Raw genomic sequence first — 56,130 nt, forward strand, 5'->3', positions numbered from 1 at the left:
CCAGGTTGAATGGATTCAGCAACCTCAGTCTGGCCTCAGACCCGGTCGCTATCCACTCCCCATGGAATCTTCGCTGCGCTCGCAATGACGAAGTGCGAGCAATAGCACCCGCTATCGCAAGTCCAGAACGCGTTGCTATGCACTTCGCGCTGCAGCGAGAGCCGGCGATCTACCGGCAGGACAATCCGGCATCGATCGTGGTCCAGAAGCCGCAATGTTCCGGTGCAGCCATCGGCGCGCCGGCGTGGGCCTCAAAGAGCAGGATCGCGATGGTGAAGACGACCAGTGCGGAGGAAAACAGGAAGAAGCGGTTCATCATGATGAATGGCGTTTAGCTGACATCATGGTCGAACTATGACCGGCGACGCTGAATGAAACCTGAAACCGGCGCGTTACACGATTCGTAGCTCTACGCTGTCGGCCATGACGACCTGTGCAGGGCGGTGCTCGATGCGGGGCTGTCCGCTACGACGTTGTTCCTCGGGCGGCCCCGCTTGGGGAACTGCCGGCCCGCCCTCCCCTCACCGCGCCAGCCATTCCGCGACCTGCTTCTGCGAATCCGCGCGGGCCTCGGTGTCGGTTCCGACATGGCCGCGATCGGGCGTTGCCACGTCGGGGCTGGTGGCAGGCGCGTGCAGCGGGAGGTTGGCGCGGTCGAAATCGTGATAGGCGCCGGGATAGACCACGATGCGTGCGAGCGCGCTGCGGCCGTAGGCGCCGTCCACCATCTGGCGGCAGGCCGGCGGCGAGGAGATGTCATCCTTGCCGCCGATCAGGAGCAGAGTCGGCACGCGCGTGCTCCAGCCGAGCCCCGCCGAAATGCGGCAGTCCGGATAGAACGCGATCGCGGCGCGAAAATCCGGCGCACCATCGCGGCCGGCGTTTTGCGGGCGCACGGCCCAGAGCAGCGCGCTCGCACCATTGGCCCAACCGATCAGGCTGACGCGATCGCGCGCGACCCAGGGCTGCTTCATCAGCCAGCCGCGTGCCGCCGCGATGTCGGCAACGCGCTCGCGCCGCGCCTTGACGTGCACGTCCTTGACGCGGCATTGCGGCCCGACTTCGCGCGAGCCGTAGCTGTCGGGCCAGAGCACCGCGTTGCCGGCCTTGAGCAGTTGCTCGGTCCAGTCGCGGTAGCGCGGCAGCACGGGATCGGAATGACCGCCAAGGCCGCCGCAGCCGTGCAGCGCGATCACGGTCGGAAACGGGCCATCGCCATCGGGCTTGTAGAGCTGCGCGTGCAGTGCTCCCGAGCCAAGCGGAATCTCGATCGCCTGCGGCGCGGGCGCGGCGCGCGCGACCGACATCAGGAGCATTGCGAAGAGAATGGTGAACGGAAGGCGCATCGGAGACTGCCGGGTCATGAGCGGACCGGGACCAACGATCCTTCGCCGCAAAATTATCACGCGGAAATGCCTGCAAAACATCACAAATCGGTGGGTTTAACGGGCGGACAAGCGACCCCATCTATGCTAGATTGAAATCAACCAAATCACGCCCCTCACGCGGGCTTCCACGGAGACGATCGACCGTGCTGAACAAGTTCGGCCCCTCGGGCCATGGCGAGGCGCAGGTGCAATATCTGGACGGCGATTTTCGCGTGATCTCGCCGGGGACTTATGTGCGCTGCGCCGTGACCGACACGCGGATCCCTCTCGACGAGCTGAAATACTGGAGCGTCGACCTGCAAGAGGCCTACGCCCAACCGACCGCCGTGCTGCAACGGCATTTTCCGCGCGCGCTGACGTCGCAGGAGTGATGGCCGCGCTGGCGGCGACGGCGATGGACGACAGTTCACGCGAATTCTCCCGTTCGAGCCTGCATCGATAGGCAGCATTCGATGAATGGCGGCTGAATGGGGATTGCGCAGGGTGGGCAAAGGCGCGCAGCGCCGTGCCCACCATCTTTCCCTAACCGAGACAGAAAGTGGTGGGCACGCTTCGCTTTGCCCACCCTACAAACTGCAATTCAGCGCCCGCTACAAACTGCAATTCAGCGCGCCGCGAACCTGCTCTCTCTTGCCCTGAACAGGCGGTCGCTGACGAAACGGCGCAGGCCCGGCATATCGTCGAATTCGAGCGTGACGGCGAACGACACGATGTCGGGGCTGAGGCCCGCCATGCCGCGCAGGCGCGCGAGGTCCTTCTCGGTGGTGACGAGCGTGAGCTGCTCGCGTCTTGCCTCATCCACCATCGCATCGATCTCGGCCTTCGAGAACATGTGATGATCGGCGAAAGGATGCGCGCGCGCGACGTCGATGCCACTGGCACGCAGCGTCCGGAAGAAGCGCTCGGGATCGCCGATTCCGGCAAAGGCGAGCACCGGCTTGCCGAACAGCCGCGCGACCGATACAGCCTCCGGCTTCAGACGCGCGCGCAGCACCGGTTTTCCGCGCGCGGCGATTTCGGCGGCGATGCCGTCCACGGCCTGTCCGTCGCCGATCAGAACAAGCGCGTCGGTGCGCGACATCTGCATCTTCAGCGGCGCGCGCAGGGGCCCTGCGGGAAACACCTCGCCGTTGCCGATCCCGCGCACGCCGTCGATCACGATGAGCGAGGCATCCTTCTGGATGCGCGGATTCTGAAAGCCGTCGTCCATCAGGATCACGGTCGCGCCCTGCGACCTCGCAAGCGCAACACCACTGATGCGGTCGCGCGCCACCGCGACCGGCACCTCGCGCACCATCATCAGCGGCTCGTCGCCGACATCGGCCGCGCTGTGCCTGGCAGCATCGACTATCACCGGGCCCTGCAAGCGCCCGCCATAGCCGCGGCTGAGCACGACCGGAGCTTCGCCGAGCGCGCGCAAGAGTTTGGTCAGGGCCAGCACCGTCGGCGTCTTGCCGGCGCCCCCGACATGATAGTTACCGACGCAGAGCACGGGAATGCCGGCATCAAAGCCCTTGCGCATCATGCGGCGCTCCGCGACCGCGCCATAGAGCGCACCGAGCGGCCGTAAAAGATGCGACTTGAACGAACGTGGCCGGTACCAGAAGGCCGGCTCACGCATTGGCGGCTCCCATCTCGAGCCGGAGCTGAAGCAGATAGGGTTCGAGGGCCACGAGCGTGCGATCCAGCGCGCCGCCGAGCTGCTCCACCACGCCATGGCCGGCGCGCTGCATCTTGTCGCGCACGGCGGGATCCGCGAGCAACTGGCCGAGCTGCTTCACCAGCGCCTCCTGGCTGTCGGCGACGCGCGCGCCGCCGCTTTGGTCGAGCGCCTCATAGAGCTCGCTGAAGTTGGAGACGTTCGGCCCGTGGACGATGGCGGCGCCGAGCTTGATCGCCTCGATCGGATTCTGGCCGCCATGCCCGATCAGCGATTTGCCCATGAACACGATCGGAGACAGGCGGTAGAACAGGCCGAGCTCGCCCATGGTGTCGGCGACATAGATGTCGGTCGCAGCCGTCGGCAGCTCCTCGCGCGAGCGCTGGCCCGGCTTCAGGCCCGCGGCCGTGATCAACCCCGATATCGACGAGCCGCGATCCGGATGACGCGGCACGATCACGGTCAGCAGCGAAGGAAAGAAACCAGTGAGCGTGCGATGCGCCGAGATCAGCATCTCGTCCTCGCCCGGATGGGTCGAGGCCGCGACGATGATGGGACGTCCCCGCGTCACCGCCATCAGCCGCTCGAGCTTTGCGGGATCTGCGGGCGGGGCCGGCACGTCGAGCTTGAGGTTGCCCGTGATCGCGACGTTCTGGCTGCCGAGCGCGGCAAAGCGCTCCGCATCGGTCTTCGACTGCGCGAGGCAGATGTCGAACTTGGAGAGCAGCGCCGAGATCGTGCCCTGCACCCGCCGCCAGCGCGGGAAGGAACGCGGCGACATCCGCCCGTTGATCAGGACCATCGGCACGCGCCGCGCGGCGCCCGCCAGAATCAGGTTCGGCCACAGATCGGATTCGATGAACAAAGCGAGCGACGGCTGCCAGTGATCGAGGAAGCGCGCGACATAGCGCGGCGAGTCATACGGCACGTATTGATGGATGACGTCGGGCGGAAAGCGCTTGGCCACCATCGCGGCCGAGGTCACCGTGCCCGATGTCAGCAGGATCCGCAAATTGAGGTCGCGTAGCCGCTCGACGAGCGCCGCTGCGGCCAGCACCTCGCCGACGCTGGCGCCGTGGATCCAGACCAGCGGGCCATGCGGCCGCACGTCCTCGCTGAGGCCGCGCCGTTCGCCGACGCGGGCCGGGTCTTCCTTGCCCTGCTTGAGCCGGCGCTTGATCAGCGCAGGCGCGAGCGGCACCAGGCCGGACGACAGCCGCTGGTACATCCGCAGCGTCATCGGCAGCGAATTAGGCATGGTCCGGTTCCGGGCGGCCGAGTTGGGCATAGGCGAGGCGGGTCGCTTCGTTCAACGTCTCCTCCAGCTCCTGCCGCAGCGCCTCCATGGTGGCGGCGTCGGCGTCCGGAGGGACGTTGATTTCCTTGATGCCCACCAATGCGCCTCGCCCAAATGGCAAATTGATGGTGGTGCGATCCCAGTTCTTGAGCCGGATGAAGCGGCTGGTCGCCATCGCGAAAGGCATGATCGGCCGCCCCGATTCCCGTGCCAGCATGATGATGCCGAGCCCGGCGACGCGCGCGCGCTTCGGGACATCGGCCGTCAATGCCACATTATAGTTGTCCTGGAGCGCCTGCACCATTTCCCTGAAAGCGCCGACGCCACCTTTACGGTGGAAGGCGCCGCCATGGTCGCCGGAGCCGCGGATGGTGCCGATGCCGAGCCGCTCCACCGCGATGGCGTTGAACTCGCCGTCGCGATGCCGCGAGATCAGCACCTTGGCCCGGTAGGACTCCTTGTTCTTGATGAACGGCGTCAGGAAATGCTGACCGTGCCAGAAGGCGAAGATCGCCGGGATCCGTGGCTCGACCTGGCCGTAGACGTCTGGCGGATCGAACGTAAACTTGTTGGTCCGCCAGACCAGACGCAGATATTCGGCCGCCAGGAAACCGGCGGCACGCTGAACGAAGCTGCTTCGCAGCGTATTGCGAAGCAGTCTCTTCAACGCGCCGGCTTCGGTTCTTGACCCGGGTCGAGCAGCCGGTGGAGATGGACGATGAAATAACGCATCTGCGCATTGTCGACCGTGCTCTGCGCCTTGGCCCGCCAGGCGGCGTGAGCGGTCGCATAGTTCGGGTAGAGGCCGACGATCTCGACGTCGTCCAGATTCTTGAACGTGTTGTGTTCGAGGTCGACGAGCTCGCCGCCGATGACGAGATGGAGCAGTTGTTGCGGGGCGCTATCTGACATGGGTTCTCTTCCTAACGGGCTGCCCGGCAAGCAGTGATCGATAAGCACGACGGACGCGCTCAGGGCAAGGGGCGCTTTCGAAAATGTGCGACAATGTTTGCATGACGGTCGCGGCCCGCGGCCACCAGCACCCCGTGCGCCACTTCCCGGCGATTATAGAGGAGGGGATCTCCGGAGAGGTCGCTCATCCTACCATCCGCTTCCTGCACGATCAAATCGGCCGCCGCAAGGTCCCAGTCATGGCTGTTGCCCCCCGCAAAAGCCGCATCGAGCGCGCCATGGGCAACCCGGCAGAGGCGGAGCGCCAGCGAACCGATTCGCGGATGCAGCTTGATCTCGCCCAGTGACGGCTTGAGGCGCTCGACCAGCGGCTTCGGTCCGGCAACCCGGGAGAAATCGAGCTCTGAGCCTTCCGTCGCCCGCACCGGCACATCGTTCAAGGTCGTGCCGCGTCCGCGCGCGGCGAAGAAGAACTCGCCGCTCGTCGGCGCAAAGACAGCGGCGAGAATGGGCGATGCATCCTCGACCAGGGCCACGCTGACGCACCAGTCGTCATGACCATTGAGATAGTTGCGCGTGCCGTCGATGGGATCGACGACCCAGACCAGCCGCCGCTTCAGCCGCGTCTCGTCGTCGGCGCTCTCCTCCGAGAGCCAGCCATAGTCAGGTGTCGCACCGCGCAGGCGCGCCTCGAGGAGATCGTTGACGGCGATGTCGGCTTCGGAGACCGGCGAGGAGGCGCCCTTGATCCACTTCTTCAGCTCGGTGCGGAACATCGCATGAGCGAGGCTCCCTGCTTCCCGCACCGTCTCCTTCAGCAGCGCCGCGTCGCGTGTCAGGATGGTCTCGCCGATCGTGCTCGCGTCAACGTCCGCCAAGCGTCAGACCCTCGATGCGCACCGTGGGCGCATTGATACCGTAGCGGAACTCGAGATCGTTGGCCGGCTGCATTGATTTGAAAATCTCGAACAGATGGCCCGCGATCGTGACCTCGCTGACGGGATAGGTGGTCTTGCCGTTCTCGATCCAGAAGCCCGAGGCGCCGCGGCTGTAGTCGCCGGTGACGCCGTTGACGCCGGAGCCGATCAGGTCGGTGACGTAGAAGCCCTGCTTGATGTCGGAGATCAGCTCGGCCGGCGTCGGCGTTCCCGCTTCGAGATGCAGATTGTACGGCCCCGGCGAGGGCGAGGAGGAGACGCCGCGATGGGCGTGGCCGGTGGTCTGAAGCCCGAGCTCGCGCGCGGTCGCGCAGTCGAGCAGCCAGGTCGTCAGCACGCCCTCGTCGACCAGCGCCTGGCTCTTCACCGCGACGCCCTCGGCGTCGAAGGTCTGCGAGCGCAGGCCGCGCTTGCGCAGCGGATCGTCGATGATGCGGATGTTCCTGGCAAAGAGCTGCTGGCCGAGCTTGTTCTTCAAGAAGCTGGTCTTGCGCGCGATCGAGGCGCCATTGATGGCGCCGACGAGATGGCCGACCAGCGAGCCCGCGACGCGCGGATCGAACACGACGGGTACCTTGCAGGTCTCGACCTTGCGCGGATTGAAGCGCGCCACGGTGCGCTCGCCCGCGGAGCGGCCGACCGTTTCGGGCGACAGCAGATCGGCGGCATGCGGCGCCGAAGTGAAATCGTAGTCGCGCTCCATGCTCGTGCCTTCGCCGGTAATCGCGGTCGCCGAGATGCCCTGGCTGGAGCGGAGGTAAGAGCCTTGGAAGCCGGTGCTCGTCACCAGCACCATGCCGCCGATGCCGGCGGAGGCCGACGCGCCGCCGGATTTCGTCACGCCTGTCACGGCGAGCGCGGCGGCTTCGGCTTCCAGCGCGCGCCGCTCGAGCTCGGCGGTGGCGGGCACGTTGGGATCGAGCAGGTCGAGATCGGGGAAGTCGCGCGCCAGCAGCGCGGGATCGGCGAGGCCGACATATTTGTCGAGCGGGGCGACCTTCGCCATCGCAACCGCGCGTTCCGCGAGCTTGGTCACGGCGTCGCCGCTGACGTCATTGGTCGAGACCACCGCCTGGCGCTGGCCGACCAGCACGCGCAGGCCGACATCATCGCCCTCGGAACGCTCGGATTCCTCGACGCGGCCGTCGCGGACCTCGACGCCCTGCGAGATGCCGCGCACGGCGACGGCATCGGCCGCGTCCGCGCCGGCACGCTTGGCTGCCTCAACCAGCCGCTGCGCGAGATCTGACAGCGCGGATTGATCGAAAAGGTCGCGGTTGGCCTTGGACGAAAGCGTCGAGCTTGCGGATGGTGAAGCGTTCACGAACGAAATCCTGTCGGGATTGGCGGTTTCGAAGCCAGTTGCGGCCAAACCAACCAGATGTGCCCAATTGGAGCGGACTTCAAGCATTTTCAGGTCACGAAAAGCTCAGATTCTCGCCTTTCGCGCAACGTCCCGTCAATCATGCGCGCCAAGGTCTTGTCAATCATGCTGGGCGGTGACGCCTCCTTAACCAGCCTTTTTAAGCCGTTTCAGCAACCTGTCGCGCTAAGGTCCTCGCATCGACCGGGAACATAATCCCGGCGGGGAGACTTACGAGCCGTGAGGCGTCAAACAGCAACAAGCGGGGCCAATCCCGCCGGGTCGAGCCGCTCCTTGCGGCTCGACCCTCTTTCTCTGCCGGTCCGTTTCGATGCGCATGATCCGCGCGCCGACGGCCACGTCAGGCACATCGAGCTTCATCGCGAACGCGTCGTGCTGCGCCGTGCCGTGCGCGGCATGCAGATGGCCGTCAATGTCCGCGTCAGCGATTTCATCGGCATTGCGCTACGCGGCATCGACGACGCGCAAATGCTCGTCCTCGTGCATCGCGATCCTTCGCTTGCCGTTCCGCTTCTCGTCAGCGCCGACGCCGACGAGATCGCGAAGGCATGGACGATGTGGAGCGAGATCTTCGCCCTGCCCCAGCTGGACGAAGCCAAACGCGATCCCGCAGCCCGGCGCCGCCGCCGCAACGCGATCCGCGATCGCCGTCCGAAATTTCTGGTACGCCGGCGCGCCGGCGTCGCGCGCGAGCTGCCGGTCCATCGCGACGAGCGCGAGATCATCGCGAGGAATTGACGGTGCCATAGGGTGGGCAAAGCGAAAGCGTGCGCACCTCTTCTGTCGCAATCGTGGAAAGATGGTGGGCACGGCGCAAGCGCGCCTTTGCCCGCCCTACGATGCCCGCATCACCGCGTCGGCAAGCAGCCCCGCAAACAGCAGCAACCCCGCATGCTTGTTCGACTTGAACAGGCGAAGGCAGAGCGCCCCGTCGCTGATGTTCAACCGCTTGACCTGCCAGGCCAGATGCGCGGCAAAGGCGGCGAGCCCGAGCCAGGCCGGCCAGCGTACGTCCGCGGAGGCAAAGGCGACGCCGATCAGCATCACCGCGAGCCCGTAGAACATGATCAGCGCCTGATGCGTGTGCGCGCCGAACAGGCGTGCGGTGGACTTGACGCCGATCAGCGCATCGTCTTCGGCGTCCTGATGCGCATAGATCGTGTCATAGCCGATCACCCAGGCGATCGAACCGGCGTAAAGCACGAGCGCCGTCGGATCGACGCGCGCGAAGGTGACGGCAAAGCCCATCAGCGCGCCCCAGGAGAAAGCGAGGCCGAGGAAGACCTGCGGCCACCAGGTGACGCGCTTCATGAAGGGATAGATGGCGACGATCACGAGAGAGGCGATGCCGGTCATGACCGCAAAGCGGTTGAACTGGAGCAGCACGATGAGGCCGACCAGCGCCTGCGCGACCAGGAAGGCCAGCGCCTGCTTCACGGTGATTTGTCCCGCGGGCAGCGGCCGCGAGCGCGTGCGCTCGACCCTGGCATCGAGGTCGCGGTCGGTGATGTCGTTCCAGGCGCAGCCGGCGCCGCGCATGACGAAGGCACCGATGAAGAACAGGACGATCGTAAGCGGCAGATGACGAACATCGCGTGCGATGCCGGCGGCCAACGCCGCCGACCACCAGCACGGCATCAACAGCAGCCAGGAGCCGATCGGGCGATCGTAGCGGGACAGCCGCAAATAAGGCTGCGCCCATTGCGGCGCGATTGTATCGACCCAGTTGCCGGTGGAATCGGCAACGCGGGCGGATGCGCTAGTGCCCGGTTTTCGAAGTTCGTATTCCATCGCAATGCATTCCGGTACGAACTTCGAAAACTATAAGATCACTCGCTAGAAATCATAGTTCACGTGCCGCCGATTTGAAGTTCCGATGAGGTCTCGCGGCAAGCACCGTAGGAACTTCAAATCCGCGGCACACGCCTCATCGGGTCAGGACGTTGCCGTTGAGCGTGTCGAAGGTGTTGCCGCCCTTCTTGGCGGCGTTGGCTTCGGGCGCCGACCCGGAGCCCACCACTTCGCTCAGGGATGGGCCGGCCGGCCCGCGCTGCTTGATCTGCTGCGCCACCTGGCAGACCTTGTTCTGCATGCCCTCGCTGTTCTTGTGCCCGGCCTTCAACTGCTCGCTGATCTGCTGAGGAATTCCGCATTTGGCGGCGTTGGCCTCGACATATCTCATCATCTTCACTTCGGCCTGGACGAAACTGCCAATCAGCTTGCAGGCCTCATCCGGCGGCGCATGGCGATCGCTTGCGGCTTTGATCAGCTTGCCGCGCTTCTCCGTCTCGTCCCGCAGCGCCATGAAGGCCTTCATGCACTGCTCGGCGCCGGCGCTGGGCGCGCTCGGCGACGCGGCGCTGAAGCCGCCCCCGCCGACCGGCGGGGCGCCATTGGTCGGGAACGAAGCCTGCGGTGGGGCCCCGATGCTGGCGACCGGCGCGCGGCCGTTGACCGGCGGAAAAGCGGAATCGTTCGCGGGGGCCGCAGCCTGGCCGGGCAGCGGCGCGGGGAACGCGCTCTGCGCCTGGACGCTGGCCGCGCCCATCGCCACCATGGCGGCAGTGATCGGAACCATCAAACGACGGATCATCAAGGCTGTATCTCCGGCAGGATCCACAGGGGGGGGGTGGCGCCTTCCCAATTGAAGCGCAACCGGCGTTTTCGCGCTTTTACGATTCCTGCCGGACCTTAACAACCCGTCGAATAGGGCAAGAGCGCGGCGCGGGGACGCACGCTGAAGGCAATATTTACCCCCAAATCCCTGCTTTCGGTTAAGAACGCCGCAAACCGGACCCTGAACGCATGCCTTCCCACGACTTCCGTGCCCCCCGCCTGTTCGTCGAGGCCGACCTCATCCAGGACGCCCGGGTCGCGCTCGACCGTGACCAGAGCAATTACCTCGGCAACGTGCTGCGGCTTGGCGCCGGCGATCCCATCCTGGCGTTCAACGGCCGCGACGGCGAATGGCAGGCCGCGATCGAGGGCCGCAAACGCCCCGATGCCCTGGTGATCCTCCAGCAGACCCGCACGCAGGATAACCTGCCTGACCTCGCCTACGTCTTCGCTCCGCTCAAGCATGCGCGGCTGGATTACGTCGTCCAGAAAGCGGTGGAGATGGGCGCCTCGACCCTCCAACCGGTGGTGACCCGCTTTACCCAGGCCTCGCGCGTCAATGGCGAGCGCATGCGCGCCAACGTCATCGAAGCGGCCGAGCAGTGCGGCATCCTGAGCCTTGCGACCGTGGCCGATCTGGTTCCGCTCGAGCGCTTCCTCAGCCAGCGCGCCGCACAGCGGCTCCTGGTGTTTTGCGACGAGGCGGCGGAGACAGAAAACCCGATCGAGGCCCTGAAAACGGCGCGCGATGCGGCTCAGGGCATCGACGTGCTGATCGGCCCCGAGGGCGGATTTGCCGAGGAGGAGCGCGTCCTGGTGCTGCGCCAGCCCCATACCCTGCGCCTGGCCCTGGGTCCGCGGATCCTGCGGGCCGATACCGCGGCGGTAGCGGCCCTTGCACTCGTCCAGTCCGTGCCTGTCTCTTATACACATCACGGACCTCATCATGACCGCGACTGCCACCTCAAATGCTGCCGGCTCCGCCGCCTGGGCGGATACGCTGCTGTTGTCGTTCGCGCAGGCCGGTTACGTCCACGCCGAGCCCCCGATTCTCCAGCCGGCCGAGCCGTTCCTGGATCTCTCCGGCGAGGACATCCGCAAGAGCCTGTACCTCACCACCGACCCGACCGGCGAGGAACTCTGCCTGCGCCCGGACCTGACGATTCCCGTGGCCCGCGATTACCTCGCCTCGGGAAGCGCCGGCGAGCCCGCGGGCTTCAGCTATCTCGGCCCGGTGTTTCGCTACCGGAGCGGCCGTCCGAGCGAGTTCCTGCAAGCCGGCATCGAATCCTTCGGCCGCCAGGACCGCGCCGCGGCCGACGCCGAGATGCTCGCACTGGCGCTGGAGGCGACCGCAGCCTTCGGCGTTCGCGACGTCGAGATCCGCACCGGCGACGTGGCTCTGTTCAATGCCGTGATCGACGCGCTCGACCTATTTCCGGTCTGGCGGCGCCGGCTGATCAAGGATTTCAATCGCAAGATCAGCCTCGAGCAGGATCTGGGACGCCTCTCGATTGCAACCGCCACCACCCGCAACGAATATGAGGGAGTGCTGGCGGCCCTAGCCGGCTCCGACCGCAAGGCGGCGCTTGCGCTGGTCACCGACCTGATGTCGATCGCCGGTACCACCAATGTCGGGGGCCGCACGACGGCCGAAATCGCCGACCGCTTCCTGGAGCAATCCACCCTGAAGAGCGGCGCCCTGCCGCCCGAGGCGCTGACCGTGCTCAAGCGCTTCCTGTCGATCTCAGGCAATCCGGATCAGGCGGTCGCCGAGCTGCGCGCGCTCGCCCTGGACACCAGGCTGGATATCTCGGCGGCGATCGACCTGTTCGAGAACCGCGTCGGCTTCATGGCCGCGCGCGGCATCGACGTGAAGGAGACGCGTTTCTCGACCTCGTTCGGACGCGGTCTCGACTACTACACCGGCTTCGAGTTCGAAGTGCATCACAGGGGCAATGGCGTTGAGCCGCTGGTCGCTGGCGGCCGCTACGACGGCCTGATGACCCAGCTCGGATCGCAGACGCCGATCCCCGCGGTCGGCTTCTCGGTCTGGGTCGATGCGCTCGCCACGATCGGCCGCAAGGGAGCTTAAGTCATGAGCGCGCCGTTCGTTCTGGCCGTTCCGTCCAAGGGCCGCCTCCAGGAAAACGCCGAAGCCTTTTTCGCCCGCGCAGGGCTGACGCTGTCGAAGGCGGGCGGTGCGCGCGATTATCGCGGCACCATCGCCGGCCTCGACAATGTCGAGATCGCCTATCTCTCGGCCAGCGAGATCGCCTCGCAGCTGGCCCGCGGCATGGCGCATCTCGGCGTCACCGGCGAGGATCTGGTGCACGAGAACATTGCGGATGCCGACAAGCGCGTCGCGCTGATCGAGCGGCTCGGCTTCGGCTATGCCGACGTCGTGGTCGCCGTGCCGCAGGCCTGGATCGATGTCCGCACCATGGCCGATCTCGACGACGTCACCACCGGCTTCCGCGAGCAGCACCACCGGCGGATGCGGGTCGCGACCAAGTTCATCAACCTCACGCGGGCGTTCTTTTCGAGCCACGGCATCGTCGACTACCGGATCGTCGAAAGCACCGGCGCGACCGAAGGCGCGCCTGCGGCCGGTACCGCCGAGCTGATCGTCGACATCACCACGACCGGCGCCACGCTTGCCGCCAATGGCCTGAAGATCCTCGACGACGGTGTCATGCTGCGCAGCCAGGCCAATCTGGTCGCCTCCAGGGACGCCGACTGGTCGCCGGAGGCGCGGGAGACGGCGCGCGTGATCCTCGATCACATCGCGGCCCGGGCGCGGGCAAACCAATACCGCGAGGTCCGCACCCGCTTCCGGCAGTGCGATGCACCATTGCTGAGCGAGGCCCACCGGAATTTCGGCGTGGAAGCGCCGTTCGGCGGGCCGACCTCGTCGGGGATGTTGACGCTGCACTGTCCACCCGCAAAACTCTATGCGCTGGCGAGTTTCCTGCGCGACCATGGCGCCGAGACCGTCTCGGTGGTCTCGCTCGACTACGTCTTCGACCGCGAGAACCCGCTGTTCGCCAAGCTCGAGGCGTTCCTGCGGCAGTGAGGCGCGGGGATCCCTTGGGGCGCGTTCAGCGTAGCGACAGCAAACGACAGCTACCATATGCCGTTCGAACGAGTTTTGAGTGCTCTGGAACCTTGATCGATGACGCTGGGCTCTGACGTTTCCGCCCTGACCACCACCGCAACGAGCGCCGCGGCCAAAGGGCTGTCGATTGTCGTGCCGGTTTATAACGAGGCGGCGGGCCTTGCCTCGCTGCACCAGCGGCTCTGCGATCTCGCCAGGACGCTGCGGGACCGCTATCGCCTCGCTTGCGAGGTCGTCTATGTCGACGACGGCAGCGCCGATTCGACGCTTGCGATCGCCCGCGCGCTGCCGGCCGACGCGATCGATGTGCAGGTGGTGTCGCTGTCGCGCAATTTCGGCAAGGAGGCGGCGCTGATGGCCGGCCTCGACCATGCCCGCCGCGGCGCCGTGATGTTCATGGACGGCGACGGCCAGCATCCGCCGGCGCTGGTGGAACAGCTCGTCGGGCACTGGATCGATGACGGCTACGACGTTGTCTATACCGCCAAGGCGCATCGCGACAACGAGCCGTTCCTGCGCCGGCTCGCCGTGCACGGCTTCTACGCGCTGATCAATTGGGGCGCCCGGCAGAAGATCCCTGAAGACGCCGGCGACTTCCGCCTGCTGTCGCCGCGCGCAGTCGCAGCGCTGCGGCAACTGCCCGAGCGCAACCGCTTCTTCAAGGGGCTCGCAAGCTGGATCGGCTTCCGCCAGATCCGCGTCGACTACGAACCCGCGGCACGCGCCCATGGCGTGACCACCTTCAATGCGGCGCGGCTGCTCGGACTCTCGATCGAGGGCCTGACCTCGTTCTCGGTGGCCCCGTTGCGCTTTGCCAGCCTGCTCGGCGTCGTGCTCGCCGGCGTTGCCTTCCTGTTCGGCCTCTCCATCCTCTGGGAGGTCTTCACCACCGGCAAGCAGGTGCCCGGCTATCCCTCGCTCGTGGTCGGCCTGATGACGATCGGCGGCGTGCAGCTCATCATGATCGGCATCGTCGGCGAGTATATCGGCAAGATCCTGTCCGAGCTGAAGGCGCGCCCGATCTACTTCGTCGCCGAGCACAGCGAGAAGCGTGTCGAGACCGGCAACGCCGACGACGCCTCGAGCCGGACGGCGGCCGAATGAACGAAGCGGCGAAGCCGCGGCGTATCTGGCTCTGCGCCGACGATTACGGGATCAGCGCGGGCGTCAACCGCGCCATTCGCGACCTCATCGAACGCAGCCGTCTCAATGCGACATCGGTGATGATGCCGGGACCTGCAATCGGTCGCAGCGAGATCGACGCGCTGGAAGCGTCTCGGACGAAAAGCTCGCGCTGCGCGATCGGATTGCATGTCACGCTGTCGGCACCGTTCCGCCCGCTGACCATGCATTTCCGCCCGCTCGAAGGCGACATGTTCTTGGCCTTCCCAAAGCTGCTGCGTGCGGGACTGATGCGGCGGCTCGACCGTGAGATCATTTACGCGGAGGTGAAGGCTCAGCTCGCGGCCTTCACGCAGGCGTTCGGACGCGCGCCTGATTTCGTCGACGGCCATCAGCATGTGCAGCTCTTTCCGCAGGTGCGCGATGGCTTCGTCGCCGCAATCCGCGACGCCGCGCCAGAAGCCTGGGTGCGCCAGGGCGGCCGCGAGTTGCCGCTTGCACAGCGGCTCGGCTCGCCGAAAGCGCTGGTGCTGGATGTCCTGAGCGCGCAATTCCGCCGCCGCGCGCGGCAGGCCGGTCTCGCGTTCAACCCTGGCTTCGCTGGCGCCTATGATTTCACGCGCGACGAGACTGATTTCGGCAAGCTGATGGGCGAGTTCATCGCGGACCTGCCGGACGGCGGTCTCGTGATGTGTCATCCCGGCTTCGTCGACGAGACGTTGCGGAGCCTCGATCCAATGACTGATGTCCGCGAGCGCGAACACAGATACCTCGCAAGCGAGGCATTCCCTCAGCTCCTGGCAGCGAACAACGTGACATTGGCATGAAACCGCGGGCCGCAAGGGATCGGGCAGCTTGTCGCATACCGAAATTTAATCCGCGACCTACTGTTGGCGCCACAATGGAACCCTACATCTTCGGCGCGCTTGGTTCGCGCAAGGGAGATCGATCATGACGCCGCAAGAACGCCAGCTCGTCGACGAGCTTTTCGACCGGCTTTCCAAGCTTGAAAATGCACCGCGCGATCCGAATGCGATCGCCGCGATCAATGACGGCCTGAACAAGGCGCCCAACGCCATGTATGCGCTGGTGCAGACCGTTCTGCTCCAGGACGAGGCGCTGAAGCGCGCCAACGCCCGCATCCAGGAGCTGGAGGCCGCACATGCGCCTGAGCAGGCGCAGTCCGGCGGCTTCCTGGATTCCATGCGCGACACCCTGTTCGGCGGTGGCCAATCGCGCGGCTCGGTTCCGAACGTGCCGCAACGCGAGCAGCGACCGGTCTGGAACTCCGGCCAGGCGATGCAACAGGCCCAGCCGCCCGGCTACGGCCAGCCGCCTTACGGGCAGCAGCAGGGTTACGGCGCGCCGCCCTTCGGTGGTGGCGGTGGCGGCGGTTCCTTCCTTGGCACCGCGGCAGCTGCCGCGGCCGGCGTCGTCGGCGGCTCGATGCTGCTCTCCGGCATCCGCAACATGATGGGCGGGATGGGCGGATCGCATCAGGCTTTTGGCGACACCACGATCATCGAGGAGCGCGGTGGCGGCGGCAGCCCGTGGGGCGGCAGCAGCGACCAGTCCGGCGGCTCGCTCGCGCGCGATGCCGGCGTCAACGACATCGGCTCCAACCGCGGCCGCGATGATTCCCACCAGGGCCTCTTCGACCAGGCGTCGAACGATCAGAACGACGATCAGCAGGACTACGACGACGACAACACCGACATGGCCGACGACAGCGATTTGGGCGGCGATGACGACGGCGGTAGCGATTACGCCTAAGCAACGTCACCATCAAATGCAAAACGGCCGCCTTTCGGCGGCCGTTTTCGTTTCGCGGCTCTCGCGGCGATCACATCACCACGACCCTGGTGCCGACATTGACGCGGCCATAGAGGTCGATGACATCCTCGTTGCGCATGCGGATGCAGCCGGAGGAAACGTTGGTGCCGATGGTCCAGGGCTCGTTGGAGCCGTGGATGCGGTAGAGCGACGAACCCAGATACATCGCGCGCGCGCCGAGCGGATTTTCTGGACCGCCCTCCATGTGCCGCGGCAGGTCGGGACGGCGTGCGATCATTTCCGCTGGCGGCGTCCAGGCCGGCCATTCGCGCTTGGCCGTGATCGCCTTTACGCCCGACCAGGTGAAGCCTGGGCGGCCGACGCCGATGCCGTAGCGCAGCGCCTTGCCGTTGCCTTCGACCAGATAGAGGAACTTGTTGGGCGTATCGACGACGATGGTGCCGGCGCCTTCCCTGCCCTCGTAGGCGACAAGCTGTTTTTCGAACTTCGGATCGAACTGACGCGAGCGCGGATCGACGGCTTCCGCCTGCGGCACTGCGCCCTGCATCTGCGGCTCGCCCATCGGCGGCAACTGGCGCTGGTCGTAATAGGCCGGCTGCTGCTGATACGTCGGCTGCTGCTGCGGATAGTAGCGCTGGCCCCGCTCCTCGCCGCCGAACAGGAATTCGATGAAGCCGCCGCCCATGTTGGCATTGGAGGCGACGCGCACCGGCTGCGGCGGAACCTGCGGCGCATAGAGCACGGCGGGCGGATCGGATGGCACGGTGTTGTCGAAGGCGGCGGCGCGGTCGATCCCGGCAACAAAGGTGCATGCGCTGCCGAGCAGCGCGACAGACATTTTCTTGAACATCGACGTACTCTGTACTGTTTCGTCTGGTGCGTTCATCGCGGCAGGCTCAGACTGGCCCTTCGCGATGCGGCCCACTTAAAATCAAAAGCCGTTTGGTTTGGTAAACGGAAACCGTGTTTTGATTCACCACGTCGCGAACATCAGCCCCTTTTGCCCGCTAGCGTTTATTTTCGGTGAACGGCTGATACGCATGGTTAATCGCTGGTGTGCGCGCGAATTGCGAGCAATCGCAAAGCAGTTCCCGCCGTGAACGTCGTGTTAAATCCCTTCTGTCTACAAAGACCGCGTGAGTGAGGTGGGGGGAGTTCCAATATGGCTGTTCACCGCAAACGTTTTCGCGTCGAGGAAGCAATCGTCGGCGAGATGCCCAGTCCAGAGATGATCGACGAGGCTGCTCCGATGCACAGCGAGATCATGGCCGAGCTGCGCGCGATCCGCGCGCAGATGGCGCGCAACAGCCACGCCGGGCACGCCTCGCTCCCGCCGAGCGAAACCGTCATGGCCCAGGAAGTCGCCGACGCACGCGCGATGCTGGAGACCTACCGCGCCCAGATCGAACAGTGCGAGAAGCTGAAGGTCGAGCTCGACCTCATCCACGATGCCATCAGCCGAACCAAGCGCGAGATCGCTGTGCTGCACGGCAAGAGCTTCAACGGCGAGGAGATGGCCAAGGTCAATGGCGAGCTCGGCGCGGTGGTCGGCGGCACCGAGCAGGCGACCCAGCAGATCCTCGAAGCGGCCGAGTCGATCGACCAGGCCGCGAGCGCGCTCTCCAAGGTGGACTCGGTCGACCAGCAGAAGCGGCTTGCCGACGACATCCAGGAACGCGTCATCTCGATCTTCGAGGCCTGCAACTTCCAGGACCTGACCGGTCAGCGCATCAGCAAGGTGATGGGCACGATGAAGTTCATCGAGCAGCACATCAATGCGATGATGGAGATCTGGGGCGGCGTCGACGCGATCAAGGCCCACGCGCCGCCGATCATCGACACCCGCGATGAAGACGCCAAGCTCCTCAATGGCCCGAAGCTCGCCGGCGACGTCGGCCACGCCTCGCAGGACGACATCGACGCCCTGTTCGACTGACCGGACGGGACATAGAGAGAAGCAAAACGCCGGCGCCAAGCCGGCGTTTTTGTTTTCGAACCTCACCGCAAATCCAGACACCGGCACCCTCGCCCGCAAGGGGACAGGGGAGGAAGCGTGCCCGTGGTTAATCTCGCTTCAACGGCCTTCGCAGGCGCCGCATGGCGCATCCACGGCCCGTTTACGCATCGCGCCCTATCGTTTCTCTCAAGGACCAATCCATAGGGGGAAACCATGGGACATCGTACCCGGCCGACGGCCGCGGAAGACTTCGCGCCCGCCGATCTCTTGCAAGGACTTCTGGTGATCTCGTCGTTCGGCTTCTGGGCCGTGATGCTCGGCCTGATGCCGGTGCTGCTGTTTCGCGTCTGGCTCGCGGGCTGACGCGAAATAGTTAATCCGCGGTAGCGTCCGTGTTCCAATTGTGCGGGAGCCAGCGAGGCGGATGTTAAAACGTTTCTAGTATCACTCGCGCCCGCAAGCGAAGAACTCGCGGGGGGCGTTTAGTGAATACTCGAAATGATATGGCGCCTGGTTATCCGGCCGCCGAGCAGCAGGGCTTTACCACCGAGGACATCCTCTGGGCCGCCGGCATCTGGTCGGTGATCCTCACGCTGTCACCGGTGATCGTGTTCTACATGCTGATGGTGGCGTAGTGCTTGATCTCGAGATTCCGGGTTCGCCCTTCGGGCGCCCCGGAATGACAACGGAAGACCGAAAACGCAAAACGCGCGGGCCAACCGCGCGTTTTTCGTTGCCCAGGAAAAATGAACAATAAAAACTACGCGGCCTGCTTGTGCATTGCGCCGGATGCCGACGCCGTGCCACGGATTGCCTTGACTGAACGCTCGATCGCGGCCCACAGCCTTGCGATCTCCTGCGCGGCGCGGCTCTCCGCCTGATATTCCCGCGCGCCCTCGCCGTGGCTCAGCGCCATCAACAGATCCGAGCGGTTGGTGATCTGGCCGCCCCAGACCGGGGCGCGGAATTTTGCGAGCGCCTCGCGGGCGATGGTGACGATCGGGCTTTCGGCTTCGTCGCGGCGGGCGGGTGCGCCGTTGAGCACGACTGCGTAGGGCTTGCGCGCGGCGCGGCACATCTGGATGGTTTCCTGCACCGCGTTGACGTCGAACACGCCAGGCCGTGCCGGAATGACCACCATGGTTGCGTTCTTGATCGCGTCGTCGACCACGGCCGAAAGGTTCGGCGGCGTGTCGATCAACACCCATTCATAGCCGTCGCGCTTGGCAGCGGAGACGATGCCGCTGACCGAGTTGACGGCGGCCTTGATCGGCGGCTCGTTGGTGCCACGCAGCTTGTGCCACAGCGTGAGCGAGCCCTGCGGATCCGCGTCTACCAGCAGAACCTGTTTGCTCGCCTTGATCTGCGCGGCGAGATGTGCAGCAAGGGTACTCTTGCCCGAGCCGCCTTTACGCGATGCAAAAACAATAACGTTCATACCCTTGGCCTCCAGATTGACCCCAGGTCGCGAAAATGAATCAGCGCGCTGATTCGTGAAAGAAAAATTTACCGGGAGTTGCGTCACCGCCACGAAATAAAGGGCGTGTTGGCTTTTGAGTCACACTGCACGCGACGTCGTGGACATGAATTGCCATGAATGGCCGTTCGCCACGGCAAATCCTGCGTTTTTCAAGCAATCGTTCGGGAAGCGGCGGCACGCAACCTGCCCGAGCAAATCGATTCCCGACTCTTTTCGGCCGGGCGAAGGCGGAATTGCTGCATGGAGCTCGCCGAGTGACGCGTGAACAAAAGGAGTCCTTCGGCCAACATCACACATCATCACTGAGTCATTTTTACTCAGCCCGCCGCGAACTCCTTCCCCTCCTCCCATAGGGAGAAGTCGATTTGCGTCTGGCGATGCCCAGCATCGTCCGGCGCAAATCGGGTGAGGGATTGAGGTCCCACGAGAGAGTGAAACCCCTCACCCGCGCCTTCGGCGCGACCTCTCCCCATGGGAGAGGTGGAAAACGCGGCTCGCGGTTGGCGCCTCAGGTATCGTCGGCCTTGGGCTTCTTCTTGCCGGACTTGCTGCTCGCCGTCGTCTTCTTCGCGGCCGGCTTGCTCGAGATCTTCTTCCTTGCCACCGGCTTGATGTTGACGGGCTGGCCGGCTGCTGCCGCGTCGGGTTCCGGTCCCTGGCGGAAGAATACCGCGCACTGCGGCGAGAGCTGCGACTTTTTCTGGATCATGCAGGCGGTGATGGCATCGACGTTGGGCACGAACTCGCCGCACAACCGCATCGCATCGGGTGTGCAGGCCTGCTGCTGCTCCGGCGTATAGGCCTGGCTGGTGGCGGGCTGGACGGTGAAAGCCAGCGCGATCGCAGAGATCGCGGCAGCCAGGAACTTCTCGAAATGAAACGCCGGCATGATCCCCCCAATCTTTCCGAGTCGAAGGGAATAGTGGGTGAACGCTTCCGCGTTGGCAACCGAGCCGCGAGGCGAAAACCGCGAGCTGTGCGCTCCCTGCAACAGAAGACGCCAAGGCGATGCCTTGGCTATGGCGGAGCGCCCGGTGGGGCTCTTTCCAAGTGTCCCGTTGCGGAGACACGCTCTCCCCGGCCCTCTCCCGCAAGCGGGAGAGGGAGCGCCGCCCGCCTCCAACAAAAATCTCGAAAACAACCCCATGCAAAGTAGCCGGCGCGATCCGCGCGGACTCTTACGGATTTTACGAAATTCATTTGACACGTCGGGCAAATCACCGGCATTATGCCATCATCGACGGGTGTGGGGTGGTCAGCGGATATCCCCTCGAGGCGAGGACCGCATGGCTATCGTGTTGATCGTCGCGCCGGTGTTTGCCCTGATCGCGGCCGGCTATGTGGCGGTGCTGTTTCGCTTCGTCTCCGAGAGCGCACACAAAGGCATCTCCGAATTCGCCTTCAGCATCGCCATCCCCGCGCTGCTCTTCCGCACCATCGTCGTCTCGGAATTCCCGCATCTGAGCGCCTTCAGGATGTGGGGCGCCTATTACGGGGCGCTGGCAATCACCTGGCTCGCGGCGCTGGCGCTATCGGCCCTGCTGCGCGAGCGGCGCGAGGACCGCGAGGACGGCGTCGTGCTCGCGATCGGCTCGGTCTATGGCAACATCGTCATGCTCGGCATTCCGCTCACACTCTCGGCGCTGGGCAACGAGGCCGCGGGGCCGATGGCGCTCATCCTGTCGGTGAACACGCCGCTGCTCTGGCTCTGCGGCACGCTTCAGATGGAGCTGGTCGACCGCAAGCAGAAGGGCTCGGCGCTATCGATCATCCTGCCGGTGATTCTGGATCTTGCGCGCAACCCGATCATGCTGGCGATCGGTTTTGGCCTTATCTGGCGCCTCACCGGCTTCGGCCTGCATCCGGTCGTCGACAAGACGATCGAGCTGCTCGCGCAGGCGGGATCCCCGGCGGCGCTGATCGCGCTCGGCATCAACCTGTTCCGCTTCGAGATCAAGGGCGAGAAGCTCGGCATCGTCGTGATGTGCGCGCTCAAGCTGCTGGCGATGCCGGCGGCCGCCTTCCTGCTGGCAAAACTGTTGGGCCTGCCGCCGCTGGCGGCCGGCGTGGTCGTGCTGTTCGCGGCGATGCCGACCGGCGCGAATGCCTACATCTTTGCGGTTCAGTATCAGCGGCTGGTGAACCCGGTGTCGGGCGCCGTTGCTCTGGGAACGCTGCTGGCGGCGGTGACGTTGCCGGTGGTCGTGCTACTCGTCGCGCATCTGCAATAGCGGACCGAGCAAAAAATCAAAAGGCGCACACTCAGTGTGAGATATGTCACGGCCGTCAAGGTCGCCGGATCATATGCTGCGCCGAACCTCACAGCAGGATGCGGACCATGCAAATGCTCTTACACGATCATTTCATACAGAACTGGCCCATGCTGGCCGAGCTATCCCCGACGCAGGGGCAGCAGTTGATGGCTCTCCTTATGTGGATGTTCTCTTGGCTATGGGCATTGGGCGCCGCGGCCTCCATAACGTCATACCTGACTGTGTTCCAGCACCTGGATCAGCACCTGGCTCAGATGATGTTTGTGGGCTTTTTTCTTGTTGCGTTCTCCGTTGGATTGATGGTTATCGAAAGCCGGAGTGCTGGTCTCCATGCGGCGAGTGCAAAAGTTTCGAAGCAGCTCTCCTTGAGATTCAGCAGTCTGGCTTCAGCATGCATGATTGCCGGGCTGCTGCTATTGCTGATGACGTTCTCGGTGTGGGGGTACTTCCTGATGCATCCGCCTCACTAGAGCATGATCCGCGTGGAGGGTTTTCCGCCGCATTGAACTCGCGCCAGAGATCCATCCTCAAGTCAGCGCCAGATCAGCCAGAGCAGCGGCGCCAGGATGCAGAGGCTCAAGGCCACACCGAGCGACAGCCGGCCGAACCTGTGCAGCATCGACAACTGCGAGGGATCAATATTGGGCTGCAAATCCAGCCAGCGCCGAAAGCGCTCCAGCAGCCAGCCGAAGAGGTGAAAGAGAGCTTCGGCCAGCCGGATTACGAGTTCAAAGAGAATTTCGAAGATGAAGCCGGCCAGATCATCGAGGATGAGGTCGAACAGGATCTCCATGCACATTCACCGAGCTGTCGGCCCATCCACCGGGTCGCTGCTCGTACCTGACGTGGGGATCGAATGCGCATGGCGACAGAAGCTGGCGCTTCACCTTCCCGGGATCGTCCCGTGATGTCGGGCCAAGCTGGCATCAATCAAATGAGCGCGAAATCCTGAGCGAGTTGATTGACGGGCAAAGTGCTGCAGTGCACTTCCGCCTCGTCGTCCGATATCGCCCACCGGGCGTTCCTGCTGGCAAGGCTGTCCGGGCGCGCCAAACAGGTTAGGCGACTGCCGTCAACCTGCTGTCCGTTTCGCTGCTTGTGAAGAGTAGCCGTCTGCGAATGGCTTCCTCGACCAGCGCCAGTGTCTGCTTTGCTTCGCGGGCATCAGCCTCGGCCGCCTGTGCGCGAAACTCGATTGCCGTCAACTGATCTTGCTGAGCTTCGATACGCTTCTGGGCTTCCTCAAGAGCCATGGAGGCGTCTCTCAGCTTGCGCTCTGTGGTGGCTATGAGTTCGCGTTGCGCCCGCTCGGCGGCCTCAGCGCGAGCCTCCGTCTCGCGAACACTCTCCTCCATGCTGCGGAATAAATCCGCTGCCTGATAGACAAGCCCGAGAGCCCGAGCACCCGTGTTAGGCGAGGAGGACCTTGCAAACCCAAGGACAGTCTCTCCATCCGGTATTGATCTGCTGAAACCGCGCTGCGCCATCCAAATCAGCCCCACCGCGAATAATGTAAGGGGAGCAGGATGATGCACTTATGGTAAACGCGCGGTTAAGGGAGCCGCTGTCTGGCGCGGCTGCCGCGGAAGTTTAGACGGCCGCGTGTTTGCCACTGAGAACGAGGTGGTGTACCGGGTTCAATTCGGGCAACCGCGCTTTCCGAAGGCCGTCCCAATTGCGGTCAATTACGGCAATTGCGGTGACAGTGCACTTAATCGAACGCTGGTTCTTTCGCGCTTGCCGCAGCTCGGCTATCGCCTGCTCGGCCGAAGCGGGCGCATGGGCAGTCGTACCAGCCGCGCGATGAACGGTCGCCCAAGCGGCTTTCTGCCATTGGGCAATTTGTGCACTGTCACCGTAATTCCGCACCGTAATTCCGGGACACCGGGCTCATTCGGGCAACCCCGCTTTCCGAAGGCCCTCGGTCATCAACTTCGCGTTTGATCGCCCGCCGCGAGCGATCCACGAAGATATTGTAAAGGCGGGATTGAGCTCAAGCAGACGCGCCACCGCTTCACGCGCCTCACCGTCACGTCCAAGATGGGCGAAGGCGGACGCGAGAACGCAGTAAGCTCCCGAATGAGAGCGGTTCAGACGCAGGGCTTTTTTCGCTGCGGCGATGGCCTCGTCAAAATGGCGAAGCTCAATAGAGGCATACCCCATCCCAGCAAACGAATATTGTAGCCACGGGTCTACCGGGCTTACGCGCACGGCGCGCTCAAAGCTCGGGACCGCCTCCTCCAGCAGCCCCGCAACTCTATAGACATGGCCTCTGCAGTTCCATGCGTGAAATGAATTGGGGTTGAGCGCGACCGCCCGGTCGGCCATCTCGATCTCACTCTCACTATCGCCGACTGTGAACGCCGAGACTATGGCAGCCCATGCCAAGATGTCCGGATCACTATCGTCGACGCTCAATGCTAGGCGAAAAAGCCGAACTGCTTCCTTACGCTCGAATTGAGGATCGACGGCATAGCCGAGTTGGATGTTGAGATGGTGACAACCCGCTGCCAGCGCCGCGACCAACCCGAACCGAGGGTCCAGCTCCAAGGCGCGATGAGCAAGCCTTAGCGCCTCGGTCAAAGCTTCGGGTGTAGATAAGGAGAACTGCTGCAGAGCCCGCAGATAATAGTCATAGGCGGTGAGGTTCTCCGGTCGCCGCCGCGCCGCCATTGCCATTTCCGTTTGAAGCAATTTTGGCTGAATGGCCGAGACAACGGCGAGAGTAACTTCGTCCTGCAGAGCGAAAACGTCTGTAACGTCACGCTCGAACCTGTCCGCCCAGAGGTGCGCGCCTGTAATCGCATCAATCAACTGACCCGTGATGCGAACTCGCGCCGACGCCTTACGCACAGAGCCCTCAAGGACGTAGCGCACGCCAAGCCTGCGTCCGACCTCCTTTATATCGGCGGCTTTGCCTTTAAACGTAAAGCTTGAATTGCGAGCGATCACGAACAGCCACTTGAACCGCGAAAGCGCCGTAATGATTTCCTCAACCATCCCATCCGCGAAGTATTCCTGTTCGGGGTCGCCGCTCATGTTCTCGAACGGCAGGACCGCGATGGAAGGCTTGTCGGGCAACGGAGGCGGGCTCTCGCTCTCAGCAACTCGCGCAGGAGCAGCCTCTCGCGTTTCACTTGGTGCCCCCACCTGATAGGCCCTGATTGGCTCTTGGATGTTTTTGACCTGCTGAACACCAACGTCCACGAAGGTCATCGGCAAGACCTTGCGCACCTGATCGTATGTTACGCTGGAGATACACACGCCTCCCGGTTTCGCAATCGACTGTAGCCGCGCGGCAATGTTCACACCGTCACCGAAGAGGTCCCCAGCGCGTATCATTACGTCACCGATGTGGATACCGATGCGGAAACGTATGCAGCGATCAGGTGCGAGACCGGCGTTCGCTTCGGCCAAAGCGGTTTGCACCTCTACCGCGCAGTGCACGGCGTCCACAGCGCTTCCGAACTCCGCAAGGACACTGTCGCCTGCCGTGTTCGCTATGCGGCCCCCCTGGCTCCCAATGAACCGGTCTAGGATTGCCCGCCGTTCGGTCAGCCCTTTGAGCGTGCCGACCTCGTCAACGCCCATGAGGCGGCTGTAGCCCTCCACATCTGCTGCGAAGACTGCGACGAGGCGTCGGCTGACTGCCATAGGGTCTGACATGCGTGCCCCAATGCCCAACCTGTCGTGAGCAGTCTGGGCTCGGTGGCCCATCCCGTCAACTAAGGATGCCCTTGGTCACCGAACCGACTAAGGTCAGCTCGGGCACCCCGGCCAACCGCATGCCCTTAATGATGCGTCCGCACCCGGCACGGAACGTCGAATTATCGCTCCGTGCAGTGGTGGCATCACGAAAGCGGCGAATGGCGAAGCTCGGATCGAGCGCAAGTCCCGCTCGCACTGCGGCCCGCGCTTCCTCCAGCTCCCCGAGCAGCGCGAGCGTGGCCGCGAGACAGAAATGCACAACAGGATTATTCCGGTTTCCGTCGAGGCTCCGACGCAGCCAGACTACTGCTTCGGCATCGGCATTGAGGTGTATCTTGGCAACGCCAGCAATACCAAACCACTGGTTGACCAAGATGTCCCGAGGTGAGAGGCGGATTGCCTCGTTGATGTGAGCTTCGGTTTCTGCGCCTCGACCGAGAAGGAACTTGGCTATGCCGATTGAGGCATGAGCGGCGGCCAAATTGCGATCCAGCGCCAACGCCTGCTCGCACTCAGCGATGCCCCGTGACGCGCGCTTCGTATACATTTGCACGACGCCCCGAATTGCGTGGGCGGAAGCGTGGTTCGGCGCGAGGGATAGCGCTTTGGATACTGTCGTCTCTGCCACCGCAAGCCGCGCTGACCAATCGTCGGTCATAAAGTTAACTGCAATCAACACGTCGACCGCCGCTAAACCGACCATTGCCTCGATATTTCCGGGATCGAGCGCGATGGCCTTCTCGAAAAAACTGCGCGCTTGTGCCAAGTGATCAGGAGCCAGCCCCTTGTTGAACCAATTTCTACCCTGGAACACCAGGTCCATCGCGTCGGGATGCAATGAACGTTCGGCTCGGCGCGCCTCGGCGGTAATGAGTTCGGCATTTAGTGAGTTGGCTAGCCTCGAAACGATTTCGTCCTGCATGTCAAAAAGGTCGGCAACGGGCTTGTCAAAGCGCTCGGCCCAGAGGTGGTTGCCGGTTTCGGCGTCGACCAATTGCACATTCACCCGCAGGCGGCTGCCGCCACGTTGCACCGAGCCTTCGAGCACATAGCGGACGTTTAACTCACGTCCCAGCTTCTTTACGTCAACGGGTTTGCCCTTGAACGTGAAAGCGGTGTTGCGCGCAATCACGAACGCTCCATTGATGCGCGACAAGTCCGTGGTGAGGCTCTCCGTCACACCATCAACGAAGTAGTCCTGTGTCGGATCACCGCTAAGATTGGCAAAGGGCAGCACAACGATGGAAAGACGAGGAGCTGAGAGCGGGCTTAGCCTCGGTGTGGCCGCGCTGGAGCTACCCCGAACCACTGCATAAGCCCGCACGGGAAGGGCGATGTTTTTGAGGTTCTGCTCACCCAGGTCGGCGAACTCAACGCCGACCTTGCCACGGACATAGTCGTAGGCAGAAGACGAAATGCAGATGCTGCCGGGTTCCGCAATGCCTTCAAGCCGCGCCGCGATGTTGACACCGTCTCCAAAAATATCATGAGGCTCGACAATTATGTCGCCGATATTGATGCCCACGCGGAAAGCAATGCGCTCGTCTTCCGCATCGCCGATTGTAAGGTCGTTGATGCGGGTCTGAAACTGCATAGCAGCCCGAACGGCTTCGACTGCGCTCGGAAACTCCGCCAAGAACCCGTCCCCGGTGTTCTTGACAATCCGGCCACCGTGCTCGGCGATTGCCGGGGCGACAGCGCCCGCGAGGAGCGCCGTCAGCTTGGCATGCGTAGCCTCTTCATCTTTGTGCATTAGCCGCGAGTAGCCCGCCACGTCAGCCGCGACTATGGCTGCGAGCCTGCGTCCGACCCTGCCTGGATGCGCTTCGTCCATAGAACGCGATCCCGTTCGAGACAGGCATTATGTACGACGGAAGCGTCTATGAAACCACCGCGCGAACCTCTGACCTACCGGCCCGCCGAGGTTTGGGTTTAGCAAGATGCCCCGGTGTTCCCGTCCGGGTTGCGCACACGTTCCTCAACGAGAACAGAGAGCTACCTAGTTCGCTGCCCAGTGGGGCGCACAAAACGCGCTCAACGCTAATAAGACTGAGGCGCTGGTACAGTTGGGTGGGCTCGAACCACCGACCTCCTGTTCCACAGACAGGCGCTCTAACCAACTGAGCTACAACTGCATTTTTGCGCGAGCCGCCCTTGAGGCTGCCTGAAAGGCTCAAAGCGCCGAGGGGGCTGGACGGGCCGGAAACTAGGTGCAACCGCCCTGTTTGGCAAGGCCGCAGCTAGGCTAAAATCCGGCCTGAATCACCTTATTCCAAAACAAAACCCGGGCCGTGGGGCCCGGGTCTCTTATTCTTTGGGCATGATCTTGTCGGAAAACCGCTACACACTTTTCCGGATCATGCCTAACGGGGCCGATCGGCTTCAGGCGGCGGGCTTGTAGAACTTCGAGGCGCTGGCCTTGATGGGCTCGACGGTCTCGCTGGCGACGCGCTGGCCGAGCTCGGCGAGCTCCTTGGCCTGGGCCTGGAAGGTCTCGAGCTGCTTCCTGGTGTGGCCGTTCCAGAGCTCCATCGCTTCCGACGGCGACTTGAGGCCGAGCAGCTCCTGGGCGAAGTCCAGATGTGCGCTGGTGTTGGCCTTCGTGAATTCCATCAGCTTGGCGGTGTACTCGCCAAAACCCTTGTTGGCGGAGGCGAACACTGCCTCGATGGTGCCGTTCTGGCTCTCGGCAGCATCCTTGAACTTGGCGTAGCTTTCGCGGGCCTGTGACACGCCCTTTTCAGCGAACGCACGCATCTGCTCCGGGACCTCGAACGGAATGATCGAGGCGGAGAATGGATCAGTCGCACCTGTCATGGTTATCCCTCACAATGGTCGAAGAAATTGAGTGAGCCGTCTGGCGCCCGCCGGCCATGATGGCGGGACGGGTACGGTTAGGTGGAAACGCTTAAAACGAGATGGCTCGCCCAGCGCCTCCGGTTATCTACGGATATCATGTCAACATTGTGCGTCGCAATGCGACATCAGGTGCGACGCCGCAATTTAATCCCGGCCAGTGGTAGTTCCTGGCCGGGGAACCTCTGGTTGCAGGTAATTAGACCCCGCCACGAAAAAAAGTGCGCTCCCTCTCCCGCTTGCGGGGGGTGGGGTGAGGGTGTTTCCGCGTCGGGATTGTCGGAGAGCTGCGGAGAAATCCCTGGGCGGAGAGAGCCCCCACCCGCCGCGCTTCGCGCGCCGACCTCCCCCGCAAGCGGGCGAGGTGCACCGAGCCCGCGGCCCGCGGGAAGCGGAATCCATCGGGCCGCAGGGTACGCATGGATTCCGGGCTCGATGCTTCGCATCGCCCCGGACACCGCCCAAACGGCTTCAGTGCTTCGGCTTGGTCGCGTCGATGGCGGCGCGGCTGACGGCCTGGCCCATCTCGCTGGCCTGCTCGGCCAGCACCTTCATCTGCGCCTGCACATATTCGCCGTGCAGACGCATGATCTCGGACAGGTCCTTGGCGTGGATCAGCGACTGGGCGTAGTCGAGCGAGGCCTGCACGTTCCTCTCGGCAAAACCCAGCGCGCGGGCGTTGAGGTCCTTGGCGCCGGCGCGCATGGTTTCGCCGCGCTCCTCGATCGAGCCGGCCGCAGCCTGGGCGCCGCTCAGGAATTTCTCGAACGCATCACGCGCCTGCTTGAAGCTGGTCTCCGCCATGGATCGCATCTCCTGCGGAATCTCGAAACGTTCACGGGCTGGTTCGCTCATGCTGCCACTCCTGTTGTTTTGGTTTCGCCCTTTTGGGCTGCCGTTTTTTCGGAAGCGCCGCCAGCATGACCGGCGCGATGGCGGCCCGCTTCCGTCAGGCCCCACAGCCCCTTACTCACATGCAACGCGCGGGCGGGCTTGCGGGTTCAGCAAGATTAAGGTTATCGCGGCTATGGTCGCTCTTCGGGGCCGGCGGCCGTGGACCTGCCGGCGGCCGCAGGCAATACTAACCCTTTCTTAAGGCTGCCATTCCCGCAAGCCGCCCGACGGATGACGATCAAGAGCCCGCGTGACCCACCAGAACAAGCCGGTTGGATGAATAGCTCGGATTTCCAGTTGCGAGGCGTGGACGATCCGCGGCTGGCCGTGCACGCGACCTCTCCCCTGCCCGCTTGGCTGTGGTCGATCGACGGCACGCGGGTGGTCTGGGCCAACCCGGTCGGCGCAAAACTCTTTGGCGCGACGAACGCCGCCGATCTCGCCAAAAAGGTCTTCGGGCCGGCCGACCCGCACCGCCGCCAGGTCGCGCAGCTCGGCCAGCGCCTGGCGCCCGGCGGCGCGGTGCGGCTCGAGCGCCTGCGCGGCTTTGGCAGCACGCTCGGCACGCTGATGACCTGCGCCTGCGCGCGGCTCGAATTTCCCGACGGCAGCCACGCCGTGCTGGTCGCCGCGATGTCGTCGAGCGGCCGCGTCATGCCGCTGGTCGAACGTCTCCAGCACCTCGTCGAAGGCGCCGAGGTGCCGATGGCGGCATTCGCGGCGGACGGCCTGTTCATCGGCGCGAGCGAGACCGCGCGCACCCTGCTCGGCTTTCCCGATCTCGCCGCGGCGGGCCTCGACGAGGTGCGCGGTGCTGCGCTGGTGCAAGGCCGGGCCGAGACCCCGCTCGGCATCGGCCATTTGGTGCTGCAACGGGTTGGGATGGGAGCCGATATCGGTCTCGTCGCGCTGTACGAGCGGGGCGCATTCGAGGCTGCCCAAGTGCCGCGCCAAGTCATGCCGGATGCGGCGCCCGAGGCGCCGCCGGTCGGGCCCGTTCCATCTGCAGCGCCCAGGGCACCGGCGGTACCGGACTACGAGCAACCGGCGCTGGCCAACGAGGCCCCTGCCGAGTTTGCGCTGTTCGATGCCTTCGCCGAGCCGCTCGAAGCCGTGGCGGTGGAAGCGCCCGCATCGGTTGAAGATGCGGTTGATAACCCGGCCGAAGACATTGTGTCGCCCAAAGCCGAGCCGATCAGTGCGGCGATGGACCAGCCGCTCCCAGTTGCGGATGCGCCTGCCACGCCGCGCAATCAGCCCTTGCGCTTCCTGTGGCAGATGGATGCGGTCGGGCGGTTCGCGCTCGGGTCGGACGATTTCATCCGCCTGATGGGCACGCACACCGCCGCCGGCTTCAGCCGCCTGTGGTCGGAGATCTCAGAGGAATTTGCGCTCGATCCCGAGGGGCGCATCGCCAGGGCGCTCGCCAGGCGCGACACCTGGGCCGGCATCACCGTGAACTGGCCGGTCGATGGCGGCGAGCGCCTGCCGGTCGAGCTCGCCGGCCTTCCGATCTATGACCGGATGCGCAATTTCGCGGGCTTCAAGGGCTTTGGCGTCTGCCGCGATCTCGACGGGCTCAACCGGCTCGATGCGCTCAGGCGCTTCGAGCTGCTCACCGATCCGCCCGCAACGCAAAGCCTTTCGGCCGACACCACCCCGCCGGTCACCGAGCCCGTCACGGAGCCGGAGCCCGAGCCGCCGGCCGTATCAGAGATTCCCGAGCCGATTGCCGAACTGCCTGACCCCTTCATCGACGCGAATTCACAACAAGCCGATTTGGATAAGCAAGTGGAAACGCCCCCCAACGTCGTGCCATTCCGCCCGCTCGGCGACAACAAATCGCCGACGCTCACGCCCGTCGAGAACTCCGCCTTCAACGAGCTCGCCCGGCAATTGTCCGAGCGGCTCGAGCGCGAGAGGGACGCGGCCGCCGCCTCCGTCGAGCCGCAGGAGACGACGCAGGCAGTCGTCGAGGAGCCGCCTGCTCCGCCCGCAGAGGAGAGGCCGCGCGAACTGGCCGAGTGGCTGCTGACCGAGCCCGAGCCGCCGCCGCGCGGCGAGACCATGCGCGACCGCACGCTGCTGGATCTCGTGCCGACCGGCATTTTGATTTACCGGCTCGACCGCCTGCTCTACGCCAACCCCGCTTTCCTTGCGCGCGTCGGCCATGACAATCTGGGCGCGCTGGAGGAAGCCGGCGGACTTGATGCGCTCTACGTCGCGCCGGGTGTGTCATCGACGAGCAGCACCTCGGAGGCCGGCACGCCGGTGACGATCAGTGCGACCGACGGCTCCGACGCGACCGAGGCCCGCCTGCACACGATCGTCTGGGATGGCGACACCGCGCATGCGCTGATCTGCGCGCTGCCAGCGCCAGCGCCCGTCATCGCCGAAGCCGTCGTCGCCGCGGAAGAGCCTGGGCCCGCGTTCGAGGACGAGCCGGAGCTCGAAGCCGGTCAAGCCAATGCGGAAGATCTCGCCGCGATCCTCGACACCACGGCCGAGGGCATCATCATGTTCGATGCCGAAGGCAACATCCACGCCTGCAACCGCAGCGCCGAGGCGCTGTTCGGCTATGACGGCGAAACGCTGCTCCAGCAGAACCTCACCACGCTGTTCGCGCCGGAAAGCCAGCGCCTCGTCATCGACTATCTCGACAGCATCAGGAGCGGCAACATCGCGAGCCTGCTCGACCACGGCCGCGAGGTGCTTGGCCGCGAGCGCAAGGGCGGCGTCCTTCCGCTCGCCATGATCATGGGCCGCACCCAGCCCGATGGCCCGAACTTCTTCGCCGTGTTCCGCGATCTCTCCCAGAGCAAGAAGGGCGAGAGCGAATTGAAGCAGGCGCAGCGTCTCGCCGACGGCGCGGCGAACGCCAAGGCCGACATGCTGGCACGCATCAGCCACGAGATCCGCACCCCGCTCAACGCCATCATCGGCTTTGCCGAGGTGATGATCTCCGAACGCTTCGGCGCGCTCGGCAACGAGCGCTACGGCGACTACATGAAGGACATCCGCGCCTCCGGCGAGCGCGTGATCGCGATCATCGACGATCTCTCGGAGCTTTCGCGGATCGAGACCGGCAAGCTCGACCTCACCTTCGGCAATCTCAACCTCAACGATCTCGTCGAGGCCTGCGTCGTGGTGATGCAGCCGCAGGCCAACCGCGAGCGCATCATCATCCGCACCTCGCTCGCGCATGCGCTGCCCCAGGTCTCGGCCGATGCCCGCGCGCTGCGGCAGGTCGCGATGAACCTGATCGGCAATTCGATCCGGCTCGCGAGCGCCGGCGGCCAGGTCATCGTCTCGACCGCGCTCACCGACCGCGGCGAGGTCGCGCTTCGCATCCGCGACACCGGCCACGGCCTTTCCGAGCAGGAAGTCGCCGCCGCCATGGAGCCGTTCCGTACCCCGCCGCCGCTGGATGCCTCGGAAAGCGCCGAACTCAGCCTGTCCCTGATCAGGGCGCTGGTCGAAGCCAACCGCGCGCGCTTCAACATCAAGAGCGCGGCGAATACCGGCACGCTGATCGAGGTGGTGTTCTCCCCGTCGCTGACAAGGGCCTAGCGCGCGGGCACCGCCGCGCGCGGGATGGCCAGCGCGCGCCAACGGCTGCCGAGGAGCAGCGGGCCAAACGCGATCGCAAAACCTGCGAATGCCGCGACCCAGCCGAATGCTGCGACATGCAGCAACACCTCGCCATGCGCAGGCGAGACCACGGCACAGATGCGCGCCAGCGCCGCCACGACGATCGCCACATAGATCGCTTGCGTCGCGACGGAGGCCGTCAGCGCCTGCCCGGTGTGGCCGAGGGTTGCACGCGTCATCACCGCGAGCGTCATGGTGCCGGCCGCTCCCGCCATCCAGGCGTGGATGCCCGCGCTTGCCGGCAGCGCGCCGAAGCTAGCTGCCGCATGCAGCACGAAGCCGAGCGGCACGAAGGCGTAGCCGATATGCAGGATCAGCAGCAGCCGCTCGTGCGTGGTGCGATCGCCGGCCCAGCGCGCGAGGCGCAAAATGTGGAGCACGCCGACAAGCGCCATTGCAAGGCCGGTGAGCACACTCAGCGGGCTCGCGATCCAGCACACGAGCGCCAGCGCGCTCAGCGCGATCACGCCGCCGTCGAAGCGGCCGAACGGCACCGGCAGGCGGCCGGGATTCATCTTGACCAGCCAGTTGCGTGTGAAGCTCGGGATGATGCGGCCGCCGATCAGCGAGATGAGCAGCACGACCACGGCGATGCCGACGCGGATGCTGTAATCCGCGGCGCCCTCGATATGGGCCTCCAGGTGGAACGCGACGTTGCCGGCGAGCAGCAACAGCACGAGCATCACCACCGGCAGGTTGCGCCAGTTCTTGCCGGCGGCGATCTCGCGCAAGGCGGCGGCGACGACCAGCGCCAGGAATGCAGCATCGACCGCGAGCGCAACGGCCCAGCCGAGCCCCGCCGAACACGTCACTGCGATGCGGCCGGCAGACCACACGATGACCAGAACCGCCAGCGGCGCGCCCTGGATCGGCAGCCGCCCGGTCCAGTTCGGGATCGCCGTGAACAGGAACCCGGTGATCACAGCCGGCAGGAAACCGTAGAGCATCTCATGCACATGCCAGTCGCGTGGGGCGAACGCGGAGCTCAGCGACAGCTCTCCGTAGAACAGCGGCAACCAGACCAGGATCGACGCGGCGGCCTGGATCGCGGCCAGCAGGAAGAACGGGCGAAAGCTGTGGGCCAGTAGCGGCCAGCCTTGGTGGGTGCGGGTACGGGCGCCAGCCATATCGGTAAACTCCGGCTCAATCGGGCTTTGCACACAAAAATACCGGCGCTGGGGCGGCCAGTTTTGCGCTAACGCAAATTGCCGGCCGAATGGCGTGCAATCACAAAGTCCTGAAAGTCCGCGCCATGGAGGCAGAATGGCCAAGGTCGACCCGTCACTGGTTGCGCATTTGCCGCTGTTTGCCGGCTTCACGACCGAGGAGCTCGAGGAGATCCTGCGCGAGGCGCGCTCGTCACGTCATCCGAAGAACAGTGCGGTCTTCGCGCAAGGGGAGGACGCGCATTCCTTCTTCCTGCTGCTGCACGGCCATGTCCGCGCCGCCAAGACCACGCCGACCGGCGAGCAGATCGTGGTGCGCTACGTCGCGCCCGGCGAGACGTTTGGGCTGGCGATGGCGATCGGGCTCACGCAATATCCGGCGACCGCGACCGCGGTCGACGACAGCGTCGTGCTGGCCTGGCCGACCGGCGCCTGGCCGCGGCTGGTCGAGAGGTATCCCGCGCTCGCGACCAACACGCTGCAAACCGTCGGCACGCGCTTGCAGGAGAGCCACACCCGCGTGCTGGAAATGTCGACCCAGCAGGTCGAGCAGCGCGTCGCGCATGCGCTGCTGCGGCTTGCCAAGCAATCCGGCAAGAAGCTCGATCACGGCATCGAGATCGATTTTCCGATCAGCCGCCAGGACATCGCGCAGATGACCGGTACCACGCTGCACACCGTGAGCCGCATCCTGAGCGGCTGGGAGAGCCAGGGCCTCGTCGAAAGCGGCCGCCAGCGCATCATCCTGCGCGAGCCGCACAGGATCTTCGTGCTCGCCGAGCAGAGCGCACAGGGCGGGTCGGCGGGTTGATCACGCCGGCACGCTCTCGCACAGCGCGGCCAGGAATTTTGCGCGATCGATGCCATGCTCGCGGCAGGCATCGTCGACGGTGTGGAAGCAGGCGATCGGACAGCCGACGCACGCCATCCGGAATTCCAGGAACACGCGGATCGTGTGCGGCGCCGAGCGCATGATGTCGTCGACGAGATCGTCAGATCGGAAGGACATGGGCAACTCCGTTCCGATGAGACGATAGCGGCGCCGCCAGCAACCTCTTTGTCGAAGCGCAAGCTCGCGCCGGTTCCGTTGGCTCGTCACACCGCCCGGCTGTGAAGCTGCCTGGCGGCGTCCAGATGCGCGTCGAAGGCGGCAGCGACGCTGCGGACGAAGAAGCGGGAGTCCCTGGCGACCGCGAGCTGGTCGCCCTCGAGCCTGACCACGCCGTCGGAGATCAGCGTCTTCAGCCGCGGCGCGGATTGCAGCATGCTATCGGCCCGCGCGCCGTGCCGAGCGCAGATCGCGCCGAGATCGGCGCCGTAGTCGCACATGATGCGCTCGATGATGTCGGCGCGCAGCCGGTCGTCGCCGGTCAGCGCATAGCCCTTGACGGTTGCGAGGCCGCCGGCCTCGATGGCCTTCGCATAGCCGACGATCGACACCTCGTTCTGCACATAGCCTTGCGGCAGGTGGCCGATGGCGCTGGCGCCGAAGCCGAGCAGCACATCGCTTACGTCGGTCGTGTAGCCCTGGAAATTGCGGCGCAGAGTCTTGCTCTCGAAGGCCAGCGCCATGGCGTCGTCCGGCCGCGCGAAATGGTCGAGCCCGATCTGCACATAGCCTGCGTCCTTCAGCGCGTTGGCGATCGCGCAGGCCTGGTCGTGACGCGCCGGACCGTCAGGCAGGAACGCCTCGTCGATCTTGCGCTGGTGCTTCTTGAAGGTCGGCACATGGGCATAGCCGAACACCGAGAAACGGTCGGGCTCAAGCTCCAGGCTGCGCCGCACCGTGTCGAGACAGGAGGCGATGGTCTGGTGCGGCAATCCGTAGATCAGGTCGAAATTGACGCCCTTGATGCCGGCGCGCCGCAAGTTCTGCGTGACGGCGGCGGTCTGCTCGAAGGTCTGCACGCGGTTGATCGCAAGCTGCACGCGCGGATCGAAGCTCTGCACGCCGAGGCTGGCGCGGTTGACGCCACCAAGCGCCAGCGCGGCGGTCATCTCAGCCGTCAGCGTCCGCGGATCGATCTCGATCGCGATCTCGGCCGACGGCAGCACGAAGTACGCCTGCCGGATCGCCGCCATCAATTCGGTGAAGGCCTCGGGCGCCATGATCGTCGGCGTGCCGCCGCCGAAATGGATGTGAGCAACCTTGATGCGGCGGCCGATGGTGTCGGCCACCAGATCGACCTCGCGGCGCAGCGTCCGCTGATAGGCGATGATCAGATCGTCGCGGCGGGCGATCTGGGTGTGGCAGCCGCAGTACCAGCACATCTTCCGGCAGAATGGCACGTGCAGATAGAGCGAGGCGTTGACGCTGGCGGGAAGCTCGGCGAGCCATTGGCCGTAGGCCTCGGCGTCGACCATCTGCGAGAAATGTGGGGCGGTCGGGTAGCTCGTGTAGCGCGGCAGACGTTCGTCGCCGTAGCTCGCCGCCAGATCCGCTCTCATGTCCTGATCCAATCCTGATGTCGAGATCTTGCGGGATGCGCGCCCCGCAGCTACCTCAGGTACTTCCGATTTGGCCGGTCCACCTTGCGCTCGCTCAAAGTGCCGCGGAATTGGGGCATCGGAACTTTGCGCTCGCGCAAAGCGCGCATGGTGCTTTCGGCGCTAGCTGCGCGTCTCGAACCAGGGAAACAGCCGCCATGAACCGTTCCAGACTCGCACTCACCTGTGCGGCCGCCGCACTGTCGTGCCTTTGGTCGCAACCGGCGCTGGCCGGTGATGCGAGGCATGGCGATCTCGCCATCAGCATGGCCTGGAGTCGCGCGACGCCCGGCGGCGCCAAGGTCGCCGGCGGCTATCTCACCATCGAGAACAAGGGAGCCGCGCCGGAACGATTGAAGACGGCATCGACGCCGCTCGCCGCCAAGACCGAAATCCACGAGATGGCGATCAACAACGGCGTCATGACCATGCGCCCGCTCGAAGGCGGCCTTTCGATCGCGCCGGGACAATCCGTGCAGCTCGCGCCGGGCGGCGGACATCTGATGTTCGAGGGCCTCAAGGCGCCGCTGCACCAGGGCGATCAGGTGCCGGTCACGCTGTCATTCGAGCACGCTGGCGAGGTGAAGGTGACGCTCGACGTGCGGGCCCTAGGCGCACAAGCGCCCGAAGCTGCAAACAGCGCGCAAGGGCGGCAACAGTCGAGCACCGCGCAAGCCCCGGAGCAAACCAACAACGCACGAGCGCCTGAACCTGCACCGCGCACTGAAGCCGCAGCGGCTGCATCCGCGCCAGCCGCCAGCGACGCGGACGAGAGCTTCTTCACGCATCTGCATGCCGAGAAAGCCATGGCCAATGTCACGGTCTCGCCCGGCCGCGCCGGCCCCGTCGAGATCGCGATCCAGCTTGAAGATGCGAATGAGTTGCCGCTTGCAGCAAGCTCCGTGTCGGTCACGCTCGGCAATATCGAGCATGGCATCGCGCCCGTCACTGCGAATGCAGAGCGCGTCGGTCACGATCAATGGCGCGTCACGATGTCGGCGCCACTGCCCGGACGCTGGTCGCTCGGTCTCGACATCCACATCACGCCGTCGGATGCAGTTAACGTCGTGTCTCCGATCCTGCTTCGGTAAGCGACCCAAGTACTGCTCCGGAGGCAAATCAGGCGAAAGGTTGTTGCAGCGCAAACTATCTTGCACCAGGAAGCGCAGAGTAGGTCCCGTCATCAAAACCATTTCAGATGAAGGATGCTTCCGATGTTCACCCGCAGAGCCGCATTGATCAGCGCCGCCGCGACCGCCCTGATGCTGGCGACCCCCGCTTTTGCCGCCGACGATCTCAAATTGCCGCGGCAGAAGGTCGAGCTGGTCGCACCGCCCTTCGTGCATGCACACGAGCAGGCCACCAAGCAGGCGCCCAGGATCATGGAGTTCACGCTCACGATCCAGGAGAAGAAGGTCGTCATCGACGAGAAGGGCACCACCTTCCAGGCGATGACCTTCAACGGCTCGATGCCGGGCCCGCTGATGGTGGTGCATGAAGGCGACTACGTCGAGGTGACGCTGGTCAACCCTGCCACCAACACCATGCCGCACAACATCGACTTCCACTCCGCGACCGGTGCCCTTGGCGGCGGCGCCCTCACGCTGGTCAATCCCGGCGAGCAGGTCGTGCTGCGCTGGAAGGCCACGAAGACCGGCGTGTTCGTCTATCACTGCGCACCGGGCGGCGCGATGATTCCGTGGCACGTCGTCTCCGGCATGAACGGCGCCGTGATGGTGCTGCCGCGCGACGGGCTGAACGACGGCAAGGGCCACGCGCTGAAATACGACAAGGTCTACTACATCGGCGAGCAGGACATGTATGTGCCGCGCGACGAGAAGGGTAACTTCAAGTCCTACGACTCGCCCGGAGAGGCCTACACCGACACCGAGGAGGTGATGAAGAAGCTCACTCCGAGCCACGTCGTGTTCAACGGCAAGGTCGGCGCACTCACCGGCAAGAACGCGCTGACCGCCAATGTCGGCGAGAACGTGCTGATCGTGCACTCGCAGGCCAATCGCGACAGCCGTCCGCACCTGATCGGCGGCCATGGCGACTATGTCTGGGAGACCGGCAAGTTCTCCAACGCGCCGGAGACCGGGCTCGAGACCTGGTTCATCCGCGGCGGCTCGGCGGGGGCTGCGCTGTACAAGTTCCTGCAGCCCGGCATCTACGCCTATGTCACGCATAATTTGATCGAGGCCGCCAATCTCGGTGCCACCGCGCACTTCAAGGTCGAAGGCAAGTGGAACGACGACCTCATGACCCAGGTGAAGGCACCTGCGGAAATCTCGGCTCCGACCAACTAGCGTGCATGAGGGGCCGGTGACGACCGGCCCCTTCTTCTTTCGGGGGGACTCCCATGCTGATCGCATTCAAGCTGAAGCTGGTGCTCGCCTGCGTTGCCGGATTCGCAACGCCGCTTGCCGTTGCGCCTCTGGTCACTGATGTCGTCACGCGCGGCGCGGCGAGCGAACCGGCGATCGTCGAGATCGCCGCCGGCAGTTTCATCTATCGTGCCGCCGGAGATTTCACCCGCGCGGGCCAACAGGCGGAAGCGCCGCTGCGCAAGTTACGCTTTGCAAAGCCGCTTGCGATCATGCAACAGCAGGTGTCCTCCGCCGACTATCAGCTCTGCGTGCAGGACGGCGCGTGCCGCGCGCTCGACCGCGACGTCGTGGTCGCACCGGATCGCGCCGCGGTGCAGGTGAGCTGGCACGATGCGCAGGCCTATGCCGCCTGGCTGTCGCGCAAGACCGGCAAGACCTGGCGCCTGCCGAGTGACGAGGAATGGGCCTTTGCCGCCGGCAGCAAGTTCAGGGACGATGGATCGCCGGTCGATGCCGCCGATCCCTCAAAGCGCTGGATCAGCCGCTACGAGCGCGAATCCGAACGCGACCGGTCGGACGCCGCGACGCATCCGTTCGGCAAGTTCGGCGTGAATGAGCATGGGGTCTCGGATGTCGCAGGCAATGTCTGGGAATGGACCTCGACCTGCTTCGTGCGCGATCGGGTCGACGAGAACGGCATTGCGGGCCGTCAGACCGTGAATTGCGGCGTGCGCGTCGCCGAAGGCGCCCACCGTGCCTACGTCACTGACTTCATACGCGACGCCCGCGCCGGCGGCTGCGCGCAAGGCGTCCCGCCCGCCAATCTCGGCTTCCGCCTGGTGCGCGAGGAGACGTCCTGGGTTGGGAGCGTATCGCAACGACTTGGCGGGGCGTTGTCGGCGAGGTCGTGACCGATGGTAGTGACCGCGCCCCATGCCTTTCCAATGTCGTCCTGGCGAAAGCCAGGACCCATAACCACCGAATTCAGTTTTGGCGAGACTAGCAGTCCTTCGGGACTATCACCTATCGCAATCGATAGACCTCGCGGTATGGGTCCTGGCCTTCGCCAGGACGACACCGAGGATGTGGAGACGCTCTACTGCCTCACTGCCTCGCAGCGCCGCAGGGTGGGCAAAGCGAAGCGTGCCCACCATCCATCCGCGTAAGTTGGTGGGCACGACGCGCGAAGGGCGCGTCTTTGCCCACCCTACGATTCTACGGCTGCAAGAACGAAAATGGCCGGGACATACCCGGCCACATCGGCAACGAACGAATTCGCCGCTTACGTATTCTTCAGCGCGACGCGAAACTCGGCTTCGGTCTTGGACTTGACCTCGTCGAGCGTGACGCCGTCGGCGAGCTCGATCAGGGCCATGCCGCCGTCGCCGTGCTTGTCGATGGTGAACACGGCCAGATCCGTGACGACCATGTCGACGACGCGCTCGCCGGTCAGCGGCAGGGTGCAGCTTTTCAGGAGCTTCGCGCCGTCCTTGGCGGAATGCTCCATCACCACCACGACGCGCTTGACGCCGGCGACGAGATCCATCGCGCCGCCCATGCCCTTGACCATCTTGCCGGGGATCATCCAGTTGGCGAGGTCGCCGTTCTGGGCCACCTGCATGGCGCCGAGGATCGACAGGTCCATGTGGCCGCCGCGGATCATGCCGAAGGAATCCGCGCTCGAGAAATAGCTGGTCGAGGGCAGCTCACTCACGGTCTGCTTGCCGGCATTGATGAGATCGGCGTCTTCCTCGCCCTCATAGGGGAACGGACCCATGCCGAGCATGCCGTTCTCGCTCTGCAGGCTCACGTCCATGCCGTCGGGGATGTAGTTCGACACCAGCGTCGGAATGCCGATGCCGAGATTGACGTAATAGCCGTCACGCAATTCCTTTGCGGCGCGCGCGGCCATCTGTTCACGGGTCCAGGCCATCTTATTCTCCTGTAGTCCTTAGTTGCGCATGATCTTGCCGGAAAACCGGTGTCCACTTTTCCGGATCATGCGCTCAAGCTGCCGGGCGCGGGCGGGTGTTGCGGAATTCGATGCGCTTCTTGGTCGTGCCGACCTCGACGATGCGCTTCACGAAAAGACCGGGCGTGTGGATGTGGTCGGGATTGAGTTCACCAGCCGGAACCAGATGCTCGACCTCGGCCACCGTGATCTTCGCGGCGGTCGCCATCATCGGGTTAAAGTTGCGCGCGGTCTTGCGGTAGATGAGATTGCCGGCGGTGTCGCCCTTCCAGGCGTGGACGATGGCGAGGTCGGCGAACAGGCCGCGCTCCATCAGGTACTTCTGCCCGTCAAACTCCTTCACCTCCTTGCCCTCGGCGATCAGAGTACCGACGCCGGTCTTGGTGTAGAAGGCCGGAATGCCCGCGCCACCGGCGCGGATGCGCTCGGCGAGCGTGCCTTGCGGGTTGAATTCGAGTTCCAGCTCGCCCGCGAGATACTGCTGGGCGAACAGCTTGTTCTCGCCGACATAGGAGGAGATCATCTTCTTGATCTGGCGGGTTTCCAGCAGGCGGCTGAGCCCGATGCCGTCGACGCCGGCATTGTTGGAGACCACCGTCAGGCCCTTGACGCCGGAATCGCGGATCGCGTCGGAGAGCGCCTCAGCGATGCCGCAGAGGCCGAAACCGCCCGACATGATCATCATGCCGTCCTTGAGAATGCCATCGAGAGCCGACTTGGCGTCGGGATAGACCTTGTTCATGCGGAAAACCTTGGGGTGTGAGGCGTTAAGCCCGTTGTTGCCGGGATTATTAGGCGAAATGATCTTGAGCCGTCAATGATACGGGGTTTCCGGCGCGCGGGCCCGATGATACAGCCTGCCCACGGCGTGGGCATAACCGCCTCCCCGGCCTTGAAAGCGACAAGAAAACCCATCAAGTTGCGGGACTTGTACGTGGGGCGCGTTAGGCTCCCGGCTCGTCCCGTTGAGCACCCGCCAACCCAACCCGATCAGGACATGCCATTGACGTTGGCCCAAGGAATGAAGCGCCTGGGGACGCCGATTGCGGCGCTGCTCAGCATCGTGCTGATCGCCCTGGTCGCGACCTCCTGGCTGATCAACCGCGACGCGCTGCGCAAGGCGGTGGAGGGCCAGATCCGCGCCGTCACCGGGCTCGAGCTCAATGTCGCTGGCGCCATCGACATCTCGGTGCTGCCGGCGAGCTATGTCTCGTTCCATGACGTCAGCCTGAAGGGTCCCGGCGGGGACAGCGATCCGGCTCTGCATGTCGACGTGCTCACCGCGAATTTGCGGCTGCTGCCGCTCCTGCTGCAGCGCTTCGAGATCGCAGATCTGATGCTGCTGCGGCCGCATATCCATGTCAGCCTCGAGGCCAATGGCGACAGCAACTGGACCCCCTTCATCCAGACCATCGCGCGCACCATGAAGCCGGGCTCCGACAACCAGGTGTCGTTCTCCGAGATCCGGGTCCAGGACGGCGTGCTCGACTACGAGGACGTCGCCAGCCACGGCACCGAAAAGTTCGAGGACATCGACCTGTCGCTGGCATGGCCCTCGATCTCGCGCTCCTTTGCCGCCACCGGGCAGTTTGACTGGCGCGGCGAGCGCGTCGACGGTTCGATCAGCTTCTCCGATTTCGTCGCAGCGCTCTCCGGCGACCGCTCGGGCCTGAAGGCGCGGATCACCAGCCCGCCGCTCAAGCTCGCCTTCGACGGCAGCGTCGCCAACCGCACCAGCGCGATGATGGAAGGCACGCTCACCATCGACAGCCCGTCCTTGCGCAATGCGCTGCGCTGGACCGGCCAGCCGCAGCCGGGCAGCGGCGGCTTCGGCCGTTTCGCGCTCAAGGCGCGGGCCAACGTGGTGGGCGCCTCGATCGCGCTCACCAACGTCAATGTCGAGCTCGACGGCAACGTCGCCGAGGGCGTGATGACCTACGCCAACAACGGCCGGCAGTCGCTCCAGGCAACGCTCGCCGCCGACGCGCTCGACTTCACGCCCTACATCTCGACCTTCCGCCTGCTGGCAAGCGGCGCGCGCGACTGGAACAGGCAGCTGTTCGACCTCAACGGGCTGTCGACCACCGATCTCGACATGCGCCTGTCTGCAGCGCGGCTGACGGTCGGGCCGTCGAAACTCGGCCGCACCGCGATCGGCGCGAATTTGCGCAACGGCACGCTGGCGCTCTCGGTCGGCGAGGCGCAGGTCTATGGCGGCATCGCCAGGGGCTCGTTCGGGATTGCACGCTCCGACACGGTGGCCGACGTCAAGGCGCAATTCCAGTTCATCGACGTCGATTTGCAGGCCTGCACCTCCGAGCTGTTCGGCATCAACAAGCTGTCCGGCCGCGGCAACATCAACGTGTCGCTGGTCGCCTCCGGCTCGAGCCCGTTCGGCCTCGTGCAATCGCTCGACGGTACCGCCTCGGTGACAGGACATGACGGCGCGATCTCCGGCTTCAATGCCGAGCAGCTGTTGAAGCGGCTGGAGCGGCGGCCGCTGTCGGGCGGCGGCAATTTCCGCAGCGGCTCAACTCCGTACAACGACATGACGCTGTCTGTGAAATTCGCCGACGGCATCGCGACCGCCGACGACATCCACATCGACGGACCGACGGCGAAGATCACGCTGACCGGCACCGCCTCGGTGCCGACGCGCGAGTACGACATGAAGGGCGTGGCGAGCCTGAACGGCGCGTCCGGCTTCGAGCTGCCTTTCGTGGTGCAGGGGCCCTGGGACGATCCGCTGATCTTCCCCGATCCGGAAAGCCTGATCCGCCGCTCGCCCGCGTCCGCGCCGCTGCTCGAATCCGTGCGCAATCCCAAGACGCGCGACGCCGTGCGCTCGGTGCTCGAGCGCTTCACCGGCGCCAAGCCCGCCGCGCCCGATGCCGCGGCCGCGCCGACGGCAGAGAACGCGAAGGAAAGCGCCAAGGACGGCGCGAAATCCAATTAGTGGCGTGCAACTAACATCGCGCGAATTGATTGCCGTGAATTGATGCGTCGATTGGATCGATGCGCAACGTTAAGAACGTTCGCGGGCGAAATACCCCTCGACCTAGGTCTGACAAGATGCCGCTAGATCGGCCCCCGCCCATGCGCTAGTGTTTTCTCCGACCGGTTAAAACACCGGCGACTTCAGGGAGAGAAACGTGAAATCAAGGGTTATTGGCGCATTTTCACTTGCGGTTGCTGCGGTCGGGCTGTTCGCAGCCACTGCACCCGCATTTGCCCAGCAGAAAACGATCACTGTCTGGTGGGGCAAGGGATTTTATAAATCTGAAGACGACGCGCTGCTCGATACGATCAAGAAATTCGAGGCGAAGACCGGCATCAAGGTCGAATTGTCGCAGTACGCGATCCAGGACATGATTCCGAAGACGGTGGCCGCGCTCGATGCCGGCACCGTGCCGGACGTCGCCTATTCCGACTCCTACGACGTGCAGGCGCAGGGCAAGTGGGCCTATGAGGGCAAGCTCGAGGATCTGTCCGACGTCATGGAGCCGATCAAGGACCGGTTCGTGCCGAACACGCTTGAAGCGTCGATCCTCTACAACGACGTCGCCAAGAAGAAGGCCTATTACGGCTTTCCGCTGAAGCAGCAGAGCATGCACGTCCAGATCTGGGGCGACATGCTGGAGAAGGCCGGCTTCAAGCAGAGCGATATCCCGAACGACTGGGCCGGCTACTGGACCTTCTGGTGCGACAAGGTGCAGCCGGCGATCCGCAAAGCGACCGGCCAGCGCATCTACGCCGTGGGCCAGCCGATGGGCGTTGAATCCACCGACGCCTTCCAGTCGTTCTACACCTTCATGGACGCCTACCACGTCAAGCTCGTCGACGACGACGGCAAGCTCCTGGTCGACGATCCCAAGGTCCGCGACGGCCTGATCAAGGCGATGAAGGACTACACCGACACCTACATCAAGGGCTGCACGCCGCCTTCCTCCACGACCTGGAAGGATCCGGACAACAACGTCGCCTTCCACAACAAGACCATCGTGATGACCCACAACTTCACGATCTCGATCGCGGCAAAGTGGTTCGAGGACTCCACCAACCAGAACCTGACGCCGGAGCAGCGCGAAGCCGGCAAGAAGGCCTATGAGCAGGACATCATCACCGCGTCCTTCCCGAAGGCGCCTGATGGTTCGACCATCCGCTACCGCTCCGACGTCAAGACCGGGCTGATCTTCACAGCGGCCAAGAACAAGGCCGAGGCCAAGCAGTTCATCAGCTTCCTGCTCCAGGAAGAGAACGTCCGCCCCTACATCGAAGGCGCGCTCGGCCGCTGGTTCCCGGTGACGAAGGAAAGCCAGGCGAGCCCGTTCTGGCAGGCCGACCGGCACCGCAAGGCGGTCTACAACCAGTTCACCGGCGGCACCGCGCCGTTCGACTTCACCAAGAACTGGAAGTTCACGATCCTGAACAACGAGAACGTCTGGGCCAAGGCGATGAACCGGGTGGTGAGCGAGAAGGTTCCGGTCGACAAGGCCGTCGACGAGCTCATTGCCCGCATCAAGCAGGTCGTGAGTTAAGGTCATTCTCCCTCTCCCTGCTTTGCGGGGAGAGGTGTAAAACAAACCCGGCCGCATTTTGCGGCCGGCAGCTCGTTTGAAGAGTTCGAGAAGAATGGCGATCACGCTCTCTGGCGATCAAGCGGTAGCCTCGCCGCCTCTGTCGTCGCGGCTGACCCCGGCGCAGGTCTGGGGCATCGTGCTGCTCGCACCCTATTTCCTGGTTTTCCTGGCTTTCGTCGTCTATCCCGTCTGTTACGGGTTGTGGCTGGCGCGCCATCCCGAGAGCTATGTCGCGCTCTACAACGACCCGATCTTCGCGCGCGCCGCGGTCAACACGCTGATCTTCCTGGTCATCGGCATCAACATCAAGATGCTGATCGCGCTGTTCCTGTCCGGCTTCTTCGCCCAGCAGCGCACCTGGATCAAATGGCTTTCGGTGATCTTCATCCTGCCCTGGGCGGTGCCCTCGATCCCGACCATCCTGTCGGTGCGCTTCATGCTCAATCCCGAATGGGGCATGGTCAACCATTTCATCTTCAGCCTCACCGGCGATGACGGCCCGAACTGGCTGAACGATCCGACCGTCGCGCTGTCCATGGCGATCGGCGTGCACATCTGGAAATCGCTGCCGTTCTGGACGCTGATTCTGATCACCGGACGCCTTGCGATCTCGCACGATCTGTTCGAGGCCGCCGAGGTCGACGGTGCGAGCTGGTGGCAGAAATTCCGCTACATCACCTGGCCGTCGATGCAGACGCTCTACGTGACCTGCACGCTGCTCTCGATGATCTGGACGCTCGGCGATTTCAACAGCGTCTACCTCCTGACCGGCGGCGGCCCGGCCGACCTTACGCACGTGCTGTCGACGCTCGGCATTCGCTATCTCCGGCTCGACCAGCTCTCGCTCGCGATGGCTTCCATCGTCTGCGCGATGCCGTTCGTCCTGCCGCTCGTGTACTTCATGATGAAACGGTTGTCGCGATGAAGCTCCCTACCCTGCGCGAAGTCGCGACCGAAGCAAAGTTGCTGCTGATCGGAATCCCGGTCTTCATCTGGACGATGGTGCCGATCTATCACATGTTCCTGTTCGCGATCTCCCCGAAGGAGGACGCGTTCTCCGGAAAGCTGTGGCCGGACCATCCGACGCTGCACAACTTCTCGATTGTGTTCAATCAGCAGCACTATTTCCTGCGCGACTTCTACGTCCAGTTCTGGAATTCGGTGGTGATCGCGGCCGCCGTCGGCGCGCTGACGCTGTTCATCGCGACCGCCGCGGCGTTCTCGATCTCCCGGCTCAAGGTGCCCGGCGGGCGCGTGGTGATGAACCTTGCGCTCTTCACCTATTTCATTCCGGCGGCGTTCCTCGCCGTGCCGATGTATCGCACCATGGCCAATTACGGCCTGCTCAACAATCACTGGTCGCTGATCCTGGCGATGGTCACCATCGCCTCGCCCTATGCGATCTGGGTGCTGAAGCAGGCTTCCGACAAGCTGCCGGTCGAGCTCGATGAAGCCGCGGTGATGGACGGCGCCACCACGCTGCAGATCTTCCGCCTGGTCTATCTGCCCCTGATGATGCCCTCGCTGGTCGCGATCGGCACCTACGCGGTGCTGCTCGCCTGGAACGAATATCTCTACGCGTTCCTGCTGCTGTCGAACGACCGCGAGATCACCCTCCCCGTCGCGCTCGGCAACTTCCTCGCCGCCGACGATTCGCCGTGGGAGCTGCTGATGACGACCGGCTTCATCTACGCGCTGCCGCCGGCCGCGATCTACTACGCCTTCCGCCGCTACATGGTGGGCGGGCTTACCGCCGGCGCGGTGAAGTCCTAAGGCATTCCCACACTCACAATGGCGCCGCGCTCTCGCCCTGCGAGCTCGACAGCTTCGAGGCGAGCGAGGCAATGACGATGACGATGGCGATCAGGCCTATCACCAGCGTGCAGATGGCGTTGATCTCGGGCTTCACGCCGAGCCGCACCTCGGAATAGATACGGATCGGCAGCGTCGCCGAGCCGGGGCCGGTGGTGAAGCTCGCGATCACGAGATCGTCCAGCGACAGCGTGAACGCCAGCATCCAGCCGGCCACGATCGCGGGCGCGATCAGCGGCAGCGTGACCAAAAGGAAGGCACGGACGGGGCCGCAGCCGAGGTCCATGGCGGCCTCCTCGAGCGAGCGGTCGAGCGAGCCGAGGCGCGACTGGACCACGACAGCGACGAAGCACATCGTCAGCGTGGTATGCGCGATCGTCACCGTCCAGAAGCCGCGCTCGGCATTCAAGGCGACGAACAGCAGCAGGAGGGACAGGCCGGTGATGACCTCGGGCATCACCAGCGGCGCGTAAAGCATGCCCGAGAACAGCGTGCGGCCGCGAAATCCTTCGCCGCGCGACAGCGCCACCGCCGCCAGTGTTCCAAGCACGGTCGCGATGCTGGCCGAAGCGACGGCGACGCGCAGGCTCATCCAGGCCGCCTCGATCATGGCGCGGTCGTTGAAGAACTCGCGGTACCAGCGCAACGACCAGCCGCCCCACACCGTCACCAGCCGCGAGGCATTGAAGGAATAGATGACGAGAATGAGGATCGGCAGGTAAAGGAACGCCAGCCCCAGCGCGAGCGAGGCGACGTTGAAGCGGGACAGGCGAGCGACCTTGCGCATCACCGCTCCTCCAATTGCCGCCGCTGGACCCGCTCGTACAGCAACAGCGGTGCCAGCAGCACCACCAGCAGGATGATGGCGGCGGCGGAAGCGACCGGCCAGTCCTTGTTGGTGAAGAATTCCAGCCACAGCGTTTGCCCGATCATCAGCGAATTCGAGCCGGCGAGCAGATCCGGGATCACGAACTCGCCGACGATCGGAATGAAGCAGAGCAAGACGCCGGCGCCGACGCCGGGCAGTGACAGCGGAAAGGTGACGAGCCAGAACACCGCCCCCGGCGGCGCGCCGAGATCGGCGGCGGCCTCCTCCAGCACCGACTCCATCTTGGCCAGGGTCGCATAGAGCGGCAGGATCATGAACGGCAGATAGGAATAGACGATGCCGAGATACATCGCGCTGTCGGTGGAGAGCCACACCACCGGCTGGCTGACGACGTGGAGCGCGAGCAGGATTTTGTTCAAGAGCCCGTCATGCTGCAGGATGTTGATCCAGGCGTAGATGCGGATCAGGAACGAGGTCCAGAACGGCACGATCACCAGCACCATAGCCACCGCCTGCCAGCGCGTCGGCAGCCGTGCCATGCCGTAGGCTATGGGATAGCCGATCAGGAGCAGGATCGCGGTGGCGGTGACTGCGACGGTGATGCTGCGCACATACGCGAATACGTAGAGGTCGTCGGAGACCAGCAGCTTGAAATTGTCGATCGAGAGCGCGCCGAACGCGGCCTTGATCGCCGCCCATCCGGCGGTCAGGTCGAACACCGGCTCGTAGGGCGGCTGCGCGATCGCCGTCTGCGACAGGCTGATCTTCAGCACGAAGCCGAAAGGCACCAGGAAGAACAGCGCCATCCAGAGGTAAGGCGCGATCGCGGCGAAACGCGCGGGTCTCGCAAAGATGCGGCGCGCGCTCATTGCTCCAGCACCACGCAATCATTGGACGTGAACCAGGCCACCACGCGCTGGTTCACGCTGTACGCATCGGTGTCGCGGCGCGTCGTATTCGCGATCGCGGACTGCACGGTGCCACCCGCATCGAGTTTCACCCTGTAGGTGGTGCTGCCGCCGAGATAGCAGATATCGGTGACGGTGCCCTCGAGCCGATTGATCGCCGGCCCCTGGTCCGCATCACCGCCGAGCCCACGGCGCGAAAGTTTGACCTTCTCGGGGCGGATCGCGACCGACACCGTCGGCTTGCCGACCGCCGCGCGCGGCTCGGCCACGACGAGCGTTCCGGCATCGCGGGTGACGACGATTGCGCGGTAGGCCTCATGCGATTGCAACTCGCCTTCGAACAGGTTGATATCGCCGACGAACTGCGCGATCCAGCGCGAGCGCGGAGCTTCATAGAGCTCGCGCGGCGATGCGACCTGGACGAGCCTGCCCGCATCCATCACGCCGATTCGCGTCGCCATCGTCATCGCCTCCTCCTGATCGTGGGTGACGATGATGAAGGTCATGCCGAGCCGGCGCTGCAACTCCATCAGCTCTCCTTGCGTGCTCTCGCGCAATTTCTTGTCGAGCGCGGCCAGCGGCTCGTCGAGCAGCAGCAGTTGCGGGCGGCGCGCCAGCGCACGCGCCAGCGCGACGCGCTGCCGCTGGCCGCCGGAGAGCTGGTCCGGCCTGCGCTTCTCCATGCCCTCCAGCTTCACCAGCGCGACCATCTCGGCCACGCGCGTGGCGATATCGGCGCGCGCCATGCCGGCACGCTTCAGACCGAACGCGATATTGTCGCGCACCGACAGATGCGGAAACAGCGCGTAGCTCTGGAACATCATGTTGATGGGCCGCTCATGCGGCAGCGTCTGCGCGATGTCGTTGCCACCGAGCAGGATGCGCCCTTGGTCCGGCGCCTCGAAACCGGCCAGCATGCGCAATAGCGTGGTCTTGCCGCAGCCGGAGGGACCGAGCAGCGCAAAGAACTCGCCGGCACCGATATCGAGCGACACGCCATCGACCGCGCGGAACGCGCCGAAATTCTTCACCACGCCGTCAATGCGCAGCAGCGGACGCTCCGTCGCCGGATGCACGCCCGGCCTGGCCACGGCGGCCGCCTTGATCCCCTCGAGTTCGTCAGCCATGTTCCCTGCCGGCCCCAATGCAGCCGCACGCTAGCGGCGGAACGTTCCCGGCTCAACCGGTTCGATGCCGATCATTCACACCGCATTCGCCATGAACGCCGCCAGCGCGTCGCGATCGGCGGGCGGCATGGTCAGGCCGAGCTTGGAGCGGCGCCACAGGATGTCGTCGGGGAAGCGGGCCCATTCGGATTGCATGAGGTAGCGTACCTCGGCTGCCGTGAGTTCGGGACCGAAAGCCGGCCCAAGCTCGGCACGACTCTTGGCCTCGCCCAGCACGCCCGACAGCCGCGAGCCATAGGCGCCGAGCAGGCGCTGCGCCTGCGCCTCGGAGAGAAAGCGCCAGCGATCACGTGCGGCATCGACTTCCGCCTCGAAGTTCTGCCAGGGAAAGTCCCCGCCCGGAAGCGCGACCGCCGCCGTCCAGGGCCGCGACATCGGGTAGAACGGCGTCAGCCTGGTCACCGCGCGCTCCGCGCGCCATCGCGCGGTCGTGACATCGCCGCCGAACATCGTGAGCAGCGGCGCCTTGCGCCGCCTCGCATCGAAGGCGAGCGCACCATCCCGCCAGCGCCCGGCCTCGGGCGCCAGATTGACGCCCGAGATCGTCCGCATCACATCGACCGGCACGACGGGCTCGCGGAAATAGCGACTGGCAGCCTCGCAGAGATAGGTCACATCTGCGGCCGGCACGGCGACGATCGCCGGATCGCCCCTGAAGGCGTGCGTGACGGTGCCGATCAGGGTGAAATCGCGCTCGAACGGGCTTGCGAAGATCAGCCGGCCGTCGCTGTTCTGGAAAACGTAGACGTTGTCGGGCTCGAACAGCCGCGGCACGACGATCTGGCTGATCTGCACGGCAGCGCCTGCGCGCGGTGGCGGCTGTCGGAGCACGGTCTCGGCGACGCTCACGCTCCATCCGCCGCTGGTGTTCGCGAGTGCGCGGGTCGTGATGACCCTGCGGTGGCCGCGATCGACGACGGCGAGCCGCCAGATGTCGGTGCGATCCGCCCGCACACAGCGCGCGCCAGTACGGATCACCGCGCCACGCTCCGCCGCATCCAGCGCGGTCAGGACTGTGAGCCTGGAATCATCGACGACGCAGTCCGAATATTCAAAGGCGGTGCCGAACGGCCGTTTCAGGGCGTTGCCAACCGGATGATGCGTGATGTCGATGGTCGCGGACGGCGGCAAGCCGCCGCGCCCCGCAAGGCGGTCGTAGAGCAGCAGACCGGCGCGCAGCATCCAGGGCGGACGCTCGTCGGAATGCGCGGGGATCACGAAACGCATCGGGCGGACCAGATGCGGGGCGATCGCGAGCCACACCTTGCGCTCGGCCAGCGCCCGGCGCACACGACGGAAGCGGCGACGCTCCAGCACCGAGAGATCGCCGTGGATCAAATGCGGCGTCGCCGAGGAAGCTGCGCCACCGAGATCGCCCTGCTCGAACAGAATGACGCGAAGGCCGCGCCCGGCGGCGTCGCGCGCGATGCTGACGCCGTTCAGGCCACCGCCGATGATCGCGAGGTCGTAATCCGCCATGAAGCCGTCGTGAACGAACGAAGCAAGGACTTCGTCATCACTAGCCGGTCTTGAGCGCAAGCTCCATCGTCTCGGCGCGGCCGATCAGGCGGCCATATTGGCCGATCGGCAGGGGCTTGCCGAGCAGATAGCCCTGCACGCCGTCGCAACCCTCCTTGGCGAGGAAGGCGAGCTGCTCGATCGTCTCGACGCCTTCGGCGATGATCGACATTTCGAGGCCGTGACCGAGATCGATCACGGCGCGCACGATCGCTGCCGATTGCGGGTTGCGGCCGAGATTGATCACGAAGGCGCGGTCGATCTTGATCTTGTCGAACGGGAACGCCTGGAGATAGCTCAGTGAGGAATAGCCGCTGCCGAAATCGTCCATCGAGATGCGCACGCCCAGCGCCTTCAACCGGCGCAGCAGCGCGAGGCCGCGATCAAAATCCTCGATCAGCACGCCCTCGGTGATTTCGAGCTCGAGCCGGCCGGGCGACAGCCCGGTCTCCAGCAGGATCGAGTGGACGAGGCCGACCACGTCGCCATGGGCAAACTGTGCGGGCGACAGGTTGACCGCGACCTGGAGCGGCTTGGCCCAGGAGGCCGCCTCGCGGCAGGCCTGGCGCAGGATCCACTCGCCCATCTCGACGATCAGGCCGCTCTCCTCCGCAATTGGGATGAACTCGGCCGGCGAGACCTGGCCGCGGACCGGATGCTGCCAGCGCGCCAGCGCCTCGAAGCCGATGATCTCGCTCTCGGCGACGGTGTGGCCGGCGACGGCCTGCGGCTGGAATGCGAGCGAGAGCTCACCGTTCTTGATCGCTTTCGACAGGTCCTGGTGCAGCACGCGGCGGTCGCGAATCTGCTGGTCCATCTCGGGCTGGTAGAGGCTGATCGTGCCGCGCGACTTCTGCTTGGCGCGGAACAGCGCCGCCCCGGAATTGGCGAGCAGCGAAGCAGCGTCCGCGCCGTTGTGCGGGAAGACCGATATGCCGGTGGTGACCCCGGCGCGCACCGCGCGGCCGTCGATCTGGAATTCCTGGGAAAGGGCTTCACCGAGCTGGCGCGCCAGCGCGAGACCCGTGTCGGGCTGCTTGCCATCGATGATCAGGCCAAACTCGTCGCCGGACAGGCGCGCGACCACGCCGCCACGGGCGGCGTCCTGGAGCCGCTGGGCGACCTCGACCAGGAGCTTGTCGCCGAGCGCATGGCCGAAGACGTCGTTGACCTCCTTCAGCCCGTCGAGATCGACACAGAGCACCTGTCTCTTATACACATCTTTGATCAGATATTCCGGCTCGCCGGCATCGCTGAGCACGGTGGCGCGGCGGGTGAGGAAAAGCCGCAGGCCATCCTTGGTCGAGATCGGATGCTCCTCGGTGATCATTCCCCGCTTCTTGATCGCGGCCTCGTCGCGCGCGATGATCAGCTTGGCTTCCTTGGCGTTGAAGATGTCGGAAGCGGTGAGGCCCGTGGCATCCTCGCGCTTGCGGTTGAGGATCGCCTCGGCGCTGCGATTGGCGAGCAGATAGCGGCCGTCCTTGACCTGCTCCACGATCAGCGCCACGGGGATGTTGTCGACCACGAGCTCGAGGAATTTCTTGGTGCTCTCCAGCTGCTCCGAGAGCGAGCGGCGGTTGGTCACATCCTCGAACAGCGCAATCAGGAATTCGGGCTGGTTGTTCTGGTTGCGGGCAATCACGCGGACCGAGGACAGCACGCGGTTCTCCGCGCCCCGCTCGACCTTGATCTCGCTGCGGTACTGACCCTCGGCCGACGCCAGCGCCGCGCGATCCGCCGCCTCGATGCTGGCTGCGGTGGCAGGGCGGAAGATCTCGTCGGCGCGCTTGCCGACGATGCGATCGCGCGAATAGCGCGAGAAACGCTCGAAGGCGCGGTTGGCGAAGATGTAGCGGCCGTCCTCGATGTTCTTCGCGGCCACACAGACCGGGACGTTGTCGAGCACCGATTCCAGGAATTGCTTGGTGGAGGCAAGCTGCCGCGACAGGTTGCGCTGCTCGCTGACGTCGAGATGCGTCGCCACCGAGCCGCCATTCGGCAGCACGAAATATTTCACCAGGATGGCCCGCCCCTCCGGCAGCTCGGTGATCAGGCCGTTCGAGCTGGCGGCCTTCTCGTAGAACTCCTCGTCGGTCACGCCGAGCACGCCGCGATCGCGACGCAGCCTGAGCATGTCGGGCCCGGTCATATCGGCCCAGAGGTCCGAGCGCGCCAGCCCGTAGATTTCGAGATAGCGGTCGTTGCAGAAGATAATCCGTTGCTGAGCGTCGGTCATCACGACGCCCTGGTTCAGATTGTTCATGGCGGACGAAACGAAAGCATTGCGCCGCAACTGCATGCGCCTGGCTCGCCGTAACGCCGAGTGAATCCACAGCACGATGGCGGCCAGGAGCGAGCACACTGCGATGCCGCCGAGCAGCGCCTCCCAGACCAGATTGGGATCGAGCCGGCCCAGATAGCTTTGCGGGGCGAAATTGTCGGACAGCGCAAAGGCGCGCGCGGGCGCGACCGTGCCGGCCAGGCACGCCAAGGCCTGCACAGACGTCAGAATCGTGCCGCTCGCGTGCCAGTTCTTGTCAGCCATCAGCCACCCGCGATTTCAACTCCGGATTGTCTGGCCTCACGGGTTGGGATCGGGTAAACGCCTGTCAGCACGACAGAAAAATGTGACGCCAGATACGGCAATTGCCCTGACATGATAAATTCTTCCTTAATGGAGAGCCGCCTCGGGTGCGGTTCCTTAAGCCTCTCGTTAAGCCCCTTGTTAAGCTCCTTGTTAAGCTCCTTGGCCCTGCCGCTCACGGACCTCCCGCCCCACCATGGATAGAGTTGACTGCGTCGTCATCGGAGCGGGGGTGGTCGGGCTCGCGATCGCCCGAAAGCTCGCCCAGGCCGGGCGCGAGGTGATCGTGCTTGAAGCGGCGGAGGCGATCGGCACCATCACCTCCTCGCGCAACAGCGAGGTGATCCATGCCGGGATCTATTACCGGGCCGGGAGCTGGATGGCGCGGCTGTGCGTCAGCGGCAAGCATGCGCTCTACCGCTACTGCGCCGAGCGCGACATCCCGCACAGAAATTGCGGCAAGCTGATCGTCGCTACCAATCCGAAAGAGACCGAGAAGCTGCAATCGATCAAGGCGCATGCCGAGGCCAATGGCGTGCTCGACATGCAGATGCTCGCAGGCGACGCCGCGCGCGCGCTGGAGCCGGCGCTCGCCTGCGATGCCGCGTTGCTCTCGCCCTCGACCGGCATCATCGACAGCCATGCCTACATGCTCTCGCTGCGCGGCGAGGCCGAAGCGGCGGGCGCTGCGTTCGCGTTTCACACGCCGCTGATCCGCGCCAAGGCCTCAGGCGGCGTCATCGAAATCGATGCTGGCGGCGAGGCGCCGATGACGCTGCAATGCAGCCTGCTGGTCAACGCAGCAGGTCTTTCCGCGACGACCGTGGCGCGCAGCGTCGACGGCATGCCTCTGGAGCGGATTCCGCCGGCCTATCTTGCCAAGGGCAACTATTTCAGCTGTAGCACCAAGGCACCATTCTCACGGCTGATCTATCCCGTGCCCGAGCCCGGCGGGCTCGGCGTGCACCTCACCCTGGACATGGCAGGCCAGGCGCGCTTCGGTCCCGACGTGGAATGGATCGAAACGATCGACTATGCCGTCGATCCCGCACGCGCAGAGCGATTCTATCCGGCAATCCGCAAATACTGGCCGGACCTGCCTGATGGCGCGTTGATGCCGAGCTATTCGGGCATACGGCCGAAGATCGTCCCGCCGGCGGTGGCCACGCAGGATTTCCTGATGCAGGGCCCGCGCGATCACGGCGTGGACGGCCTCATCAATCTCTTCGGTATCGAGTCGCCCGGCCTGACGTCATCACTTGCGATCGCCGACCACGTCGCCGAGCTCGCAAGCATCTAGGCTTCGCACGAAATCAATCGCACGACGCTCCGCACCTCGACGTAGGGATGTGCGCAACAGCTCTCATCCCTACGTGAAGGGGTGCGAGATCAGGCCTATTCTGTACGGGGGTTACTAGTGGAGCGTGTCGTCGGTACCGTGCCTCAACCGCTCGATCTGGTCCTTGACCATCAACTTCCGGCGCTTCAACTCAACAATTTGCAGGTCGTCTGTTGAAAGGTGCACGAGAGCTTCGTGCAATTCGTTTTCGAGAAGTTTGTGTTTCCGCTCCAATTCAACAAGATGTGCCTGAATTGTCATTCGAAACCTCCTCGGTAGGGTTGAACCTCAGAATTCGATCCGGACGGAGAAGTGTACATCACCGATTCGTTCTGTCGATAAGTATCCGTAGTCCCACTGTCATTTT

51 protein-coding genes, 1 tRNA gene and 2 pseudogenes are annotated in these 56,130 nt (G+C 64.6%); 24 read left to right on the forward strand and 30 right to left on the reverse strand.

The window, feature by feature from the left end:
• The coding region (locus SO180_RS00005; protein ID WP_449376798.1) for a hypothetical protein at positions 1 to 335 on the forward strand (335 nt) is incomplete at its 5' end.
• A 186-nt stretch (positions 336 to 521) separates the two neighbouring features.
• Here the strand turns inward: SO180_RS00005 and SO180_RS00010 are convergent.
• Positions 522 to 1,346, reverse strand: a complete 825-nt coding sequence (locus SO180_RS00010; RefSeq protein ID WP_449376799.1) for a dienelactone hydrolase family protein — start codon at positions 1,344 to 1,346, stop codon at positions 522 to 524.
• Between the two features lie 185 nt (positions 1,347 to 1,531).
• Between SO180_RS00010 and SO180_RS00015 the strand changes: the two genes are divergently transcribed.
• Positions 1,532 to 1,759, forward strand: coding sequence for a DUF2093 domain-containing protein (locus SO180_RS00015; RefSeq protein ID WP_449376800.1), 228 nt, complete (start codon positions 1,532 to 1,534; stop codon positions 1,757 to 1,759).
• A gap of 233 nt (positions 1,760 to 1,992) precedes the next feature.
• Here the strand turns inward: SO180_RS00015 and lpxK are convergent, their stop codons facing one another.
• From lpxK to SO180_RS00045, 6 genes are read right to left on the reverse strand one after another with little or no spacing between them, the layout of a single operon-like run.
• Positions 1,993 to 3,009, reverse strand: a complete 1,017-nt coding sequence (lpxK, locus tag SO180_RS00020; RefSeq protein ID WP_449376801.1) for a tetraacyldisaccharide 4'-kinase — start codon at positions 3,007 to 3,009, stop codon at positions 1,993 to 1,995.
• Positions 3,002 to 4,336, reverse strand: coding sequence for a 3-deoxy-D-manno-octulosonic acid transferase (locus SO180_RS00025; protein ID WP_449376802.1), 1,335 nt, complete (start codon positions 4,334 to 4,336; stop codon positions 3,002 to 3,004). The genes lpxK and SO180_RS00025 overlap by 8 nt, the downstream gene beginning before the upstream one ends.
• Positions 4,299 to 5,012: a lysophospholipid acyltransferase family protein gene (locus SO180_RS00030; protein ID WP_449376803.1), complete on the reverse strand. Its 714-nt coding sequence runs from the start codon at positions 5,010 to 5,012 to the stop codon at positions 4,299 to 4,301. Before SO180_RS00030 ends, SO180_RS00025 begins: the two co-directional genes overlap by 38 nt.
• Entirely contained in the window at positions 5,009 to 5,257 is a 249-nt protein-coding gene (locus SO180_RS00035) for a DUF4170 domain-containing protein (RefSeq protein ID WP_449376804.1), read from the reverse strand. The genes SO180_RS00030 and SO180_RS00035 overlap by 4 nt, the downstream gene beginning before the upstream one ends.
• Before the next feature lie 59 nt (positions 5,258 to 5,316).
• On the reverse strand, positions 5,317 to 6,135 hold the full coding sequence (locus tag SO180_RS00040; protein ID WP_449376805.1) for a 3'(2'),5'-bisphosphate nucleotidase CysQ: 819 nt from the start codon (positions 6,133 to 6,135) through the stop codon (positions 5,317 to 5,319).
• A complete protein-coding gene (locus SO180_RS00045; RefSeq protein ID WP_449376806.1) occupies positions 6,122 to 7,519 on the reverse strand; it encodes a TldD/PmbA family protein in 1,398 nt (465 codons plus the stop codon). Before SO180_RS00045 ends, SO180_RS00040 begins: the two co-directional genes overlap by 14 nt.
• 279 nt (positions 7,520 to 7,798) lie before the next feature.
• Between SO180_RS00045 and SO180_RS00050 the strand changes: the two genes are divergently transcribed.
• Entirely contained in the window at positions 7,799 to 8,317 is a 519-nt protein-coding gene (locus tag SO180_RS00050; protein ID WP_449376807.1) for a DUF6101 family protein, read from the forward strand.
• Between the two features lie 96 nt (positions 8,318 to 8,413).
• Here the strand turns inward: SO180_RS00050 and ubiA are convergent, their stop codons facing one another.
• Together ubiA and SO180_RS00060 are read right to left on the reverse strand one after the other, a co-directional pair.
• Positions 8,414 to 9,370, reverse strand: coding sequence for a 4-hydroxybenzoate octaprenyltransferase (ubiA, locus tag SO180_RS00055; protein WP_449376808.1), 957 nt, complete (start codon positions 9,368 to 9,370; stop codon positions 8,414 to 8,416).
• Positions 9,371 to 9,506: 136 nt separating this feature from the next.
• Positions 9,507 to 10,172, reverse strand: a complete 666-nt coding sequence (locus tag SO180_RS00060; protein WP_449376809.1) for a hypothetical protein — start codon at positions 10,170 to 10,172, stop codon at positions 9,507 to 9,509.
• A 212-nt stretch (positions 10,173 to 10,384) separates the two neighbouring features.
• Between SO180_RS00060 and SO180_RS00065 the strand changes: the two are divergent.
• The 6 genes and pseudogenes from SO180_RS00065 to SO180_RS00090 all read left to right on the forward strand — a co-directional run.
• Positions 10,385 to 11,110: pseudogene (locus tag SO180_RS00065) on the forward strand (16S rRNA (uracil(1498)-N(3))-methyltransferase); the annotation flags it as partial.
• A gap of 31 nt (positions 11,111 to 11,141) precedes the next feature.
• Entirely contained in the window at positions 11,142 to 12,290 is a 1,149-nt protein-coding gene (locus SO180_RS00070; RefSeq protein ID WP_449376810.1) for an ATP phosphoribosyltransferase regulatory subunit, read from the forward strand.
• 3 nt (positions 12,291 to 12,293) lie between these two features.
• Entirely contained in the window at positions 12,294 to 13,271 is a 978-nt protein-coding gene (gene hisG, locus SO180_RS00075) for an ATP phosphoribosyltransferase (protein ID WP_449376811.1), read from the forward strand.
• A 99-nt stretch (positions 13,272 to 13,370) separates the two neighbouring features.
• A complete protein-coding gene (locus tag SO180_RS00080; RefSeq protein ID WP_449376812.1) occupies positions 13,371 to 14,417 on the forward strand; it encodes a glycosyltransferase family 2 protein in 1,047 nt (348 codons plus the stop codon).
• Complete coding sequence (locus tag SO180_RS00085; RefSeq protein ID WP_449376813.1) at positions 14,414 to 15,262, forward strand: ChbG/HpnK family deacetylase; 849 nt, start codon at positions 14,414 to 14,416, stop codon at positions 15,260 to 15,262. Before SO180_RS00080 ends, SO180_RS00085 begins: the two co-directional genes overlap by 4 nt.
• Before the next feature lie 124 nt (positions 15,263 to 15,386).
• A complete protein-coding gene (locus tag SO180_RS00090) occupies positions 15,387 to 16,208 on the forward strand; it encodes a DUF2076 domain-containing protein (protein ID WP_449376814.1) in 822 nt (273 codons plus the stop codon).
• 70 nt (positions 16,209 to 16,278) lie between these two features.
• On the opposite strand, the gene SO180_RS00095 is transcribed toward SO180_RS00090, so the two are convergent.
• Positions 16,279 to 17,079 (reverse strand): L,D-transpeptidase, encoded by an 801-nt coding sequence (locus tag SO180_RS00095; RefSeq protein WP_449376815.1) that lies wholly within the window; start codon positions 17,077 to 17,079, stop codon positions 16,279 to 16,281.
• A gap of 312 nt (positions 17,080 to 17,391) precedes the next feature.
• On the opposite strand from SO180_RS00095, the gene SO180_RS00100 reads away from it, so the two are divergent.
• From SO180_RS00100 to SO180_RS00110, 3 genes are all read left to right on the forward strand, one after another.
• Entirely contained in the window at positions 17,392 to 18,165 is a 774-nt protein-coding gene (locus SO180_RS00100) for a protein phosphatase CheZ (protein WP_449376816.1), read from the forward strand.
• A gap of 234 nt (positions 18,166 to 18,399) precedes the next feature.
• The gene (locus SO180_RS00105) at positions 18,400 to 18,549 is read left to right on the forward strand and encodes a hypothetical protein (protein WP_449376817.1); all 150 of its coding nucleotides are present in this window, start codon (positions 18,400 to 18,402) and stop codon (positions 18,547 to 18,549) included.
• 140 nt (positions 18,550 to 18,689) lie between these two features.
• A complete protein-coding gene (locus SO180_RS00110; protein ID WP_449376818.1) occupies positions 18,690 to 18,821 on the forward strand; it encodes a hypothetical protein in 132 nt (43 codons plus the stop codon).
• 125 nt (positions 18,822 to 18,946) lie between these two features.
• On the opposite strand, the gene SO180_RS00115 is transcribed toward SO180_RS00110, so the two are convergent.
• Entirely contained in the window at positions 18,947 to 19,624 is a 678-nt protein-coding gene (locus tag SO180_RS00115; protein WP_449376819.1) for an AAA family ATPase, read from the reverse strand.
• 550 nt (positions 19,625 to 20,174) lie between these two features.
• The gene (locus SO180_RS00120; protein ID WP_449376820.1) at positions 20,175 to 20,555 is read right to left on the reverse strand and encodes a hypothetical protein; all 381 of its coding nucleotides are present in this window, start codon (positions 20,553 to 20,555) and stop codon (positions 20,175 to 20,177) included.
• A 397-nt stretch (positions 20,556 to 20,952) separates the two neighbouring features.
• Between SO180_RS00120 and SO180_RS00125 the strand changes: the two genes are divergently transcribed.
• Both SO180_RS00125 and SO180_RS00130 read left to right on the forward strand, forming a co-directional pair.
• Positions 20,953 to 21,897 carry an AEC family transporter gene (locus tag SO180_RS00125; protein WP_449376821.1) on the forward strand — a complete coding sequence of 315 codons (945 nt, stop codon included), beginning with the start codon at positions 20,953 to 20,955 and terminating at the stop codon, positions 21,895 to 21,897.
• A 107-nt stretch (positions 21,898 to 22,004) separates the two neighbouring features.
• Positions 22,005 to 22,409, forward strand: coding sequence for a hypothetical protein (locus tag SO180_RS00130; protein WP_449376822.1), 405 nt, complete (start codon positions 22,005 to 22,007; stop codon positions 22,407 to 22,409).
• Between the two features lie 62 nt (positions 22,410 to 22,471).
• Here SO180_RS00130 and SO180_RS00135 read toward each other — a convergent pair whose 3' ends face one another.
• The 7 genes from SO180_RS00135 to SO180_RS00165 form a co-directional block, all read right to left on the reverse strand.
• Positions 22,472 to 22,732, reverse strand: a complete 261-nt coding sequence (locus SO180_RS00135) for a hypothetical protein (RefSeq protein ID WP_449376823.1) — start codon at positions 22,730 to 22,732, stop codon at positions 22,472 to 22,474.
• A 265-nt stretch (positions 22,733 to 22,997) separates the two neighbouring features.
• The gene (locus SO180_RS00140) at positions 22,998 to 23,294 is read right to left on the reverse strand and encodes a hypothetical protein (RefSeq protein ID WP_449376824.1); all 297 of its coding nucleotides are present in this window, start codon (positions 23,292 to 23,294) and stop codon (positions 22,998 to 23,000) included.
• A gap of 535 nt (positions 23,295 to 23,829) precedes the next feature.
• Complete coding sequence (locus tag SO180_RS00145; protein WP_449376825.1) at positions 23,830 to 25,605, reverse strand: adenylate/guanylate cyclase domain-containing protein; 1,776 nt, start codon at positions 25,603 to 25,605, stop codon at positions 23,830 to 23,832.
• A gap of 55 nt (positions 25,606 to 25,660) precedes the next feature.
• Positions 25,661 to 27,481, reverse strand: a complete 1,821-nt coding sequence (locus SO180_RS00150; RefSeq protein WP_449376826.1) for an adenylate/guanylate cyclase domain-containing protein — start codon at positions 27,479 to 27,481, stop codon at positions 25,661 to 25,663.
• 224 nt (positions 27,482 to 27,705) lie between these two features.
• Positions 27,706 to 27,782, reverse strand: a tRNA-His gene (locus SO180_RS00155).
• 247 nt (positions 27,783 to 28,029) lie between these two features.
• Positions 28,030 to 28,464 (reverse strand): phasin, encoded by a 435-nt coding sequence (locus SO180_RS00160; RefSeq protein ID WP_449376827.1) that lies wholly within the window; start codon positions 28,462 to 28,464, stop codon positions 28,030 to 28,032.
• Between the two features lie 510 nt (positions 28,465 to 28,974).
• On the reverse strand, positions 28,975 to 29,358 hold the full coding sequence (locus SO180_RS00165; RefSeq protein WP_449376828.1) for a phasin family protein: 384 nt from the start codon (positions 29,356 to 29,358) through the stop codon (positions 28,975 to 28,977).
• Positions 29,359 to 29,673: 315 nt separating this feature from the next.
• Here SO180_RS00165 and SO180_RS00170 point away from each other — a divergent pair, with 315 nt between their 5' ends.
• The gene (locus tag SO180_RS00170; RefSeq protein WP_449376829.1) at positions 29,674 to 32,967 is read left to right on the forward strand and encodes a PAS domain-containing protein; all 3,294 of its coding nucleotides are present in this window, start codon (positions 29,674 to 29,676) and stop codon (positions 32,965 to 32,967) included.
• Here the strand turns inward: SO180_RS00170 and SO180_RS00175 are convergent.
• Positions 32,964 to 34,175, reverse strand: a complete 1,212-nt coding sequence (locus SO180_RS00175; RefSeq protein WP_449376830.1) for an NnrS family protein — start codon at positions 34,173 to 34,175, stop codon at positions 32,964 to 32,966. The two genes, SO180_RS00170 and SO180_RS00175, sit on opposite strands and share 4 nt — an antisense overlap.
• 136 nt (positions 34,176 to 34,311) lie before the next feature.
• On the opposite strand from SO180_RS00175, the gene SO180_RS00180 reads away from it, so the two are divergent.
• Entirely contained in the window at positions 34,312 to 35,025 is a 714-nt protein-coding gene (locus SO180_RS00180; RefSeq protein ID WP_449376831.1) for a Crp/Fnr family transcriptional regulator, read from the forward strand.
• On the opposite strand, the gene SO180_RS00185 is transcribed toward SO180_RS00180, so the two are convergent.
• Together SO180_RS00185 and hemN are read right to left on the reverse strand one after the other, a co-directional pair.
• Complete coding sequence (locus tag SO180_RS00185; protein WP_449376832.1) at positions 35,026 to 35,223, reverse strand: DUF1858 domain-containing protein; 198 nt, start codon at positions 35,221 to 35,223, stop codon at positions 35,026 to 35,028.
• Between the two features lie 86 nt (positions 35,224 to 35,309).
• Positions 35,310 to 36,662, reverse strand: a complete 1,353-nt coding sequence (gene hemN, locus SO180_RS00190) for an oxygen-independent coproporphyrinogen III oxidase (RefSeq protein WP_449376833.1) — start codon at positions 36,660 to 36,662, stop codon at positions 35,310 to 35,312.
• 197 nt (positions 36,663 to 36,859) lie between these two features.
• Here hemN and SO180_RS00195 point away from each other — a divergent pair.
• The 3 genes and pseudogenes from SO180_RS00195 to SO180_RS00205 form a co-directional block, all read left to right on the forward strand.
• Positions 36,860 to 37,327, forward strand: a pseudogene (locus SO180_RS00195) (copper chaperone PCu(A)C); the annotation flags it as partial.
• Positions 37,328 to 37,915: 588 nt separating this feature from the next.
• Positions 37,916 to 39,010: a copper-containing nitrite reductase gene (gene nirK, locus SO180_RS00200; protein ID WP_449376834.1), complete on the forward strand. Its 1,095-nt coding sequence runs from the start codon at positions 37,916 to 37,918 to the stop codon at positions 39,008 to 39,010.
• Between the two features lie 53 nt (positions 39,011 to 39,063).
• On the forward strand, positions 39,064 to 39,942 hold the full coding sequence (locus SO180_RS00205) for a formylglycine-generating enzyme family protein (RefSeq protein WP_449376835.1): 879 nt from the start codon (positions 39,064 to 39,066) through the stop codon (positions 39,940 to 39,942).
• A gap of 371 nt (positions 39,943 to 40,313) precedes the next feature.
• Here the strand turns inward: SO180_RS00205 and SO180_RS00210 are convergent, their stop codons facing one another.
• A complete protein-coding gene (locus tag SO180_RS00210) occupies positions 40,314 to 40,964 on the reverse strand; it encodes a CoA transferase subunit B (protein ID WP_027525194.1) in 651 nt (216 codons plus the stop codon).
• Positions 40,965 to 41,037: 73 nt separating this feature from the next.
• Positions 41,038 to 41,745: a CoA transferase subunit A gene (locus SO180_RS00215; RefSeq protein WP_449376836.1), complete on the reverse strand. Its 708-nt coding sequence runs from the start codon at positions 41,743 to 41,745 to the stop codon at positions 41,038 to 41,040.
• A 255-nt stretch (positions 41,746 to 42,000) separates the two neighbouring features.
• Between SO180_RS00215 and SO180_RS00220 the strand changes: the two genes are divergently transcribed.
• The 4 genes from SO180_RS00220 (at position 42,001) to SO180_RS00235 (ending at position 47,356) form a co-directional block, all read left to right on the forward strand.
• A complete protein-coding gene (locus SO180_RS00220; protein WP_449376837.1) occupies positions 42,001 to 43,959 on the forward strand; it encodes an AsmA family protein in 1,959 nt (652 codons plus the stop codon).
• A 196-nt stretch (positions 43,960 to 44,155) separates the two neighbouring features.
• On the forward strand, positions 44,156 to 45,541 hold the full coding sequence (locus SO180_RS00225) for an ABC transporter substrate-binding protein (RefSeq protein ID WP_449376838.1): 1,386 nt from the start codon (positions 44,156 to 44,158) through the stop codon (positions 45,539 to 45,541).
• A gap of 94 nt (positions 45,542 to 45,635) precedes the next feature.
• Positions 45,636 to 46,508 carry a carbohydrate ABC transporter permease gene (locus SO180_RS00230; protein WP_449376839.1) on the forward strand — a complete coding sequence of 291 codons (873 nt, stop codon included), beginning with the start codon at positions 45,636 to 45,638 and terminating at the stop codon, positions 46,506 to 46,508.
• Positions 46,505 to 47,356, forward strand: coding sequence for a carbohydrate ABC transporter permease (locus SO180_RS00235; RefSeq protein WP_449376840.1), 852 nt, complete (start codon positions 46,505 to 46,507; stop codon positions 47,354 to 47,356). Before SO180_RS00230 ends, SO180_RS00235 begins: the two co-directional genes overlap by 4 nt.
• A gap of 13 nt (positions 47,357 to 47,369) precedes the next feature.
• Here the strand turns inward: SO180_RS00235 and SO180_RS00240 are convergent, their stop codons facing one another.
• From SO180_RS00240 to SO180_RS00260, 5 genes are all read right to left on the reverse strand, one after another.
• On the reverse strand, positions 47,370 to 48,182 hold the full coding sequence (locus SO180_RS00240) for an ABC transporter permease (protein ID WP_449376841.1): 813 nt from the start codon (positions 48,180 to 48,182) through the stop codon (positions 47,370 to 47,372).
• Positions 48,182 to 49,093 (reverse strand): ABC transporter permease, encoded by a 912-nt coding sequence (locus SO180_RS00245; protein WP_449376842.1) that lies wholly within the window; start codon positions 49,091 to 49,093, stop codon positions 48,182 to 48,184. Before SO180_RS00245 ends, SO180_RS00240 begins: the two co-directional genes overlap by 1 nt.
• Complete coding sequence (locus SO180_RS00250) at positions 49,090 to 50,259, reverse strand: ABC transporter ATP-binding protein (RefSeq protein WP_449376843.1); 1,170 nt, start codon at positions 50,257 to 50,259, stop codon at positions 49,090 to 49,092. Before SO180_RS00250 ends, SO180_RS00245 begins: the two co-directional genes overlap by 4 nt.
• A gap of 75 nt (positions 50,260 to 50,334) precedes the next feature.
• Positions 50,335 to 51,798 carry a glycerol-3-phosphate dehydrogenase gene (locus tag SO180_RS00255; protein ID WP_449376844.1) on the reverse strand — a complete coding sequence of 488 codons (1,464 nt, stop codon included), beginning with the start codon at positions 51,796 to 51,798 and terminating at the stop codon, positions 50,335 to 50,337.
• A gap of 40 nt (positions 51,799 to 51,838) precedes the next feature.
• Entirely contained in the window at positions 51,839 to 54,385 is a 2,547-nt protein-coding gene (locus SO180_RS00260) for a sensor domain-containing protein (protein WP_449376845.1), read from the reverse strand.
• Between the two features lie 235 nt (positions 54,386 to 54,620).
• Between SO180_RS00260 and SO180_RS00265 the strand changes: the two genes are divergently transcribed.
• Positions 54,621 to 55,724: an NAD(P)/FAD-dependent oxidoreductase gene (locus SO180_RS00265; RefSeq protein WP_449376846.1), complete on the forward strand. Its 1,104-nt coding sequence runs from the start codon at positions 54,621 to 54,623 to the stop codon at positions 55,722 to 55,724.
• Between the two features lie 114 nt (positions 55,725 to 55,838).
• Here SO180_RS00265 and SO180_RS00270 read toward each other — a convergent pair whose 3' ends face one another.
• Positions 55,839 to 56,024 carry a YdcH family protein gene (locus SO180_RS00270; RefSeq protein ID WP_449376847.1) on the reverse strand — a complete coding sequence of 62 codons (186 nt, stop codon included), beginning with the start codon at positions 56,022 to 56,024 and terminating at the stop codon, positions 55,839 to 55,841.
• Between the last annotated feature and the right edge of the window lie 106 nt (positions 56,025 to 56,130).

The sequence above is a fragment of the Bradyrhizobium sp. UFLA05-112 genome, assembly GCF_053572325.1.

What these genes read in the sequence shown, in the direction of transcription:
- SO180_RS00210 (WP_027525194.1), bottom strand. Translation starts at nt 40,964, where the DNA reads ATGGCCTGGACCCGTGAACAGATGGCCGCGCGCGCCGCAAAGGAATTG.
- hisG (WP_449376811.1), top strand. Translation starts at nt 12,294, where the DNA reads ATGAGCGCGCCGTTCGTTCTGGCCGTTCCGTCCAAGGGCCGCCTCCAG.
- SO180_RS00270 (WP_449376847.1), bottom strand. Translation starts at nt 56,024, where the DNA reads ATGACAATTCAGGCACATCTTGTTGAATTGGAGCGGAAACACAAACTT.
- SO180_RS00025 (WP_449376802.1), bottom strand. Translation starts at nt 4,336, where the DNA reads ATGCCCAACTCGGCCGCCCGGAACCGGACCATGCCTAATTCGCTGCCG.
- SO180_RS00010 (WP_449376799.1), bottom strand. Translation starts at nt 1,346, where the DNA reads ATGCGCCTTCCGTTCACCATTCTCTTCGCAATGCTCCTGATGTCGGTC.
- SO180_RS00085 (WP_449376813.1), top strand. Translation starts at nt 14,414, where the DNA reads ATGAACGAAGCGGCGAAGCCGCGGCGTATCTGGCTCTGCGCCGACGAT.
- SO180_RS00165 (WP_449376828.1), bottom strand. Translation starts at nt 29,358, where the DNA reads ATGAGCGAACCAGCCCGTGAACGTTTCGAGATTCCGCAGGAGATGCGA.
- SO180_RS00080 (WP_449376812.1), top strand. Translation starts at nt 13,371, where the DNA reads ATGACGCTGGGCTCTGACGTTTCCGCCCTGACCACCACCGCAACGAGC.
- nirK (WP_449376834.1), top strand. Translation starts at nt 37,916, where the DNA reads ATGTTCACCCGCAGAGCCGCATTGATCAGCGCCGCCGCGACCGCCCTG.
- SO180_RS00260 (WP_449376845.1), bottom strand. Translation starts at nt 54,385, where the DNA reads ATGGCTGACAAGAACTGGCACGCGAGCGGCACGATTCTGACGTCTGTG.
- SO180_RS00255 (WP_449376844.1), bottom strand. Translation starts at nt 51,798, where the DNA reads ATGGCGGATTACGACCTCGCGATCATCGGCGGTGGCCTGAACGGCGTC.
- SO180_RS00130 (WP_449376822.1), top strand. Translation starts at nt 22,005, where the DNA reads ATGCAAATGCTCTTACACGATCATTTCATACAGAACTGGCCCATGCTG.
- SO180_RS00135 (WP_449376823.1), bottom strand. Translation starts at nt 22,732, where the DNA reads ATGGAGATCCTGTTCGACCTCATCCTCGATGATCTGGCCGGCTTCATC.
- ubiA (WP_449376808.1), bottom strand. Translation starts at nt 9,370, where the DNA reads ATGGAATACGAACTTCGAAAACCGGGCACTAGCGCATCCGCCCGCGTT.
- SO180_RS00265 (WP_449376846.1), top strand. Translation starts at nt 54,621, where the DNA reads ATGGATAGAGTTGACTGCGTCGTCATCGGAGCGGGGGTGGTCGGGCTC.
- hemN (WP_449376833.1), bottom strand. Translation starts at nt 36,662, where the DNA reads ATGAGAGCGGATCTGGCGGCGAGCTACGGCGACGAACGTCTGCCGCGC.
- SO180_RS00250 (WP_449376843.1), bottom strand. Translation starts at nt 50,259, where the DNA reads ATGGCTGACGAACTCGAGGGGATCAAGGCGGCCGCCGTGGCCAGGCCG.
- SO180_RS00140 (WP_449376824.1), bottom strand. Translation starts at nt 23,294, where the DNA reads ATGGAGGAGAGTGTTCGCGAGACGGAGGCTCGCGCTGAGGCCGCCGAG.
- SO180_RS00220 (WP_449376837.1), top strand. Translation starts at nt 42,001, where the DNA reads ATGCCATTGACGTTGGCCCAAGGAATGAAGCGCCTGGGGACGCCGATT.
- SO180_RS00215 (WP_449376836.1), bottom strand. Translation starts at nt 41,745, where the DNA reads ATGAACAAGGTCTATCCCGACGCCAAGTCGGCTCTCGATGGCATTCTC.
- lpxK (WP_449376801.1), bottom strand. Translation starts at nt 3,009, where the DNA reads ATGCGTGAGCCGGCCTTCTGGTACCGGCCACGTTCGTTCAAGTCGCAT.
- SO180_RS00090 (WP_449376814.1), top strand. Translation starts at nt 15,387, where the DNA reads ATGACGCCGCAAGAACGCCAGCTCGTCGACGAGCTTTTCGACCGGCTT.
- SO180_RS00095 (WP_449376815.1), bottom strand. Translation starts at nt 17,079, where the DNA reads ATGTTCAAGAAAATGTCTGTCGCGCTGCTCGGCAGCGCATGCACCTTT.
- SO180_RS00180 (WP_449376831.1), top strand. Translation starts at nt 34,312, where the DNA reads ATGGCCAAGGTCGACCCGTCACTGGTTGCGCATTTGCCGCTGTTTGCC.
- SO180_RS00240 (WP_449376841.1), bottom strand. Translation starts at nt 48,182, where the DNA reads ATGCGCAAGGTCGCTCGCCTGTCCCGCTTCAACGTCGCCTCGCTCGCG.
- SO180_RS00110 (WP_449376818.1), top strand. Translation starts at nt 18,690, where the DNA reads ATGGCGCCTGGTTATCCGGCCGCCGAGCAGCAGGGCTTTACCACCGAG.
- SO180_RS00205 (WP_449376835.1), top strand. Translation starts at nt 39,064, where the DNA reads ATGCTGATCGCATTCAAGCTGAAGCTGGTGCTCGCCTGCGTTGCCGGA.
- SO180_RS00160 (WP_449376827.1), bottom strand. Translation starts at nt 28,464, where the DNA reads ATGACAGGTGCGACTGATCCATTCTCCGCCTCGATCATTCCGTTCGAG.
- SO180_RS00145 (WP_449376825.1), bottom strand. Translation starts at nt 25,605, where the DNA reads ATGTCAGACCCTATGGCAGTCAGCCGACGCCTCGTCGCAGTCTTCGCA.
- SO180_RS00035 (WP_449376804.1), bottom strand. Translation starts at nt 5,257, where the DNA reads ATGTCAGATAGCGCCCCGCAACAACTGCTCCATCTCGTCATCGGCGGC.
- SO180_RS00230 (WP_449376839.1), top strand. Translation starts at nt 45,636, where the DNA reads ATGGCGATCACGCTCTCTGGCGATCAAGCGGTAGCCTCGCCGCCTCTG.
- SO180_RS00185 (WP_449376832.1), bottom strand. Translation starts at nt 35,223, where the DNA reads ATGTCCTTCCGATCTGACGATCTCGTCGACGACATCATGCGCTCGGCG.
- SO180_RS00235 (WP_449376840.1), top strand. Translation starts at nt 46,505, where the DNA reads ATGAAGCTCCCTACCCTGCGCGAAGTCGCGACCGAAGCAAAGTTGCTG.
- SO180_RS00150 (WP_449376826.1), bottom strand. Translation starts at nt 27,481, where the DNA reads ATGGACGAAGCGCATCCAGGCAGGGTCGGACGCAGGCTCGCAGCCATA.
- SO180_RS00170 (WP_449376829.1), top strand. Translation starts at nt 29,674, where the DNA reads ATGAATAGCTCGGATTTCCAGTTGCGAGGCGTGGACGATCCGCGGCTG.
- SO180_RS00120 (WP_449376820.1), bottom strand. Translation starts at nt 20,555, where the DNA reads ATGCCGGCGTTTCATTTCGAGAAGTTCCTGGCTGCCGCGATCTCTGCG.
- SO180_RS00115 (WP_449376819.1), bottom strand. Translation starts at nt 19,624, where the DNA reads ATGAACGTTATTGTTTTTGCATCGCGTAAAGGCGGCTCGGGCAAGAGT.
- SO180_RS00105 (WP_449376817.1), top strand. Translation starts at nt 18,400, where the DNA reads ATGGGACATCGTACCCGGCCGACGGCCGCGGAAGACTTCGCGCCCGCC.
- SO180_RS00070 (WP_449376810.1), top strand. Translation starts at nt 11,142, where the DNA reads ATGACCGCGACTGCCACCTCAAATGCTGCCGGCTCCGCCGCCTGGGCG.
- SO180_RS00125 (WP_449376821.1), top strand. Translation starts at nt 20,953, where the DNA reads ATGGCTATCGTGTTGATCGTCGCGCCGGTGTTTGCCCTGATCGCGGCC.
- SO180_RS00175 (WP_449376830.1), bottom strand. Translation starts at nt 34,175, where the DNA reads ATGGCTGGCGCCCGTACCCGCACCCACCAAGGCTGGCCGCTACTGGCC.
- SO180_RS00245 (WP_449376842.1), bottom strand. Translation starts at nt 49,093, where the DNA reads ATGAGCGCGCGCCGCATCTTTGCGAGACCCGCGCGTTTCGCCGCGATC.
- SO180_RS00100 (WP_449376816.1), top strand. Translation starts at nt 17,392, where the DNA reads ATGGCTGTTCACCGCAAACGTTTTCGCGTCGAGGAAGCAATCGTCGGC.
- SO180_RS00060 (WP_449376809.1), bottom strand. Translation starts at nt 10,172, where the DNA reads ATGATCCGTCGTTTGATGGTTCCGATCACTGCCGCCATGGTGGCGATG.